Below are 57,671 nucleotides of genomic sequence, written 5' to 3'. Positions count from 1 at the left end.
CGGCGGCATGGCGACATACACGTGACCGGCATCGACCAGTGCACGGAAATGCTGGACGAACAAGGCACAGAGCAAGGTGGCGATGTGCAGACCGTCGGAGTCGGCGTCAGCGAGGATGCAGATTTTGCCGTAGCGCAGCTGGCTCATGTCCGCCGCGCCCGGATCGACGCCGATGGCCACGGCGATGTTGTGCACTTCCTGGCTGGCCAGCACTTCGCTGCCGTCGACTTCCCAAGTGTTGAGGATCTTGCCGCGCAACGGCAGGATCGCCTGGAACTCTTTATCCCTCGCCTGCTTGGCCGAACCACCGGCGGAATCACCTTCCACCAGGAACAGTTCGGAACGCATTGGGTCCTGCCCGGCGCAATCGGCAAGCTTGCCCGGCAACGCCGGCCCCTGGGTGATGCGCTTGCGCTCGACCTTCTTGCTGGCCTTCAGACGACGACCGGCGTTGTTGATCGCCAGTTCGGCCAGCAGCAGGCCGGTTTCCGGGTGGGCGTTGAGCCACAGGCTGAAGGCATCCTTGACCACACCGGAAACGAACGCCGCCGCCTCGCGGGACGATAGACGCTCCTTGGTCTGACCGGAGAATTGCGGTTCCTGCATCTTCATCGACAGCACGAAAGCGACGCGCTCCCAGACGTCTTCCGGCGCCAGCTTCACGCCGCGCGGCAACAGGCTGCGGAATTCGCAGAACTCGCGCATGGCGTCGAGCAGGCCCTGACGCAGGCCATTGACATGGGTGCCACCCTGGGCGGTCGGGATCAGGTTGACGTAGCTTTCCTGCACTGCGTCGCCGCCTTCCGGCAGCCACAGCAAGGCCCAGTCCACCGCTTCCTTGTTACCCGCCAGGCTACCGCAGAACGGCTCGTCCGGCAGGCGTTCGAACTCGCTGACCGCGTCCACCAGGTAGGAACGCAGGCCATCTTCGTAATGCCACTCGACCTTCTCGCCGGTGCCTTTGTCTTCGAAGCTGACCAACAGGCCAGGGCACAATACGGCCTTGGCCTTGAGCACGTGTTTGAGACGGCTGATGGAAAACTTCGGTGAATCGAAGTATTTCGGATCCGGGGCGAAGAAAACGCTGGTGCCGGTGTTGCGCTTGCCGACGGTACCGACGATTTCCAGTTCACTGGCCTTGAAGCCATCGGCGAAGGTCATCTGGTACTCATTGCCGTCACGCTTTACGCGCACCCGGACTTCGGTCGACAAGGCGTTGACCACCGAAATACCCACCCCGTGCAGACCGCCGGAGAACTGGTAATTCTTGTTGGAGAACTTGCCGCCCGCATGAAGCTTGGTGAGGATCAGTTCGACGCCCGACACGCCTTCTTCCGGGTGAATATCCACCGGCATGCCACGGCCGTCATCGCTGACTTCCAGCGAGTGATCGGCGTGCAGGATGACCTGTACCGATTTGGCATGTCCAGCCAGGGCTTCGTCGACGCTGTTGTCGATGACTTCCTGGGCGAGGTGGTTCGGCCGGCTGGTGTCGGTGTACATGCCGGGGCGTTTGCGTACCGGGTCGAGGCCCGAGAGGACTTCGATGGCGTCGGCGTTATAAGAGCTAGCGCTGGGAGTGGCCATGGGGTCTCGTCGTCCTTCAGTGAAAAGCTGTTCAGTAAAAAAGGTTCAGTACAAAAAGGGCACTATCGCCATGAAATCAGAGTGCCGCGAAATCAATCGCCTGATACACATCGGCGCCGATGCCGGCAAAGCTCAGCATCGCCGGCAACTGTTCGGCAAACCCCTGGAAACCATGATCGCCGCCGGCCTGGATACGCAAGGCGCAGGCCCGGTAGTACCGCTGGGCGAGGCGATAGTCCAGCGTTTCGTCCCCGGTCTGCAACCACACCTGATAGCGATGCGGATCCTGCGGTGCCGGCACTTCCAGCTCGGCCAGGGCCGTCACGTGGTCGTGGGTCAGTTCCCAGGCCTCATCGGTATACAGGTTTTTCTGGGTTCCCAGAAATCCGTCGAACATCCGGTGCGGACTGACGGCAGGGTTGATCAGCAAGGCTTTCAGGCCATGGCGCTCGGCCAGGTGAGTCGCATAGTAGCCGCCGAGCGAGCTGCCGACCAGCAATGGCCGACCGAGCTCGGCAATCGCCTGTTCCAGCTGGCCAATGGCCTCGCGGGGATGGTGATGCAGAGCGGGCACGCGCAGATGATCGCTCAAGCCCAGTCGCTCCATCACTTCGCTCAACTGAGTGGCCTTTTTTGAGGCAGGCGCGCTGTTGAAGCCGTGGATATAAAGGATCGAGCCGGACATTTGAACTCCCTGTGCATCGGGTAAAGAAGGAGGGAGTTTACAGGGTGTCGGGGGAATCGGGGATACATGCGCAATTTGTGTCGCCAAGGCGGACGCCTTCGCGACTCGGTCATACAAAATGACAAATGAATCAGTAGCCGTTAGAACCGTAATCCACCGTGAAATCGAACCCGACGACCCGCTCCACCCCGGTTTCAAGCCGCCCGTCCGGCAACAACCGCAGCCAGCGATACCCCGGTGCCTGCTCACCGACCTTGAAATCCTCGCTGCCCGGTTCGAACTGAATGCAGGTCGACGGCGAAGCGATCAGACGCACATTGTTACGCAATTGATCGATTTCCTGATGCACATGCCCCCACAACACGGCGCGTACCTGTGGAAAACGATCCAGCACCGCAAACAACGCTTCGGGATTGCGCAGCCCGATAGGTTCCATCCAGGCACAACCGATCGAAACCGGATGGTGATGGAAACACACCAGATGATGTCGCTGTGGCGCTTCGCTCAACGAACGGGCCAGCAACTGCAATTGTTCGTCCTGCAAATAGCCCGGCACCGAGCCCGGCACCGCCGAATCAAGCAGCGTGACCCGCCAGTTGCCGATATCCACTACCGATTCCAGCAAAGCGCTTTGCACCGCCGCCTCAGCCATGACCTGCGGCTCGTCGTGATTGCCGGGAATCCAGCGCGACGGCGCATCGAGCTGTCGGGTCAATTCGCGAAACTGTTGATAGGACTCCAGCGTGCCGTCCTGGGACAGATCCCCGGTAGCCAGGATCAGATCGATTCGGGGTTGCTGCGCGCGAACAAGCTCGATGACTTTTTGCAGGCTGTCGCGGGTGTTCATGCCCAGCAGCGTGCCGTCCGCCTCGGCAAACAGATGACTGTCAGAAAGTTGCACCAGCAACGCCGGATCGGCGGTGGTCAATGTGGATACGCTCGGCAAGGCGTTCTCCCAGGGCATGATCACGGGAATGGAGGATGGCGCAATTATGCTGGGGGATGATCGAAAAGGGGAATCGGTGAACCTGACGCAGTTCACAACAACGTTAACGGACGACTTCGTACTCATGCCCCAACGCCAGGCAATGGCTCAGCCATTCACCCAGAAACATGTTCAGCTGGGCCTTCTCGTCGGGCTGGTGCATCGAGGCGTTCGGGTAAGGATAGATGCCGCGAAAGCGTCGCGCGTGCTCGGCGCTGACCACTTCGGCCATGCAGGCATCGTGGTAGACCTGAACCTCCAGCTGTGGCACAGGCAGCCATGGCAGGCTGTGTTCCTGGCGCACTTGCAGGGTCGTGGTGTACGGGCAGACTTGCAGCACTTCCAGCGCCAGAACGCCGAGCATCTGGTCGCCATGGGTGACGGCGATGCGCCGTGCCGCCGGCTCGCTGCGCATGTCCGGCAACAATCGCATCAGGCGCGCGTAGTTTGCCTCGCAGGACGCTTGCAGCCCAACCAGATCCACCCGATAGCGATCGCGCAACTTGTTTACGACCATAACCCCCTCACTTCAACGCGATTCAAAGCCAGCCACTGCAAGGCAATGATGCTGGGCGCGTTGGCAATACGTCCGTCGCGTACGGCCTGCAGGGCATCTTCAAAGGCCCACACCGTGACGCGGATATCTTCTGCTTCTTCCTCCAGCCCATGCAGGCCGCCGACCCCTTTACTGTCGCAGCGCCCCAGGTACAAATGCACGAATTCGTTGCTGCCGCCCGGCGATGGAAAATATTTGGTCATCGGCCACAGCGCCCCGATCACAAGCCCAGCTTCCTCCTGCGCTTCACGGTGAGCAACTTCTTCCGGTTGTTCGTCCTTGTCGATCAGACCGGCGACCAGTTCGATCAGCCATGGATTGGCGGTCTTGCCCATGGCGCCGACGCGAAACTGCTCGATCAGCACCACTTCGTCGCGCTGTGGATCATAAGGCAGCATGCACACCGCATCGTGGCGGACAAATAATTCACGATGGATTTCACGACTCATGCCTCCGGCGAACAATTCGTGACGCAAGTGCACGCGATCGAGCTTGTAGAAGCCCTCGAAGCACTTTTCGCGCCGAACGATATCGATGGCGGTCGGAATGGCGTTGGCAAAATCGGTCATGACAGTCCTCTTGTTTCACATCCAATACGAGGCTCCTTTTTTCCTTGAGCCTCGACTTCGCGCCATCCTAACGCGCCCGCGACGTTTGATGCAGCCCCTTTCCCGTCAGCGGGATAGACGGTGAGGGCGAAACCCACTCTAATTAGCTTAGTGGCGAACTGACTGCTCCGTTGAGAGTCGAAGCGGGTAACTTTTTGCCTTTCCCTGTTTTATGAAGGACACCCATGTCGCTTTTTAAAATCGCCTCCATGGCCGCTCTTGCCCTCACCCTGAGTGCCTGCCAGAGCCTGTTCCAGCCCAACTATCGAGTGCCGCTGGAAACCACCCGCGATGCCAGCGAACAGCTGAAACCGGGTTGCAAGGACCAGGATTGTCCACTGGTGAATATCGACACGCTGCGTTTCCCTGATGAACCACAACTGGACGGCATCATCGAGAAACGCCTGCTGCAAATGACCCGCACCTCGCCAGACGCTCCGGTTGCGCCGACGCTGGCGGCGTATCGCGATCAGTTTTTGCGCACCGCCGGACCACGCAACAGCAGTTATCTGCAAGCGAAAGTACGCGAGCAGCATGACGGCTTGGTGATCATTGAATTGTCCAGCTACCTGGACACCGGCGGTGCCCATGGCACGCCGGGTCGAGGTTTCATCAACTATTCACGTCAACAGCATAAAGTGCTGACGCTGTCGGACATGCTGGTGCCGGGGCAGGAAGAAGCCTTCTGGAAGGCGGCGCAGGTGGCGCACAACAGCTGGCTGATCAGCACCAAGCTCGATCAGGAACCGGAGTTCGTGAAGAGCTGGCCATTCCAGAAAACCCAGAACGTGGCGCTGACCTACGGCGGGGTGATCCTCAAGTACGAAACCAGCAGCATCGCGCCTTACGCGCTGGGCCATGTCGAACTGAAGATCCCCTACCCGCGCCTGAACGGCATCATCAAGCCTGAGCTGTTTCCCGGCCGTAACTGAAGGCACGGCCCAGCACAAGCTGCAGCAGCCCTGCCAGGACCAGCGCCGGCAGGGTTGCACCGACATCCGGATACAGATTGGCCAGCAGATGATAGGTACTGATCCCGCCCAGCCAGGCGAGCAGCGCCGGCCAGCGCAACGCGGCTGACGCCACTTGGCCACTGCGTTTGCGCAGGATGAAGTGATCCACCAGCACTACGCCGAACAGCGGCGCGAACACCGAACCGATCAGCAACAGGAAGTTCTGGTACTGGGCCAAAGGCGCCAGCAAGGCGATCAAGGTGCAAATCACGCCGATGGCCAGCGCCAGGTGTTCGACCTTCAAGCGCAACAGAATCCCGCTGGACACCGCCGCCGAGTGAATATCGGCAAAGGCGTTTTCCGATTCATCCAGCAGAATCAACAGCAGCGGAATCCCCAGGCCGGCACCGGCCAACGCCAACAGCAAGGCATTGACTTCACCGCTTGGCGCAAACGCCAGGGTGTAGGCCACGCCCAGGCTCATCAGCCAGAAGTTACCGATAAAGAAACCGATCGCGGTGCCGCCGAAAACGTTTTTCGCCCGTTTGCCGAAACGCGAGTAGTCGGCAATCAGCGGCAGCCACGACAGCGGCATGGCGATGGCGATGTCAAAGCCCACGGCGAACGGCATCGAACCGTCACCGGCCTGCGCCCACAACGCCGCCAGGTCTGCCTTGGCGAACAGGTTCCAGGTCAGCCAGATGCACGCGGCCAACAGCAGCCAGATGCCCCACTTGCGCAGGATCTGCCGCACGAAGGTCAGCGGACCGCTGACGGCCAGCAAGGTCGCCAATGCACCGAAAAATAGCGTCCACAGCACCGGGTTGGACATCAGGCTGCCTTCGCTGAAGGCACGCGCGCCCAGCAGACTGGCGGCATCGCGCATGACGATGATTTCGAATGAGCCCCAGCCGATCAGTTGCAGCAGGTTCAGCACCGCCGGCAGGCTCGCGCCTTTGGCACCGAGGCTGAGCTTGAGCGCAGCCATCGACGACAGGCCGGTGTCGCTGCCGATCACACCGACCGAGGCCAGCAGCAGAACGCCGACCAGCGTGCCGAGGAAAATCGCCAGCAACGAGCCGGACAGCCCCAGGCCGGGCGCGAGCAAGGCGCCCGTCTGCAAAACCATCAGGCCGATGCCGAGGGAGAACCACAGGGAAAACAGATCGCGCCCACCGAAGACTCGTTTGTCGATCGGCACAGCGATATCGGGGGAGTAAGTGCTGGGTTGAATGCTCAAGGGTGTTATCTCAGAGGGAGATTTGTTGTGTAGGTCGCTATCGCCAGCAGGCTGGCTCCCACAGGGGACATGTGAAAGGCACAGATCCAATGTGGGAGCCAGCCTGCTGGCGATGGGGCCTGTGCAGGCCCCTCCTTTTCAGGTCAGATCAAACTTTCTGGTACAGCTGACTGCCTTCCTGCTTGAAGCGCTCGGCCTGCTCGGCCATGCCCTGGGCGACGTCCACGTCCACCGCTTCGATCCGTTGGTTGGCCGCGTATTCACGGACTTCCTGGGTGATTTTCATCGAACAGAACTTCGGCCCGCACATGGAGCAAAAGTGCGCAACCTTGGCTGAATCCTTCGGCAGGGTTTCATCGTGATACGAACGAGCAGTGTCTGGATCAAGGCCCAGGTTGAACTGATCCTCCCAACGGAATTCGAAACGCGCCTTGCTCAGGGCATTGTCGCGGATCTGCGCACCCGGATGCCCCTTCGCCAGATCGGCGGCATGCGCGGCGATCTTGTAGGTGATGATCCCGGTCTTCACGTCATCCTTGTTCGGCAGGCCCAGGTGTTCCTTGGGTGTTACGTAGCAGAGCATGGCGCAACCGAACCAGCCGATCATCGCCGCGCCGATGCCGGATGTGATGTGGTCGTAGCCCGGCGCAATGTCGGTGGTCAGCGGACCGAGGGTGTAGAACGGCGCCTCGTCGCAGCACTCGAGCTGCTTGTCCATGTTCTCTTTGATCAACTGCATCGGCACGTGGCCCGGGCCTTCGATCATGCATTGCACGTCGTGCTTCCAGGCGATCTTGGTCAGCTCGCCCAGGGTTTCCAGTTCGCCGAACTGCGCTTCGTCGTTGGCGTCGGCAATCGAGCCCGGACGCAGGCCATCGCCCAGCGAGAAGCTGACGTCGTAGGCCTTCATGATTTCGCAGATGTCTTCGAAGTGGGTGTAGAGGAAGTTTTCCTTGTGATGCGCCAGGCACCACTTGGCCATGATCGAACCGCCACGGGAAACGATACCGGTCACGCGCTTGGCGGTCATCGGCACGTAGCGCAGCAATACGCCGGCGTGGATGGTGAAGTAGTCGACGCCCTGCTCGGCCTGTTCGATCAGGGTGTCACGGAACAGCTCCCAGGTCAGATCTTCGGCTACGCCGCCGACTTTTTCCAGGGCCTGGTAGATCGGTACGGTACCGATCGGCACCGGCGAGTTGCGGATGATCCACTCGCGGGTTTCGTGAATGTGCTTGCCTGTGGACAGGTCCATGACCGTGTCCGAACCCCAGCGGATACCCCAGGTCAGTTTCGCCACTTCTTCTTCGATGGACGAACCCAGGGCGCTGTTGCCGATGTTGCCGTTGATCTTCACCAGGAAGTTACGGCCGATGATCATCGGTTCCAGCTCGGTGTGGTTAATGTTGGCCGGAATGATCGCGCGACCGCGGGCAATCTCGTCACGGACAAACTCTGGGGTGATGATTTTCGGCACGCTGGCGCCGAAGCTGTGGCCGGCGTGTTGCTGGTCCAGCAAGCCGGCGGCGCGGGCCACTTCCAGCTTCATGTTTTCGCGGATGGCGACGTATTCCATCTCGGCGGTGATGATGCCTTGGCGCGCGTAGTGCATCTGGCTGACGTTGGCACCCGGCTTGGCGCGACGCGGGTTGTTGACGTGGGCGAAACGCAGCTTGGTCAGTTCCGGGTCGGCAAGGCGTTCCTGGCCGAAGTTGGAGCTCAGGCCGCTCAGGCGCTCGGTATCACCACGGGATTCGATCCATGGCGAGCGCACGTCTGCCAGGCCTTTGCGCACATCGATGATGACGTTGGGGTCGGTGTACGGGCCCGAGGTGTCGTACACCACCACCGGCGCATTGACTTCGCCGCCGAAGTCGGTTGGCGTCACGTCGAGACTGATTTCGCGCATCGGCACGAGGATGTCCGGGCGAGTGCCTTGGACATAGATTTTTTGCGAACGGGTAAACGGCTGAACCGATTGCTGATCGACCTTGGCCGAGTCACTCAGGTTGGTGGCGATTTTTGCTTTTGTAGTCATCACGGGCTCTCCAGACAGCATCCAGGCAGTGGAATTTTGTCGGAGCGAACCTGTAAACGAATGGACGCACGGGCGCTGGAAAACCAGCTGTGCTGTGCTCAGTGCTCGAGGGGTATTCGATTGTCGAACAACATCCCGGACGAAGCACAAGAGGACTCGCCGGGTGACGAGAAATCTTGTTCCCTACGCAGGCGCTAACCTGATCAGGTTCAACGGGATCCGAAATTATTCGATCTCAGCCTCATAGCAAGGCACCCCGACAAGAACGTGGCCAGTCTAGACACAACTGATCAAGAACGCCAACACCGCTGCAAACACCATGATGAATGGCGCAATTACAGGATTGTTGCGAGGCGAGCGCACTACTACACTCGCAACGGCCCAGCTGTGCATTGACGCTGCAGGTGCCGCGCCGTAGCCTTGGCGCTCAAATTATCAGTGTAATTTTCAGGGATCGCCTCATGCTGCGCAAACTCTCACTGGCCGTTGCCGTGTCTTGTGCGTCCAATGGAATGGCCTGGGCAGCAGAAGCGCCCTTATCGACCAAAACCGACCTGGTCAGCGTCTATCAGGAAGCGGTTGACAATAACGCCGACCTCGCTGCCGCCATTGCCCAATATGGCGCGCAGAAAGAAGTCGTGCCTCAGGCCCGAGCCGGTCTGCTGCCCAATCTCTCGGGTGGCGCCGATGTTTCCAGCGTTCGCACCTCGATCGATCAGCCTTCGGCCACCGCCAACCGCAATGCTCATTCCTACCAGGCCACCCTGGCGCAGCCGCTATTCCGTGCCGACCGCTGGTTCCAGTTCCAGGCGGCCAAGGATGTGAACGAACAGGCCGCCCTGCAACTCTCGGCGACCGAGCAAAACCTGATCCTGCAAACGGCCGACAGCTACTTCAACGTGCTGCGCAGCCAGGACAACCTGGCTTCGACCAAGGCCGAAGAAGCGGCATTCAAGCGCCAGCTCGATCAGTCCAACGAGCGCTTCGATGTCGGTCTCTCGGACAAGACCGACGTATTGAACTCACAAGCCAGCTATGACACTGCCAGGGCCAACCGCATTGTCGCGCAGCGCCAGGTGGATGATGCCTTCGAAGCCCTGGTCACCCTGACCAATCGACGCTACAACTCGATCCAGGGCATCAGCCACAATCTGCCGATCCTGCCGCCGGCACCGAATGACGCCAAGGCCTGGGTTGAAACGGCGGCCAGACAGAACCTTAATTTGCTGGCCAGCAACTACGCGGTCAGCGCCGCCGAACAAACCCTCAAACAGCGCAAGGCGGGTCATGCGCCGACCGTCGATGCCGTGGCCAGATACGAGAAGGGCGACAACGATGCGCTGGGTTTCAGCAACCCTAGCGCCTTCGGCGTGCCGTACAAAGGCGACGTCGAGCAAACGTCAGTCGGGCTGCAGTTGAATATCCCGATCTACAGTGGCGGGCTGATCAATTCCCAGGTCCGTCAATCCTATGCCCAACTTGACCAGACCGAACAGCAACGCGAATCGCTGCGCCGGTCGATCGTAGAAAACACCCGCGACCTGCACCGCGCCGTGAACACCGACGTCGAACAGGTACAGGCGCGTAAACAATCGATCATCTCCAACCAAAGTGCGGTGGAAGCGACCGAAATCGGTTATCAGGTGGGAACACGAAACATCGTCGACGTGCTGGATGCGCAACGTTCGCTGTACAACTCCGTACGTGATTACAACAACACTCGCTACGACTACATCCTCGACAACCTGCGTTTGAAACAACAGGCCGGCACTCTGAACCCGGGGGATTTGCAGGATTTGGCGCGCTGGCTCAAGCCCGATTACAACCCGGACAAGGACTTCCTGCCACCGGATCTGGCCAAGGCTGCGGCTGAACAGTTGAAGGCAAGACCGGGCCAGTAACAGACCTACTGGAGGGTGATTTTGTGGCGAAGGAGCTTGCTCCCTCGCCACAGGTGTCAAGTCAGTCGATCAACCGCCCCAGCCCATCCAGCAACCGCTGCAATGCCCCCTGATTGGTGCGCATCACCTTCAGCCCGGCCTGCGCCATGCGTTGCGCATCCCTCGGCAATTCGAACAACCGCTGCACCGCCAACGCCAACCCTTCGGCATCTTCCACTTCCTGCAACGCCCCGGCGTTGCGCAACTGCGCAGCGATTTCAAGGAAGTTGAACAGATGCGGACCACTGAGCACCGGTTTGGCCAGTGCCGCCGGTTCCAGCAAGTTATGCCCGCCATTGGGCACCAGGCTGCCGCCGACGAACGCGATGTCGGCCAAGGCATAGAGAAATAGCAGTTCGCCCATGGTGTCGCCCAGCAGCACCGAAGTGTTCGCGGTGACTGGCTCGCCACTGGAGCGACGGACCGTGGAAAACCCCTGCTGGCGACACAACTCGAATACCGGATTGAAACGCTCCGGATGTCTCGGCACCAGAATCAGCAAGGTATCGGGATGGCTCGCCAGCAACTGGCGATGAGCCGCCAGCACCACCTCGTCTTCACCGTCGTGCGTACTGGCGGCGATCCACACCGGACGCTCCTGCGCCTGCCATTGCCCGCGCAACTCGGCGGCACGCTGCAACAGCTGTGGGTCGATGGTCAGGTCGAACTTGATCGAACCGGTGACTTCGACGGTTTCAACCCGCGCGCCCAACTCACGAAACCGTTGGGCCTCTGCTTCTGTCTGCACCGCGAACAAACTCATTTCGGCGAGCATCGGTCCGGTCAACTTACCGAAGCGGCCGTAGCCTTTGGCCGAGCGCTCGGACAATCGGGCATTGGCCAGGGCCACGGGAATTCCACGCTTGGCACATTGATGGATATGGTTGGGCCAGAGCTCGGTTTCCATAATCACCGCCAGTTTCGGCCGAACCTGATCGAGGAAGCGCTTTGCCGCGCATGGCAAGTCATAAGGCAAGTAACAGTGCTGAATGCGCGGTTCATTGGCGAACAACGCCTGGATACGCTCGGACCCGGTTGGCGTCATGCAGGTCACGGTGATCGGCAGCTGTGGATAACGTTGCAGCAAGGCGCGAATCATCGGCGCGGCGGCAATGCTTTCGCCCACGGACACTGCGTGCACCCATAGACCGCCCGGTTTCATCGTCGGTATCCCGTAGGAAAAACGCTCGCCAATGCGTTTGGCATAGGCCGGCGCCTTGCGCGCCCGCAGCCACAGCCGAATCGCCACCAATGGCAGCCCCAGGTAAAACAACGCGGTGTAGAGAGTTCTATTCATGGCGGCGGAGTTTATCGGTTTTTTCGCCGATCGCCTGCAAGTGCACGGCAAATCGTTCCGCCAGCCAGCGCGCCGCCGGACCGAGCGGCTCATCGCGACGCCAGACCAGCTCCACCACCAAGGCTGGCGGGGTCCATTCGCTGCTCAGTTCGACCATCTGCCCGTGATAGGTCGGGTATTGCACCACATGGCGCGGCAGCCAGGCCCAACCGAGACCGCGCACCAGCCACTCAGCCATCACGTAAAAACTGTCTGCACGCCAGACTTGCGGGCTGGCCGGTTCGCTACCGGGGTAAACGCTGGACTGGGTCGACATCAGCAATTGACGATGTTGCGCCAGTTGCTGGCAATCGACCTGTGCCTGACGGGCCAACGGATGGTCGACACCACAGACAGTGACCATTTCCACACTTCCGAGCACGCGCCGCTCCAGCGCTTCGGGAATCTGATCATGAAAGAACAGCAAGCCCAGATCGGCGCGGCGCTCCACCAGCTTGCGTGCGACCTCGCCCTGGGCGGCGCTGGTCAATTGCACTTCAAGACTGGGAAAGCGCTCGGCCAATGCTTCGAAACTTTCGATGATCGGTTGATAAGGCATCGCCTCATCCTGGGCCAGACGCAGTCGGGCTTCCTGCCCGCGCATCATCGCCAGTGCCCGGCCATTGAGGCGCTCGCACTGGCGCAGCACTTCCCGCGCCTCCTCCAGCAACGCATTGCCGGCCTCGGTGAGTTTCGGCTGACGGCCGCTACTGCGATCGAACAGACTCACGCCCAGGTCTTCCTCCAGCAACGCGATCGCACTGCTGACCGCCGACTGCGCCTTGCGCTGCTCCCGTGCCACGGCAGAAAACGACCGTTGCTCGGCAACGCTGACAAACAGGCGCAACTGCTCCAGATTCCATTGCATATTCATGGATCAACCCATCTTGATAACAGATAGGTAATGACTTTACCGCATCTGAAGAGCCTCTAAAATGCCGACCTTAGAAAGCAGCACTTCACACGAGGATTGACCCATGACCGCTTACTACTACCTGGCCATAGCCATCTGCGCCGAAGTGATTGCCACTGTTTCGATGAAAGCGGTCAAGGGCTTCAGCACCCCGCTGCCACTGCTGCTGGTCATCATCGGTTACGGCATTGCCTTCTGGATGCTGACCCTGGTGGTGCGCAGTGTGCCGGTGGGCGTGGCTTACGCGGTGTGGGCCGGCATGGGCATCGTGATGGTCAGTGTCGCGGCGCTGTTTATCTACGGGCAGAAGCTGGATGTACCGGCGATGATGGGGATGGCGCTCATCGTATTGGGCGTCGTGGTCATCCAGCTTTTCTCCAAAACTGCCGGACATTAAAACCCGCCCCCCCTCCCTTGTGGGAGCGAGCCTGCTCGCGAAAGCGGTGAGTCAGCAGTATAAATATCAACTGACACGCCCCTTCGCGAGCAGGCTCGCTCCCACAGGTGCAGCAGCCCTCCAATCTTCGAGTCTGTATACTGCGCCCTCGTCTTGAACACTGAGGTCGCTGCATGCCATCCGTTATTTCCACCGACGTTCTGATTGTCGGCGCTGGTGTCGCCGGCCTCTGGCTGAATGCGCGCCTGCGCCGCCAGGGTTTTTCGACCGTACTGGTGGAAAGCGCCAGCCTCGGTGGCGGGCAGAGCATGAAGTCCCAGGGCATCATCCATGGCGGCGCCAAATACGCCCTGCATGGCGCCCTGACCGGTGCCTCTGAAGCCATCGCCGATATGCCGCGTCGCTGGCGTGAGGCACTGGCCGGGGACGGCGAGCTGGACCTGTCCGGCGTGCGCCTGTTGTCCGAAGCCCATTACCTTTGGTCCCCCGGCACGATCGCCGGCAACCTCACCAGTTTCTTCGCCAGCAAAGCCGTGCGCGGTCGCGTCGATCAGGTCAAGGGCGACCAACTGCCACCGGCCCTGCAGGACAAGCGTTTCAAGGGCAAGGTCTATCGCCTGGCCGAACTGGTGATAGACGTGCCAAGTTTGGTCCAGCGCCTGGCTGACCTGGCGGGTGAGGGTTTGCTCGCCGGTCAGAAAATCGAACCGTTGCTGGAGGGCGGCGTGCTCGTCGGCCTTAAAGTGGACGAGCGTGAGATCCGCGCGCAACGCATCGTCTTGAGCGCCGGCGCCGGGACGGCGGCACTGCTTGAGGCCTTGGGCCTGAGTCAGCCGGCCATGCAACGCAGGCCGCTGCACATGATCATCGCCAAGGGCCCGAGCCTCAAACCGCTGTACGCCCACTGCCTGGGCGGCGGCACCAAACCACGTATTACCGTGACCACCCACCCGGCCGCCGACGGCCAGTGGGTCTGGTATCTGGGTGGCGATATCGCCGAAACCGACGGCGTAGCCCGTGAGCCTGCCGAACAAATCGCCACCGCCCAGAAAGAACTCGGCCAGTTGCTGCCCTGGATCGACTTGAGCACCGTGCAATGGGCCACCTTGCGCGTGGATCGTGCCGAGCCCCTGCAAACGGGGCTGACCCGTCCTGACAATGCGTTCCTGGCCGAGGAAGGGCGACTGCTGGTGGGCTGGCCAACCAAACTGGCTCTGGCACCGGACTTTGCCGATCGGGTGATCGCAAGCCTTGAACGTGATGGCATTCGACCCGGCCCGACATTCGAATTGCCGCCCCTGCCAAAACCGCCGATGGGTGTGCCTGCCTGGGAGCAACTGCTGCCATGAGCCAACCGACCTTGCACGAGCTGCATCGCCCCTTGGGCAGCACCGGCCTGCTGGTATCGCCCCTGGGCCTGGGCACGGTCAAACTTGGCCGCGATCAAGGGGTGAAGTACCCCAACGGATTCCAGATTCCTGACGATAACGAAGCGCGGATGCTGCTCAAACTCACGCGCGACCTGGGCATCAACTTGATCGACACCGCACCGGCCTATGGTCGCAGCGAAGAACGCCTCGGCCCGCTGCTGCGGGGACAGCGCAAGGATTGGGTGATTGTCAGCAAGGTCGGCGAAGAATTTGCCGACGGTCAGTCGCGCCACGATTTTACCGCCGCGCATACCCGATTTTCTGTGGAGCGTAGCCTGCAACGCCTGGAGACAGATTTCCTCGATCTGGTGCTGGTGCACTCCGATGGCAACGATCTGGCGATCCTCGACGACTGCGAAGTCTATGCCACCCTCGCCGCGCTCAAGGCCGAAGGCAAGATCCGCGGCTTCGGTTTTTCCGGCAAAACCGTCGAAGGCGGTTTGAAGGCTCTGGAGCAAGGTGATTGCGCGATGGTCACCTACAATCTGAACGAACAGACCGAGAAGCCCGTCATTGACTATGCTGCTGCTCACGGCAAAGCCATTCTGGTGAAAAAAGCCCTCGCCAGCGGGCACGTGTGCCTGAGCCCGGGAGTGGATCCGGTGCGCGCGAGTTTCGAGCTGTTGTTCGAACATCCGGGTGTTGCCAGTGCTATTGTCGGGACCATCAATCCGCTGCACCTCGCCCACAACGTCGCGACCGTAGCCCAGGTCCTACGTAGCAACTGATGCCGCCCACGCGGCCTTAAGCAGGAGCCGACATGCCGCGTACGCTCATAAGAAAGAACCCGAGCAACTTCAAGACCCTGCCGTTATTCGTTGAAGCGACTCCCGAAGGCTTGAGTTATCAGAGCGTCGGGAGGCCGCTCAATTTCGCCCAGATCCTCCAGCGTCGCCGCCCCGTAGCGGTCGGTGACACCGAGCGGTTTGCCCTCGAACTGGCCAACCTCGGGGTTTCGGTGCGCCTGACGCTGCATTGGCAGAATCGCGACTACTGGGTGTTAGTGAGGCAACGTCGGCAGGACCGTGGCGACGTGGTGCTCAAGCTGATTTCCGGCTATGTGCCGGCACATGAACTGAATCTGCCGCTGCACACCGCGATCCAGGAGATTGCCGAGGAATGCCTGCTGGAAACCCCGGAAGGCTGGCTCGGCGGGCGCTTCCACGATACCTGGCTACCGGCACCCTACTCTTCAGCCCTGCACTACCGCGAAGCCATGCCGTTTCGCCTGACGTCACTGTCCGGCTCGGCACGGCCGGTGCGTTGCGCCAAACTGCCGCTGATCGAACGGCCACGGGCCTATGTGCACCTGCCGACGGCGTCACTGCAACTTATCTATGATCTGCGCCTGGACGTACCCAAGGAAGCCAAATCCCTGAGCCTGTTCCATGTCGACGAACGTTTGGAGGGCGATCAATTGGTGGCCCGCCTGGACCGCAAGCGCCCCGACCTGTACCTGATGCCCTTGCAGGACGGCCACCCACTGGCTGAGCTCTACACCTTGAAAAAGGATCAACTGTACCCGGCCAGCACGCGCGGCTTGTACCTGGCGGAAAGCTTTGCCCGCCAAGAGGGATGGCTGGTCAAGGATGAGCGGATTCGCTGGAAGGATTGGGTCAGGCAGCAGGGGTTGACCCCGCCGGGGAAGGATTCAGGTCTGGCGCTGTTACGCGGGAAGGCGAAACAGCTGCTGAAGAAAATGGTACCGCGTAAAAAAGTCAGCTCTTAACGCAAGAGATCGCAGTCCCTGCAGGAGCAAGGCTGCGATCTTTTATGGCGTCATTCAGATTTGCGGATCTTCTCGACGATCGCGGTCGTTGAGCTATTTTCCACCAAACCCAGCACCTTCACCGTCCCACCATAAGCGGTCACGATGTCCGCACCGACAACCTGATCGATCCCGTAGTCCCCGCCTTTGACCAGCACGTCCGGCTTGACCTCGCGCAGCAGGTTTTCCGGGGTGCCTTCCGGGAAGCTGATCACCCAGTCCACCGCGCCCAGACCGGCCAGCACGGCCATGCGCCTGTCGACACTGTTGATCGGCCGACCCGGCCCTTTCAGGCGGCTGACCGACGCATCGTCGTTGACCGCGACAATCAGCCGGTCGCCCTGCGCCCGCGCCTGCTCCAGATACGTCACGTGGCCGGCGTGCAGAATGTCGAAACAGCCGTTGGTGAAGACTATCTTCTCGTTGTGCGCACGGGCATCGTCGACTGCCAGCAGCAGTTGTTCGAGACCCAGCACGCCGCGCTCTGAACCTTCTTCACGCTGAATGGCACGACGTAGCTCCGGCGCGCTGATGGCCGCCGTACCGAGTTTGCCAACCACGATGCCCGCCGCCAGGTTGGCCAGGCCGACCGCGTGAGGCAGCTCCTCGCCTGCGGCAATCGCCGCCGCCAGGGTAGAAATCACCGTGTCGCCGGCACCGGTCACGTCGAACACTTCACGGGCGCGGGCCGGCAGGTGCAGCGCCGGATGATCCGGGCGCAACAGGGTCATGCCGTGTTCGCCACGGGTCACCAGCAAGGCGCCGAGTTCCAGGTCATGCATCAACTGCGCGCCCTTGCTCACTAATTCGTGCTCATCGGCACAACCACCGACGATGGTTTCGAATTCGCTGAGGTTCGGCGTGATCAGGCTCGCACCGCGGTAGATCGAGAAATCCTTGCCCTTGGGATCGGCCAGTACCGGAATGCCACGGGCACGGGCGGCCTGGATCAAGACCTGGTGGTTTTTCAGCGCGCCTTTGCCGTAGTCGGACAGCACCAGCACCTTGATGCCCTCGAGCAATTCGTCGACTTGCGCCGCCAGTTCGAGCGCGTCGGTGGCGAACGGCTCTTCAAAGTCGATACGCAGCAATTGCTGGTGACGACTCATGACCCGCAGCTTGACGATGGTCGGCTGGTGCGCAACACGCTGGAACAACGCCCGTACGCCGGCACCCTTGAGGCTGTTGGCCAGGCTATCGGCGGCCTCATCGTCGCCGGTCACGCCAACCAGCGAGGCTGGGGCGCCGAGGGCGGCAATGTTCAACGCAACGTTGGCGGCACCGCCCGGGCGGTCCTCAATGTGATCGACCTTGACTACCGGTACCGGCGCCTCAGGGGAAATCCGTGAGGTACCACCATGCCAGTAACGGTCGAGCATGACATCGCCGACCACCAAGACAGGGGCTTGATCGAATCGCGGCATGGACAACTTCATGGAGCAACCCACATACAAAATGAACAGGGGCGCGATATTAACACAGGGCAGGCACCCGCTTGTGCGATGGCTGCAACGGGATGAAACGGCAGGGTTTTCTGGTCATTTTTTGAGCAGAATCTCCGTCAGTCACTGGCACGCCCGCAGCGAACAACCGCCGCGCCGCCTCACGCTCGACCCGGAACGGCGAGATCGCTCCCACATTGGAATGCATTTCAACCGTGGGAGCGAGCCCGCTCGCGAAGGCGTCAGATCAATCACTACAACACTCAGGGATATTCAAGCACCGCGAACAAAGGCAAATTTGAAGCTGCTGGCAAACTGTTCGGGAAATTGTTGCTCGTACCAGTACAACGGCAGGTGTCCGAGGCTCCAGCCATCGAACAACGCAGCACAGATACTGCTGCCGGCACATTTGGGCACGTGGATAAACAGGCAGGAACGCTGCCGGGATTTATTCAGGTTTGATCAAGAAACGTAAGGATCTGGATACAAGTCTGCGGACGCATTGCACGTCGACAGTGCAACAGGGTGAGCCGGGCCCACCCTGCTGTCGGGGTCAGGCGATATCTTCGGCCGGTGTGTCCAGGCCCATCGCATGCAGACGCGAGTAATAGCCATTCTGCGCCAGCAACTGTGTGTGAGTGCCGCGCTCGACGATCTGGCCCTGGTCCATCACCAGAATCAGGTCGGCCTTTTCGATGGTCGACAAGCGGTGGGCGATGACCAGTGTGGTGCGACCTTTCATGACTTGGTCCAGTGCTGCCTGAATGTGGCGCTCGGACTCGGTATCAAGTGCCGACGTTGCCTCATCGAGGATCAACAGCGGTGCATTCTTCAACAACGCACGGGCAATCGCCAGGCGTTGACGCTGCCCGCCGGACAACAACACGCCATTTTCACCGACCTGGGTATCCAGGCCTTCAGGCATTTGCGAGATGAAGTCCATCGCGTAGGCATCGGCGGCGGCTTTTTCGATGTCGGCGCGGGGAGCGCCAGCCAGGTCACCGTAGGCGATGTTGTTGGCAATGGTGTCGTTGAACAGGGTCACATGCTGCGTGACCTGCGCCACGTGTCGACGCAGATTGCGCAGGCGATAGTCTTCGATTTCGACGTCATCGAGCAGGATTTCGCCAATGTCGTGATGATAAAAACGCGGTATCAGGCTGGCCAGGGTCGATTTGCCGCTGCCGGAGCGACCGACCAGCGCGATCATTTGCCCTGGCGCCGCCGTGAAGCTGATGTTCTTCAGCACTTCGCGCTCGGTCCCTGGATAAGTGAAGCTAAGGTTGCGCACCTCCAGATGGCCTTCGACGCGATCACGCTCGACCGTGCCGTTATCGACTTCAGGTTCGACGTCAAGCTGTTCGAAAATGCTTTCGGCACCGGCAACGCCTTTCTGGATGGTCGAGCTGACTTCCGACAACTGCCGGATCGGCTTGGGCAGCAAGCCTGCGGCAGTAATGTAGGCCACCAGATCACCGGCAGTGGCATCACCGCGCAGGAACAGCACCAGGAACATCAACACCGCCATGGCGGTATAGATCACCAGCTGCAGCATGGGCGTATAGACCGCGCCGGTCTTGGTCATGCGCAATTGCTTGTCGGTATTGCCCTGGCTGGCGGCGGCGAAACGGCGCTCTTCATAGCTCTCGCCGCCGAAGCTGCGCACCACGCGATAGCCCTGGATGGTCTCGGAAGCCACATGGGTCACATCCCCCATGGCTACCTGGATCTTCTTGCTCTGCTTGCGGAATTTCTTGCTGGTGCTGCTCACCATGACCGCGATCAGCGGCAGGATCGCAAGCATTACCAGGGTGAGCTTCCAGTTCATCCACAGCAGGTAGGCAAACAGGAACACCACGGTCAGGCCTTCACGAATGACCACTTTAATGGCATCCGTGGCAGCACCGGTGACCATGGTCACGTTGAAGGTGATGCGCGAAATCAGGTGCCCGGAGTTATGGGTATCGAAATAACGGTTGGGCAGCACCAGCAACTTGTTGAACAGCTCGACGCGCAAGTCATGGACCAGCCCCAATGAGACCTTCGCCAGATAGTAGTTGCCAAGAAACGAACCGAGCCCTTGCCACGCAGCGATCAGAATGATCAGCAATGGCACGGCCATCAGCAGCTGCAGGTCTTTCAGATAGGGGACATTGGGGAAGAGCACCGCTTCAGGGTTGCTCAGGCCATCGACGAAGTATTTGAGAATGCCGGCCAACATCGGCTGCGTCGAGGCAAAAATCACAAAGCCAACGATACTGAGCGCAAACATGCCCCAGTACGGACGCACATACGACAGCAGGCGCAGGTAAATCTTCAAGCTCGACGGCGCAGGCGAATCAGGGCTAGTCATGAGAACCCGTTGTATGAGAAAAGAGCCCGCGAGTGTAACACAGGCCATTTTAGTCGCTGAGCTGCGGTAACATGGCCGGCTATCCATGCCTCATGGCGTCGACCCCGGAGTATTGATGCAAGCGCTTGATCACACCCGATACCTTGCCCTGCGCGAGGGAGCACAAGTCCTTGAAGCGGATGGTTCGGGGGACAAGGTCTTGCGGCTGACGGATGGCTCGATCCTCAAACTGTTTCGTCGCAAGCGTCTGCTGACTTCGGCCGCCTGGTATCCGTACGCCAAACGGTTCGCCGACAATTGCGATGCGCTACGTGAGCGGCAGATTCCCTGTCCCTCAATCCGCCAGGTCTATCGCATCCCGAGTATCGCCCGCGATGCGGTGCATTACGATCCGTTGCCGGGGCAGACCTTGCGTCAGCTGCTGGATATCCAGGGCGATGCCGATCCACTGCGGGGTCAGCTTGGGGTTTTCATGGCCACCTTGCACGAGCGCGGGATTTACTTCCGCTCGGCGCATCTGGGCAACATCGTGCTCACGCCCGAACATCAGCTGGGCCTGATCGACATTGCCGATTTGCGGGTTTATCGCCGTCCACTACGCAAGACACTGCGGCTGCGCAATTTCAAACATATGGTGCGCTACCCGCAGGATCGGCAATGGTTGCTCGACAGGCGTGGAGAAGTCTTCATGCAGCACTATGGTCAGACCCAGAGCATCTGCTCCCCGGAAGAACTGAACAGCGCCCTGCAAAAATGATCCGACCACCTTCGCCTCCGAGGAGGCGAAGGTCAGGTTCATGCCAGCGCGATACGCTGCGCCTTGAGCACTCGCCCGAGGATCATCGCCCCAGGCAGCAGCACCAGCGGCCACAACTCGTCAGGGTTGCCGATCAGCAAGCTGCCATCGAAGTTCAGCATGACCAGCGCACACGCCAGGTACATGCCCCAGGCATCACGCAGACGCCAGGCCTGCCACAGCGTGGCCGCCATCAGCCCGATAAACAACACCAGAGCCACCGCGCCGCTGTACAACCCCAGTGCCACATAGATGTTGTGCGGGTGCTGGATCGGCATCCAGCCATCGAGCAACTGATCGGTGTGGAAATTAACGCCGCAACCCAGCACCCAGCCGCAGTTCTGCCACTCGCCCACCATGATGTGAAAGAGTTCGATGCGATACGAATCGCCACGGGTCCAGAGCGACTGATACCAGGCTTCGTCATGCACGATCAGGAACAGCACACCGACAACCACCAGACTGATCGCCACCATACTGCCAACCAGTCGCGGCTTGTGGTAGAGCCCATAAAGCAACCATATGCCCAGCAGGAACGCGACCCCGACAAACGCTGTGCGCGTTTGCAGCACAAAGGTCACCGCAAAGAGTGAAAAGACGATGGCCAGTGCGCTTTCCATCCAGCGACGCTCCCTGAACCAGTACGGCAATGCCAGCGCCAATGCGCACAGCAGCCAGATACTGGCGTAGATGACGTTCTGCAAGCGTGCCGGCAATAGCGCCACCCGGCTGCCGATTGCATATTCATTGGTGAACCAGCTGTAGAGGGCGCAACCGAAGATATACAACGCCAGGATCCAGAACTGCGCACGCACAAACCCCGGGCTGCGGAAAAACCATGGATCGCTGAAGGCACCCACGACCATGACGAACATCATCACGTAGAACACATGCTTGAAAAACTGCATCTGCCCGGCAATGGCTGCCGGCACCAGAAACCAAAGGATGAACGCCAGCCAGCCCAGCGCCAGCGGCTGCCTGAACAAGCCTGCGCCTCGCTCCTTGATCAGGAACACCAGACCCGGCACTACCATCAGGCCGTAGAACAGATTGTTGGTCCACTTCGAGGACCAGCCCACCACAAAGCTCAGCAAGAACAGGCAGAGTACTGCTCCGAAATACGACGTGACGGTGATCTTTCCTGGCTTCACGCCGCTAGATCCCATGAAGCACCCAACCTGCTACAAGACCGATAACAAGGGCCGCGATCAGCTTGAATCGATCGAGACGTTTACGTCGCAATTTATTCACACGCTCCTGCGGAACCACTACGTGTTCACCGAAGCCCGTGTGCAGTACCGCATCGTTTTCCAGAATCAACGCATAGCGGTTCTGCGCGGCATACAGGCGCGACAGGTCTTTTTCTCCAGAGAACGCGGAATACGGCGCATGGGCCAGGTAATCCGCACGGCGCCGCAGGCCCGGATTGAAGGAAAAGCCCTGCCAGTCTGCCTTTTGCGAGCCCAGTACATAAAAAGGAATGCCGTGGCTGACCTTGCGCTCGTTGAGGAACACATAAGGACTGTGGACCATCAGGTCGTGATTGAAGCTGCGTAGCCACACCTGAAGCGCCTGTGGATCCTCCTCCAGCAGGCACTGGGACTCTTCGATAAACCCTTCGCGATAGAAGTCCCAGTCATCCTCGCAGTGGAAAATCCACGATGTCTGCACCTGAGCATAGGCAGCATCGATGGACTTCAACTGACCCAGGCGCGGATTGTTGATGAAAAACTGGGTATGCGCCCTCCAGTGTTCCGGAATACAAGCCTCTACGGCACGGTCGCCAGAGTCTTCGGTAATGAACACTTTACGGATGGGAGCCGTGTTGAACCGGTCAAAAGTCTCCAGGGTTCGCTTCAACAGATCGAAGCGACCGCAACTGGTGATGACAACCGAAATGTCGCTAGTCTCGCTGAACAGCATGTGTTTACACCGCACCCTTGATTGTTGAATCGCCCGGCCTCACAGCCCTAGCGACACGCGTAATTTTTCTTTCCAGCTCAGTGGAGCCCGCTCGCGCAATGGTGCACGCATCGCCTCGACAATCGCATGCCCCACCGCACGGAAGGTATAACGCTGCTCTACCAGCGTTTGTCCGGCCAATGAAATGGCCTCGGTCAGTTGCGCAGACTCGCGCAGCACGGCCAGTTTTTCCCGAAGTTCGTCGCGGGTTCGATAGAGCACAACGTTGTGCATGTCGACGAAACCCAAGGCGCGATTCTCTTCTTCCCCTTGATCGTAGGCGAACAGCACACAACCACAGGCCATGGCCTCGAAATTCTTGATCATGTACTCGCCCATACCCACATCGGCACTAACGAAGTAACGGATCCGGCTCAGCGTTTCACAGTATTCCTCGCCCGACTTGGTGCGCGTGATCAACAGGTTTTCGACTTCGGCAACGGACTCGAGCATCTCCTTGCGTCCAGCATAAGCAACGCTGTTGAGACTGCCGACGAAACCCAATTCGATATCCCGTTCGCGCTGACGGTTTTGCAGCAGCGCCTGGTCGTAGCCTTTGGGCACGAAATGCGCGTCAAAGCCCTCGTCACGCAAACGCTGGCTGACCATAAACCCCGAGCTGATCACCCGTGCCCACGGCAATTTACGGTAATGCGCACTGAATTTGCCGGTGTATTTGCACGGGATGTAATTCTGATAGGCATCGTGCTCCAGAATAACCAGATTGGGCAGCGTCTGTATGAACCGCACCTGTCTGATTTCTTTTTTGAAGCGCAGGAAAAACACGATCCGGTCATAGAGGGTCACATCGACATGTTTGCGGAAATAACCCCGCAAGTCGTCCTGCTCGGCACTGGTCAGCTCACGCTTGTCGCAGTCGCACTGCTCGGCAATACCGTCATACAGTCGATCGAGGATCGCTCGTTGCTCTTTCTGCACCAGAAACAGAACTTTCAATTGGGCTCTCTCTTGCCAGTCAACTCTTGGACCCAGAACAACTCGTGGCGTCGCACTGTTTTACGGAAAAATTCGTTTTCACCAAAAGCTGGCCAGCGTCGGCCTGCGAGACACCGTTGAATGGCCCGGCGAAGAAGGCGTTTGAGGGGCAGCCGGGGCTGAAGGTCGTGCATCATGCCCAAAGACATGGCTTTGTGCCACTGCACTTCGGTCGACAGAAAAGGCGTCCATGGCCGCAAGGGCTCGACAGCATCGAACTGCGGTGGCAGCGCGACACCCGTGCCTGCGTCGCCCATTGGCCAGCGATCGTTGTCGTGCAAATGATTGGCGTAATGCAACAGGATTTCTGGCTGCCAGGCTGTGCCGAGCAGCGCTTGCATCACCGCCTGCTGTGAGCATAGATGGTCCGGATGCGGATCGAAGTGCGGATGTGGCAAAACAATGACCTGGGGCTGGATGCGCTCGATCAGCTCACGCAAATCGGCCAGCAGATTGTTCCAGGATGGCACTCCGTCGACATCACTGCCCAACGTAAATGGATTGAACTTGCGGAAATACCGGGTATCACCCAGATGGGCCTCACGGGACGCCACGGCTTCGGCCGGCGCGCTCTGCATCGCAGGCAATTGCAGGCAGAAATAACCCAGCTGGATGCAACGTTCCTGAGGAACACCGCCCCACAACGGCACACTGACACTATCCCAGGCGCGAAGTGCCCCCTTCAACCGTGACGCCTCGACGCCTTCAAGCCCCATCCGCTGATAGTGCTCGGCTTCGATTTCACCGGCCGTGACGGTCACGATCCAGCTTTGACTGGCACGACTGTACAACCCGAAGGCAGCCAGTTCCGCGTCATCGGCATGGGGTGCAATGACCATCACCCGCTGACGACTGTAATCCGGATGCTCGAATGCCCACAGCACCGGTTCGCCCCACAGCCGGCAGAAACGCCCACGCAGGCGCAATTCCCCGCGCGACAACACCTGTGCCTGACCGCTGAGGTTGAGGTAACGCAAGCCGTTCACGCCACGTTCGAAGGTTTGTCGATCCGGGTTATCACCGCCGGACAGCTCGACGACCGGATCAATGAATCGCCCCAACCACGTACTTTTGACGCGCAGCGCCAACACCAGCGTCGCGTCATCGACCAGCATGACGCCATCGTCCAGCCGCAGGCGATCGCCACTCAGATGAACCTTGGGTTGCGGCGTGTAGGGCGGGAAACTGTATTGATAATCGTCTTGGGGCGAATAGAACAGGTGATCGGCAAACCAGGCCTCATGGGCAATCCACCCCAGAGCCGCGAGCACCAGCGGCAGCCACCAGGCCACCACTGCACCACATACAACCAACAGCCCCAGTGCGATCAGCAGACCGATGCGCTTGTTGCGGCGATGACGCTTGAGCAATTGCTGCTTGCGGCTCATGGGCTGACTCACACGGTGTAGACCGGCACAGGGTTGCACCAGCGATCCTTGTATTCCCGGTCGGCGCGACCGAAGGAAAAACGCAAGGGCTTGTCCAGCGCCCGGGCATGCTCCCAGGCGCTTTGGGTGTTGAGAAAACTCAGCACGCTGCCGGGGCTGAATTCGCGGGTTTCAGGGTCGACGCCGCCATTGATGTATTCGACGCTGATCCACTGCGGCGTCTCGACGCGGTACACCAGCTGGATCGCAATCGGCGCATCATTGAGGAAAATCACCGAGCCAATCAGCAACTCGCGCAACAGCTCGATGACGTCGGCCATGCGTTCAGCTCCTGTGGCCGGGAAACCCCAGCGCCGCTGGAACAGATCGCAATAAATGGCGGCCAGTTCACCACTGGTAAATTCGCCGACCGGCCGTACTACGCCACCCGCCTCCTCCAGCAGCCTGAGCTCGCGGCGCTGGTTGTAACGAAACTTCTTCGACAACTCTTCAGGTGTGCGGGCCATGGCCAGTTGTTCGGCCTGCAACTTGATGCCGGTAAAACGGCTTTCGTTCAGCGCCGACAAATAACGACCGCGATGACGCAGGGGAGCCTGTGCATCTTCAGCGGCGGGCAAGATGATCTCGGCATTGCCAAGGTCGAACAGGCCTTTCTTTCCGCTGCGTTTGAGTACGTCCTTGGACAATGCAAGGTCACGACCCCATGTCGGAATCGCCGCCTTGATTTCGCCATTTTGCTCCCAGGCCAGGTAACGAACCGGAATATCGGCCAGCTGCGCCAGCCGCTCGACCACCATCGGATGAGTCGCGACGCTGCCACCATAACGCTGCCAGGTTTCGGCATATGTAGAGGCGTCGGCTACCGACCAGCCACGTTCGCGCCAGCCTTGAAATCGGTTGAGCATCAGCCCCTCGGTGCCAGTTCGATAACGTGTGGCAAATGCCAGAAAGCATCGCGTACCGCGCGGTCGGAGAAACGTTCGCGCAAGCGGTCGAGCATCAGTTCGGCGCATTGGTGACGTTGACCTTCGTCCATCGCGGCCAGATGTTGCAGCCCTTGCGCCAGGTGTTCGGCATCGCCCAGCGGGAACAGGATGCCCACGCCTTCGACCACTTCCTTCGCCCCGCCACACGCGGTGGCGAGCAACGGTACGCCGGCAGCCATGGCTTCGAGCAGCACCATGCCGAACGGTTCGTGATCGGAACTCAGGGCAAACACGTCGAAGGCACGGAAATAACGTCGCGCCTCGGGCACCTGGCCGAGGAACAGTACGCGGTCGCCAATCCCCAGCTCGCGGGCCTGGGCTTTGAGATCTTCCTCCAGACGACCGCTGCCGAGGATCACCAACTGACTGTTGGCCGGCAAGCCCGGCAGCGCCGCAGCAAAACCGTCCAACAGCGTGGCCTGGTCCTTGTCCGGATGCAGTCGCCCGACGTTGCCGACAATCCAGGCATCCGCCGCCAGACCGAGCACTTCTCGCGCCTCGCTCGCCGGCACTTGACTGTCCTGCAAGGCCTGCACATCGATGCGGTTATAGAGGGTTCGTATCCGTGCCGCTGGCCATTTCGGCAGGCAACTGCGCATGTCATCGCGCACCGCATCGGACACCCCGAGCAGGCTCAGACGCTTGCGGAAAATATGCGCGAACAGTTTGCGCGAGCCACGTTTGTAATCGTCAAACGCGTGATGCACGCCAATCACCGGCAACGAGGTGCCGAGCAAGGCGATATAGATCGGCTTGAAGCGATGAGCGATGCAGAAACTGAAATTGCGCGAAGCGGCGATCTTGCGCAGATCGCCGATGGCACCCAGCTTCAAGCCACGAATGGCCCTGGAGCTGTACTCCATGAACAACACTTCATCGGAGGCGCACCCCGCGGCAACTTCGGCATCGGCGACCCCGGTCAGAAAAACCGTGGTCACGCGATAGCCGGTCCCCGCGAACAGGCTGGCGTACTGCCGGGCGCAGTCCAGAAACGGGCCATCATAGCCGTGGCAGAACTGCAGCACATGGCGTTCAGCCGAGCGTGTCATATGCGTTCGCGCCCTCTTTGACCACCAGGATGTCTTCCATGATCAGATACTGTAGATCCGAACCGAAGAACATGTTCAAGGCGTCCGTCGGTGAGCAGATCATCGGCTCGCCACGACGGTTGAGCGAGGTGTTGAGCGACACACCGTTGCCGGTCAGTACTTCCAGCGCCTTCATCATGTCGTAGTAGCGCGGGTTGTATTCGCGCTTGAGCACCTGGGCGCGGGAAGTACCGTCTTCGTGCACGACTTCCGGCACGCGGGTTTTCCACTCCTCAGCCACTTCGAAGGTGAAGGTCATGAAGGGAGCCGGGTGATCGATCTTGATCATTTGAGGCGCGACGGTGTCGAGCATCGACGGGCAGAAAGGCCTCCAGCGCTCGCGGAACTTGATCTGGTGGTTGATGCGATCGGCCACGCCGGCCACGCTCGGGCAACCAATGATCGAACGACCGCCCAATGCGCGCGGACCGAACTCCATGCGGCCCTGGAACCAGGCCACCGGATTGCCGTCGACCATGATCCTGGCGATCTGCTCCGGCATGTTGTCGAGCTTGCGCCACGCTGGCTTGTTCGCATGACGGGCACAGGCAGCGATCACGTCTTCGTTGCTGTACGAGGGGCCGAGGTAGACGTGCTCCATTTTCTCGACCGGTACGCCACGGGCGTGGGATACATAGGCAGCGGCGCCGACTGCGGTACCGGCATCGCCGGATGCAGGCTGTACGAACAGTTCCTTGATATCGTCGCGGGCGATGATTTTCTGGTTCAGCTTGACGTTCAACGCACAGCCGCCAGCGAAGGCCAGCTTGCCGGTTTCCTTGAGCACATCGCCCAGGTAATGGTCGATCATCTGCAACGCCAGTTTCTCGAACAGCGCTTGCATGCTCGCGGCGTAGTGGATGTAAGGCTCGTCGGCGATGTCGCCTTCGCGCTTCGGGCCCAGCCATTCGATCAACTTCGGCGAAAAGTAGAAACCCTTGCCCTTCTCTTTATAGCGGCGCAGGCCGATGACGTTGGCGTAATCGGTGTTGATCACCAACTCACCATTTTCGAACGAGGCCAGACGCGAGAAATCGTATTTGCTGGCGTCGCCGTACGGCGCCATGCCCATGACCTTGAACTCACCGTCGAGCATCTCGAAACCGAGGAACTCGGTGATCGCGCCGTAGAGGCCGCCCAGGGAGTCAGGATCAAAGAACTCCTTGATCTTGTGGATCTTGCCGTTTTCACCGTAACCGAAGAAGGTCGTGGCGTACTCACCCTTGCCGTCGATCCCGAGGATCGCGGTTTTCTCTTTGAAACCGGAGCAGTGGTAGGCGCTGGAGGCGTGGGCCAGGTGATGCTCGACCGGCTCGATCTTGATTTTCTTCGGATCGAAGCCCAGTTGCTCGAGGCACCAGACAATCTTGTTGCGATAGCGCTTGTAGCGGCGATTGCCCATCAGGATCGCGTCGAGGGCGCGGTCCGGGGCGTACCAGTAACGCTTGGCGTAGTGCCAACGCGCCTTGCCGAACAGGCTGATCGGAGCGAACGGGATCGCTACCACGTCAACGTCGGAAGGTTTGATACCAGCCTGTTCCAGGCAGAACTTTGCCGATTCGTAAGGCATGCGGTTCTTTGCATGTTTATCGCGTACGAAGCGCTCTTCCTCAGCCGCCGCGACCAGCTTGCCGTCGATGTATAAGGCTGCGGAAGGATCATGGCTAAGGGCGCCGGACAGGCCAAGAATCGTCAATGCCACAGGGGTCTAGCCTCTTTAGTCTGCATGCAGGCGCAGTGGCGCCTCAAAAAATGATGTGCCTTCGCAAGGAGCGCGAGGCAGCTAAAGGGCGGGATTATAGCTTAAAAGCAGCGGCAAGCCTCTAGCTGCAAACGGCAAGAAAGCGCGCGCCCCTCAAGAGGCTCCCCAGCCGCGCGCGGGCCGCCAGTAAATGAGGATGTTGCCATCCACGGTCTGCCGGTAAATCGTGTACGGCAAGACAACGGTATCCAGACCGCCAGACAAAGCCAGGTCCAGCAAAACGAGCGGTACGAGGATTCCCGTGGGATCGGGCGGCGCGTTCAGTACACAAAAATCGTAAGCCAGGCCGCTGTAGACCCGCGGGATTGACTGACAGTAGGTTTTTTGCCGGCGGAGCCCCTGGGCGGCTTCGGCATCATCCTGCAACACCGTTGCAACGGTCCCGCAACCGGTCAAGGCCAGTGAGATTGCGCTTGATGCGACTGCCATTCTGATTGTCAAAGCCTGCCCTCCGAGAACGTCAGGCAAACTAGCATCGTGCTCAATCAAGTCACAGTTCATGACTTCCGAAGATTGCGTAGGACGGATCACAAGAACTTGCCCCCTGATCTCGAGCGCCTGATTTGGCCCCTTCGCGAGCAAGCCCGCGAAAGGACCGAAGGTTCGACTCAGGAAGCGCTGGAGATGTCTTTGGGCAATCGCTGATCTATGACCTGATACAGCGCACTGCCCTCCGGCCAGTTGCGCATGAACCGCGCCCGGTCCCGCGCGTACGCCGGGGCGAAGCTGGCAAGCGAACCGTGCTGGCACATCGAATCCAGATCGATCAGCGCCCAGCGATCATCCTGCCAGAACAGGTTGTGCCCCTTGAAGTCACCATGACTGATGCGCTCGCGTATCAGTTCGGCAAACAGATGATCCAGCGCGGCCAACTCAGCCTCGGGCGCATCACCACTTTCAACAAAGGGGGCGAAGCGCTCGATGATGTCCGGCCCCGACAGATGCTCGGTGATCAGGTAGGCGCGGCTGCGCAGCCAGAGAAAACGCTTCTCCAGCAACGCCAGGGGTTTGGGTGTTGCGATGCCGAGGAACGCCAGGCGATTGCCCTCACGCCAGGAGTGCCAGGCGCGACTGGGGCGCCAGAAGCGTTTGAGCCAGTGGGCAAAACCCTTGATGTTGTAGCGTTTGATCACCAGCGTGCGACCATCCACCTCGACCTTGCCGACGCTCGCCGCACCGCCGGTCTTGTACAAGTGCCCCTGATCAAGCAAAGCATCGGCCTGCGCCAGTACCGGCAGCATCGCCGCTTCTTCCTCGCGACGGATGGCCCGTAATCCGAATGCGCCGCGCCGGACACTGAACAACGTGCACTCACGGCCAACCTTGGCCAGGAAATCCTTGAGACGCCAGCTACGCACTTTGTCGACTTGCTTCTGCAGCGCCTCCATGGGCAAGGCATGCTCGCCATTGCTCAGCAGGTAGTACACCAGCAACTCTTCGGTGAACGGTTCCAGCGTCTTGGGCAACTGGGCGAAAAATACCCCGAGGTTTTCCAGGACTTTCTGCCGCGACAGTGGCTGGCCAGGTGTTTCGGCGCAGATCCCGGCGCCATCGATCAAATACAATCGACTGCCCTGACGCAGCAAGTTGTCCAGGTGCAGATCTTCCTGCCACAAGCCTCTGCGGTGCATTTGACCGATCGCGCCCAAGGCTTCGGCCAGAACCGCCGATTGCTCATCGGCCAACGCCGGCATGTGTTCGACCTGCTTCCAGTCATCGCCCAGGCTTGCAGCGCCTTCCAGAAACTCGAACAGCAACCAGCCGCCCTCGCCGTCCTTAAGACCGTCTGCCAACAGCAGCGGAGTGGTCAAGCCTTGCGCCGCCAACAGGCGCACGCCGTCCAGCTCGCGCTTGAAATGTCGCGCCGCTTTGCTGCCGACCAGCAATTTGGCCAGCACCGGACGCCCCCGCCACACACCGGCACCGACATAACGCTGCCCGGGCAGCACCCGCAACAGGCTCAGCAATTGCAAATCGGCAGGCCCCGCGGCGTCAGCCAGGGCAAGACTCAGCGGCAATGACGGACTGCGGCCAGCGTTCTTCAACTCCGACAAACGCATCAGCGCTTCTCCTTATAGCTGCGCCGCGAGGTCAAACGGGCCAACCAGCTATCGATCAACGAACTGTCTGGCGTCTGATCCAGATAGGCGGCCAGCAAAATGCGCAACTGCGCTTCGCTCCACTCCGGCGCCCGACGCAGCAGCGGCTCCAGATCCTTGACCCGGTCGCGCCGACCCAGCAGCAACGGTCGGGTCTTTTCCAGGTCGATCAACCGGGCCTGATAGCCATCGCCGGTGGCGCACAGAAAAATGTGCTTGGGATAAAAACAGCCGTGCACCTGACGCTTGCCGTGCAGACGCTGCGCCAGTTTCCCGCAGGCTTGCAGGATGGCGGTGTGTTGCGCCTCGCTCAGGTCCGACCAGCGCTGCAGCAACGAATCCAGATCATCCCAACCGTCCAGGGCACGGGTCAGCAAAATTGCCCGGACTTCACCGTCGACCTTGCGTTCACCGAAGAACGCCGCCTTCAGCGCCGGAATACCGAGCGCCTCATAGCGGCTGATGTTGCGAAACTCCCGGGCGAAACTTGGCTCGCCAAAGGGCGCGTGCAAGGTGTGCATCTGGTAGTTGCTCTGACGCTTGAGGTAGAAGCCGTGACCTTCCAGATCCAGCCGAAACACGCTGCTCCAGCCACCGCGCAGGGTGTTGGGTTCGTCCACGGCATCGAGCTGCCGGGTCCAGAGTGCGTCGAACGTGCCGAGGCCGTGACGCTCGAGCAGCGCACGGTCTTCAGCAGCCAGGAAATCAGTCATTCGCGTCCCTCGAAAAATCTCACCACGTGCCGGATCCGTTTTTTATCGGCGACTGTCAGCCGGGCAGTTTGGCGGTATTGCAGGTAAAAGCGCAGGCGCTGGGTAGCCGACAATTGATACTTGGCGACCTTGTCCAGGCACGCCAGGTCCTTGGTGATGCGATACTTGAGCCAGAAGCCGCGCCAGAAATCGCCATTGGGGCAATCGATCAGGAACAACCTGGCCTGATCGTCGATCAGCAAGTTGCGCCACTTCAAATCGTTATGGGTAAAGCGATGTTCGTGCATGGTCCGGGTATAGTCGGCCAACTGGCGACTGACGGTATCGACCCAGGCACGGTCCGCAAGCTTCGGGTCGCGCCGCTCGGCCAGGGCCGACAAGTCTTCGGTGTGCGGCAACTCACGGGTGATCATCGCCCCGCGATCATAGGTTGCCCCTCGCCGCTCCAGCCCCCAGGCCACCACCTCGGCAGTGGGAATGCCCCACTTGGCAAAGCGCTTGAGGTTTTGCCATTCCATTTTCACCCGCGGCTTGCCGATGTAGCGACGCAAGCCTTTGCCGGCGCCCACGTAGCGTTTGACGTAGTAGTTCACGCCGTTGCGCTGAACGCGAATAACCTCGGACAGCGGGTCGTGGGTCAGTCGCTCGCCCTTTAATGCAAACACAGCATCAAGACTGCCGAAATCTGCGGCCAGATCGCTGTAAGCAGGCTCCAGTGTCCAACCCGCCATCAGAGCGCGTCCCCGTATCGCTGCTTGCGATCGTAGAGCTTGTTGGCCTTGCCTTCGAGCCAATTGAGCAGCCCGGCTTCTTCACCGAGAATCTGCCGCAGAGGCTTCTGGAAGTATCCTTTGAGGAAGCGCAGTTTGTCGCGACGGGTCAAACCGATATCCAACGCCGAAAAATACAGCGCCGCCAGATCCTTGTTGCGCCAACGCCGGGTGATCGTCGGACGGGTCTGGGCGCGGTGCAGGTCGATCACCGAGAGTTTGAAGTCGTTCGCAGTCACCGGTTTATCGGTATGCAGCAGGAAGTGACAGATATAGCAGTCGCGATGATTGACCCCGGCGCGATGCATCATGCCGGTCATGCGTGCAACTTCGGCGATGAGCGCGCGCTTGAGTTTTGGCTCCGGCGGCTGCTTGACCCAGTTGATGCTGAAGTCTTCAAGACTGATAGTCGGCGCCAGCTCTTGAGTGACGATGAACGAATGCTGATCCGCCGGATTACTGCCCTTCTCGCCGTAAGCGACGGCCGTCATGGTCGGCACGCCGACTTCCTGCAGGCGCTGGATGGCTTTCCACTCCTGGCCGGCACCGAGTACCGGTAACTTGGCGGTGAGCAGGTTCTTGAAGATCTCGCCCCAGCCGATGCCACGGTGGATCTTGACGAAGAATCCGTTGCCGTTCACTTCGGTGCGCAGGGTGCGGCGAGCTTCAAGTTCGCGGTACACCTCGCCCTTGAGCCCCTCGACTTCGGCGAACGGGTCGCGCCCGGCCCAGAGGCTCTTGAACGGTTCAGCCAGCATCAACTTCATTTAAGCGTGCTCCGCCAGAATCACATCGGCCGCGTGCTGCGGCATGCTATAGAGGTCGGCCGTTTCAGCGAAGGCCAGACCGTTGCGGCTCCAGGCCGCCCGTGCTTGAACGTCGTTCAACATGCCGGTCAGGTACTGCGTCAATTGTGCCTGCTCGAACGGCTCGTCCAACACCAGGCCTGCATCGGCCTCGGCAATGTAATGGGCATAACCACAGACCGCACTCACCAGTACTGGCAACCCGGCCACCAGCGCTTCAAGCAGCACAGTGCCGGTGTTTTCGTTGTACGCCGGGTGAATCAACAGATCGGCGCCCAACAGGAAACGCGGGATATCACTGCGCCCCTTGAGGAACGTCACGTTGTCACCAAGCCCCAATGTGGCGCTCTGCATCTGGAATAATTTGGGGTCGTCCTGGCCGATTACAAACAGCCGAGTGCGTTTTTTCAGCTCGGCGGGCAGTGCCGCCAACGCCTTGAGGCTGCGATCGACCCCCTTGGTCTTGAACCCCGAGCCGATTTGCACCAACAGCAACTCATCGTCCTTGAGGTTGAATTCGGCGCGGAACCCGGCACGAATCTCGTCCGCATCCGCGGGCCGGCGGCGGTCCTGGGCGATGCCCGGCGGCAGCAGATGGAAGCGTTTGAGCGGCGTGCCGTAATGCTTGATGAACAGCGGTTGCTGCACTTCGGAAATCATCAACACTTCGGTCTTGGCGTCCTTGGCGAACACCGCGCGCTCGTATTCGGCGAAGTGACGGTAACGGCCCCAGCGGCGGTACAGCGAGTTGCGCAGGTTCTGCGCCTTGTCTTCGAAGCAACCGTCGGCGGCGTAGTAGACATCCAGGCCGGGCATCTTGTTGAAGCCGATCAGACGATCCACCGGGCGCTTGGCCAAGTCAGCCTCCATCCATTCGCTGAGCTTTTCATTGCGCCGGTGATTGAAGAACGCCTTGACCGGTGCCACCAGCACTTCAAATCCTGGCGGTACGTCGCCTTCCCAGATCAGCGTGTAGACGCGAATCTGGTGGCCGCGCCTCTGGCACTCCAGGGCAATGCGCATGAAGTCGCGCTGCAAGCCACCAAAGGGAAAGTATTTGTACAGGACAAATGCCAATTGCATCAGCGCAGCTCCTCAGCCAGTAACAACGTGCTCAGTCTGCTGGCGACACGCTCGGGGTTCAGACGCGTGAAGCACAGTGGCCACTCGCGTTTCAGATCAAACTGACGGGCATCTTCGGCCGTCGGTTGATAGGTGCATTTCTTTTGCAGGCACGGCGCACAGGGAAAATCGCTGGCCAGGTGAATCTGCGACTTGCCGTAGGCACCCGTCAGTCCGGGGTTGGTCGGGCCGAACAGCGACAGGGTCGGCACATCCAGTGCCGCGGCCAGGTGACCGAGGCCGGTGTCCACGGCCACGCAGGCTTGAGCCCCGGCCAGCACCTTGCCGACACCCGCCAGATTCAGCTTGGGCAGCACTTCGACGTGCTTCAAGTCCTTGGCGATGCGTTCGGCGCGGGCCTTTTCGATCGCGTTGCCCCAAGGCAGTTTCACCCCGACCCCCAGGTAACCGACACGCTCGGCCAGCTCGCGCCAGTAGGCTTCCGGCCAGTGCTTGGTGTCCCAGGTGGTGCCGTGCAGGAACAGCACGTACGGATTCTTGCGCGGCAGCTCCACCAGCCGCTCGACGTTCAGGCCATAGTCGCCCAGGCCTTTGGGCAGGTCATAACCCAGGGCCACGGCGAACAACTGACGCACCCGCTCCACCGCATGCTGCCCACGGGCCACGGCCAGACGTCGGGAATAGAAGCGCGCGGCAATCGGCTCACGGGCGGAGTCTTTGTCGAGACCAGCAACCGGGGCCTTGACGTAGCGGGTCAGCAACGCGCTTTTGAGCAGACCCTGGGCATCGATGACCAGATCGTATTTTGTGGCACGAAGGCTTTGCTTGAAACGCTTCCACTCGCCGCTCTTGATGGTCTGCCAGATGTTCTTGCGCCAGCGACGGATAGCCACCGGAATCACCTTGCCCACCGCCGGGTGCCAGGTGGGAATTTCGGCGAAGCCTTCTTCCACCACCCAGTCGAAGGTAATGCCGGGGATGGCCCGCGCAGCATCGGTCAGCGCCGGCAACGCATGAATCACGTCGCCCAGCGATGAAGTCTTGATCAGCAGTACCCGCAAACTATTTGACCTCGACCACAGTACCCTGCAAACGCTGCAAGGCTTCGTTCACCGCTTGCGGCATCAGCTGACGCAGGCAGTTGTAATGACCAAAACGGCACGTGCGATCGAAGCACGGGCTGCATTCGATGCCCAGGCGCACGATCTCGACATGCTCGGCCAGTGGTGGCGTGAAGCCCGGCGACGTCGAGCCGTAGATCGCCACCAATGGACGGTTCAGCGCAGCGGCGACATGCATCAGGCCGGAGTCGTTGGAAACAACCGAGTCGGCGCACGACATCAAATCGATCGCCTCGGCCAGCGAGGTGCCGCCACTGAGGTTCACCGATTCTTCACGCAAACCGGGAATCAGCCGCGAACGGATGTCTTCGCCCACCGAGTGATCGTTTTTCGAACCGAACAGCCAGACCTGCCAACCCTCGCGAATCTTCGCTTCGGCAACCTTGGCGTAATGCTCGGACGGCCAGCGCTTGGACTCACCGAACTCCGCCCCCGGGCATAACGCCAGCACCGGACGATCCAGCACCAGACCGAACTTGGCCAGTGCCGCTTCGCGAGTCACCGGGTCGATCCGCAGACTGGGTCGCGGATAAGGCCTGGGCAGTTCAAGACCGGGCTCGTAAGCCAACGCCATGAAGCGCTCGATCATCAGCGGATAACGCTCTTTGTCCAGCGTGCGCACGTCGTTGAGCAGGCCGTAACGGAATTCGCCACGCCAACCGGTGCGTTTGGGGATGCCGGCAAAAAACGGTACCAGCGCCGACTTCAGGGAATTGGGCAACAGGATCGCCTGGCTGTACTGGCCGGCCAGGGATTTGCCGATGCGCCGACGCGTCGCCAACTCCAGTGCACCGTGGCCGAGCGGGAAGCTCAAGGCCTGGCGTACTTCGGGCATGCGCTCAAGTATCGGCCGGCTCCACTCGGGGGCCAACACGTCGATTTCGCATTGCGGGTGGCGCTGCTTAAGACACTGAAACAGTGTCTGCGCCATCACCATGTCACCGACCCAGCTGGGCCCAACGATCAGAATTTTCATGTGGCTTCCAAAAACGAACCGGGGAGGCATACGCCTCCCCGCCTCGATGATTCTACAAAAACTGCAGATCTTCTGTGGGAGCGAGCAGGCTCACTCCCACATTGGGTACTCGGTGTTTCAAACATCCTGTTCAGCTTAGCCCCAGCTCACGCCAGATCCGCATGACCTCTCGTCGCTCATCCGCAAACTGGTCGCCGGTTATCACCCCGGGATTCTTCTGCAAGGCCTGCCGGTGGGCGGCGGAGCGATAAGCCTTATAGGCTTCACGCAACAGACTGGCATCTTCGGCGGGCATCAGCCCTTCGTGTTCCAGCTCTTCCAGAATGCGGATATTGTCGGTCCAGCGCAGCAATGGCGGGTGAGTTTCCGACCACGCCAGGGCCGCGTATTGCACCATAAATTCGATATCGACGATACCTCCGGCATCCTGCTTGAGATCGAACGGCGCCGTGGCCTCGAAGGCATTTGCCCCGGTACCGGCCGCGGTGGTCTTGCTGCCCAGGTTGTCGCGCATCTTGGCGCGCATGTCGCTCACTTCCTGGCGCAAGGTCGGCAAGTCCCGCGTCTTGCCCAGAATCGCCGCGCGAACTTGCTCGAATGCCCGGCCGACATCTTCGCTACCCACCAACACCCGCGCCCGCACCAACGCCTGGTGCTCCCAGGTCCAGGCTTCGCCCTCCTGATAACGGGCAAACGCCCCCAGCGAACTCACCAGCAGCCCCGATGCGCCGGATGGCCGCAAGCGCATGTCCACTTCATACAACTGGCCTGAGTTGGTCTGAGCCGTGAGCAAGTGGATGATTCGCTGCCCGAGCCGGGTAAAAAATTGCGCGCCATCGATAGGCTTCGGCCCGTCGGTTTCCGCCTGCGGGTCGCCATCGTGGATAAATACCAGGTCCAGATCCGAACCATGCCCCAGCTCCAGACCACCGACTTTCCCATAACCGACAATGATGAAGCCGGGATCGCACAGGGTGCCATCGGTGCGCAACGGCGTACCGTACTTGGCCACGGTCTGGCGCCAGGCCAGGGCCAGCACCTGCTCAAGAATCGCTTCGGCAAGCCAGGTCAGGTAATCACTGACTTTCATCAACGGCAGGCTGCCGGCGATTTCCGAGGCAGCCACCCGCAAGCGGTGCGCCAGTTTGAAATGACGCAAGGCTTCCATTTGCTGCTCAAGGTCATCCTCGGGAATCCGCGTCAGACGCTCGCGCAACTCGGCGGCCAGTTCCGGCGCCAGGGGCGGCTTGAACAACCGGCCCTCATTGAGCAGTTCGTCGAGCAGCAACGGGAATCGGGTGATCTGCTCGGCGATCCATGGGCTCGCAGCACACAAGGTCAGCAAGCGTCGAAGCGCGCCGGGGTTTTCGGTCAGAAGCACCAGATAAGCTGAGCGACGCGCCACCGCCTCCACCAGGGGCAATACCCGCTCCAGCACCAGATCCGGGTTGTCGTGCTCCACTGACTGGGCAAGCAAGCGCGGAATAAAAGCATCGAGGCGTTCGCGCCCCAGACGTTGCATGGCCCGCAGTTGCGGACTACTGCGCAGACTGGCCAAGGCTTTCAAGGCTTTGGGGGCATCAGCGAAACCGCCCTCCTGCAACTGCCGGCAGGCCGCCTCTTCATCCTGGGCCTCCTCCCACAATGGCAGCCACTCACCACCCACCACGACTTCGCTTTCGGTGCCCTGCTCCTCATCCGGATCAGCGATCACCTGGCCGAAGTGCCAGGCCACTCGACCGCGCCAGTACATAAGCTGCTCATGGAAAGCCGTCCAATCGGCGAAGCCCAGCATAAAGGCAATGCGTGCCTGATCCTGAGCGCCATCGGGCAGCATCTGGGTCTGACGGTCGGCAATCGCCTGGATCGCGTGCTCGGTGTAACGCAGGAATTCGTAACCTTCGCGTAATTCGCTGATCACCGCTGGCGGCAGGTAGCCCTGGCCTTCCAGTGTGCTCAGTACTTTTAATAGAGGACGTTGCTGCAGGCTCAGGTCACGGCCACCGTGGATCAGCTGGAATGCCTGGGCTATAAACTCGACTTCGCGAATGCCGCCAGAGCCCAGCTTGATGTTGTCGGCCATGCCTTTGCGTCGGACTTCCTGCTGGATCAGTTGCTTCATGGTGCGCAGGGCTTCGATGGCCGAGAAGTCCAGATAACGCCGATAAACGAACGGACGCAGCATCTCTTGCAATTGCGCACCGGCCACCTGATCGCCAGCCACCACTCGCGACTTGATCATCGCGTAGCGTTCCCAGTCGCGACCCTGGTCTTGATAGTACTGCTCCAGCGCATTGAAACTCAGGACCAGCGCACCCGACGAACCGTAGGGTCGCAGGCGCATATCGACACGGAACACAAAGCCGTCGACGGTCATCGGGTCCAGCGCCTTGATCAGGCGCTGGCCGAGACGGATGAAAAATTCCTGGTTGTCCAGCGAGCGCTTCACGCCAACGGTTTCGCCGCCCTCGGGATAGGCAAAAATCAGATCGATATCCGACGACAGATTGAGTTCCACCGCACCAAGTTTGCCCATGCCGAGGACAACCATCTGCTGCGGTTCGCCACTGCGTCGACCGGTCGGAACACCAAACTGCTGACAATGTCGCGCATACAGCCACTGATAAGCCTGATCAATGCTGGCATCGGCCATGTCAGAGAGATCGCGGCAGGTCTGGACCAGATTGGCCTGGCGTGTCAGGTCGCGCCAGATGATCCGCACCTGGTGACGCGCTCGCTGGCGGCGCAGCGCCCGGCCAAGCTGATCGTCGGTTTCAGCGACGCTGACTGCCTTGGCGATCTGCGCGCACAACTCGCCGGGAGCGTAGTGACGGTCCAGCTCGCCGGACCGAACCAGCTCCAGAAGCATCAGTGGATCCCGCACGCTTTGCTCGGTCACAAAGTCGCTGGCAGCTGTCACGCGGGCAAATTGTTCCCAGCGCTCAGGCGTCCATTCGGATAAGCCATGGTCATCATCCAAAGCAGCAACGGCGGCGCGCAACGACTGCTGCGCGCGAGTGACAAACGGCAGCAGAATGGCTGGCAGTTCGACAAGCGAAGGAAGGCTCATGGTCTATCCTTGATCGGCGTGTAGAGGGCTGTATGTAGTGATTTAACGAAGCACACTACCTGATCGACTGTCGAACAAAGGTTAGAAATAGCTGAAATTTCTTTATTTTTGGCAGCCAACATCAAGCTTTCACCTTTTTTGGTTAGCAAAATTCCAACCTTAACGATTATTCTCACAACGTAGTCGGAGGCCACAAGCCGCTCATCTGTAGTTTTACTACTCGTATATACATTCGGATAGCTGAAATGCGGGATGATTTGTAGTAAAACTACACGCCGCCGGAACAACCTATCGGCAATCCAAGAATTCATAACGTCTGCCCACAAGGCCAGTCGCTAACTCAGGCAACCGATTCTGGTAGCCTTTCCGCCCTGGAGCAAGCCATGCAAGACCTCGATCCCGTCGAAACCCAGGAATGGCTGGACGCCCTGGAATCGGTTCTCGACAAAGAAGGCGAAGACCGTGCTCACTATCTGATGACCCGTATGGGCGAACTCGCGACCCGCAGCGGCTCGCAGTTGCCTTACGCCATCACCACGCCTTACCGCAACACCATCCCGGTGACCCACGAAGCACGCATGCCTGGCGACCTGTTCATGGAACGCCGCATTCGCTCGCTGGTACGCTGGAACGCGATGGCCATGGTAATGCGTACGAACCTGAAAGATTCTGACCTGGGTGGTCACATCTCCAGCTTCGCTTCCAGTGCGACCCTGTATGACATCGGCTTCAACTACTTCTTCCAGGCCCCGACCGACGAACACGGCGGCGACCTGATCTACTTCCAGGGCCACACCTCGCCAGGCGTCTACGCCCGTGCGTTCATGGAAGGGCGCATCACCGAAGACCAGATGAACAACTTCCGCCAGGAAGTCGACGGAACAGGTCTGTCGTCCTACCCGCACCCTTGGCTGATGCCTGACTTCTGGCAGTTCCCGACCGTATCCATGGGTCTGGGTCCGATCCAGGCGATCTACCAGGCGCGCTTCATGAAGTACCTGGAAGCCCGCGGCTTCATCCAGCCTGGCAAACAGAAAGTCTGGTGCTTCCTGGGCGACGGCGAGTGTGACGAGCCGGAATCCCTGGGTGCCATCTCGCTGGCTGGCCGCGAGAAGCTCGACAACCTGATCTTCGTCATCAACTGCAACCTGCAGCGCCTCGACGGCCCGGTTCGCGGCAACGGCAAGATCATCCAGGAACTCGAAGGCGTGTTCCGCGGTGCCCAGTGGAACGTGACCAAAGTCATCTGGGGCCGTTTCTGGGACCCACTGCTGGCCAAGGACGTCGACGGCATCCTGCAGCGCCGCATGGATGAAGTCATCGACGGCGAGTACCAGAACTACAAAGCCAAAGACGGCGCGTTCGTGCGTGAACACTTCTTCAACACGCCGGAACTCAAGGCGATGGTTGCAGACCTGTCCGACGACGAGATCTGGAAACTCAATCGTGGCGGCCACGACCCGTACAAGGTCTACGCGGCATACCACGAAGCGGTCAACCACAAAGAACAGCCTACCGTCATCCTGGCCAAGACCATCAAGGGTTATGGCACCGGTGCCGGCGAAGCGAAAAACACCGCGCACAACACCAAGAAGGTCGATGTCGAGAGCCTGAAGTTGTTCCGCGACCGCTTCGACATTCCGGTAAAAGACGAAGAACTGGAAAACCTGCCATTCTTCAAACCGGAACCGAACAGCGCTGAAGCCCGCTACTTGAGCGAACGCCGCACTGCACTGGGCGGCTTCGTGCCTCAGCGTCGCGCGCAGAGCTTCAACGTACCGACGCCACCACTGGAAACCCTCAAGGCTATCCTTGACGGCACCGGCGATCGTGAAATTTCCACCACCATGGCCTTCGTGCGGATCCTCGCGCAACTGGTCAAGGACAAGGAAATCGGTCCGCGCATCGTCCCGATCATCCCGGACGAAGCCCGTACCTTCGGTATGGAAGGCATGTTCCGTCAGTTGGGCATCTACTCGTCCGTCGGCCAACTCTACGAGCCAGTCGATAAAGACCAGGTGATGTTCTACAAAGAGGACAAGAAGGGCCAGATCCTCGAAGAAGGCATCAACGAAGCGGGCGCCATGAGCTCCTTCATCGCTGCCGGTACTTCGTACTCCAGCCACAACCAGCCAATGCTGCCGTTCTACATCTTCTACTCGATGTTCGGCTTCCAGCGTATCGGCGACCTGGCCTGGGCCGCTGGCGACAGCCGCACCCGTGGCTTCCTGATCGGCGGCACCGCCGGCCGTACCACCCTGAACGGTGAAGGCCTGCAGCACGAAGACGGTCACAGCCACATCCTGGCTGCCACCATCCCGAACTGCCGCACCTTTGATCCTACCTACGGCTACGAGCTGGCGGTGATCATTCAGGACGGCATGAAGAAAATGACCGAAGAGCAGCAGGACGTTTTCTACTACATCACCGTAATGAACGAGTCCTACCAGCAACCAGCCATGCCGGCCGGTGTCGAGGAAGGCATCATCAAGGGTATGTACCTGCTCGAAGAGGACAACCGCGAAGCGGCGCACCACGTGCAACTGATGGGCTCCGGCACCATCCTGCGTGAAGTCCGTGAAGCGGCGAAGATCCTGCGCGAACAGTTCAACGTCGGCGCCGACGTGTGGAGCGTTACCAGCTTCAACGAATTGCGTCGCGACGGCCTGGCCGTAGAACGCACCAACCGCCTGCACCCGGGCCAGAAGCCTAAGCTGAGCTACGTGGAAGAGTGCCTGAACGGCCGTCAAGGTCCAGTCATTGCTTCGACCGACTACATGAAACTGTACGCCGAGCAGATTCGTCAGTGGGTACCGTCCAAGGAATTCAAAGTCCTGGGTACCGACGGGTATGGCCGCAGCGACAGCCGCAAGAAACTGCGTCATTTCTTCGAAGTCGACCGTCATTTCGTGGTGTTGGCAGCCCTGGAAGCACTGGCTGACCGTGGCGATATCGAACCTAAAGTGGTGGCTGAAGCCATCGCCAAGTTCGGTATCAACCCGGAAAAACGCAACCCACTGGACTGCTGAGGAGAGATTCTGTGAGCGAACTCATTCGCGTACCTGACATCGGCAGCGGTGAAGGTGAAGTAATTGAACTGTTTGTGAAGGTCGGCGACCGTATCGAAGCCGACCAGAGCATCCTGACGCTGGAATCGGACAAGGCCAGCATGGAAGTGCCTGCGCCGAAGGCCGGTATCATCAAGAGCCTGAAAGTGAAGCTGGGCGATCGCCTGAAAGAAGGCGACGAGCTGCTTGAACTGGAAGTCGAAGGTGCCACCGCAGCCCCTGCGGCCGCCGCCGCGCCTGCTGCGAAAGCCGAAGAGAAACCGGCCGCAGCTGCTCCTGTGCCAGCAGCTCCGACCGCTCCTGCGGCTGCGCCGGCAGCTGCTTCGGTTCAGCAAGTGCACGTGCCGGATATCGGTTCGTCGGGCAAGGCTCAGATCATCGAGATCCAGGTCAAAGTCGGCGATTCCGTCGAGGCTGATCAATCGCTGATCACCCTGGAATCCGACAAAGCCAGCATGGAAATCCCATCGCCTGCCGCTGGCGTGGTCAAGGCCATCAGCGTCAAGCTCAACGACGAGGTCGGCACCGGCGACCTGATTCTGGATCTGGAAGTGGCAGGTGCTGCTGCACCTGCCGCCGCGCCAGCCCAGGCCGCTGCACCCGCTCCGGCTGCCGCCCCTGCTCCTGCAGCAGCTCCGGCTGCACCCTTGGCAGACAGTGTTCAGGACATTCACGTTCCGGATATCGGTTCGGCCGGCAAGGCCAAGATCATCGAAGTCCTGGTCAAGGCCGGCGACACCGTTGAGGCCGATCAGTCGTTGATCACCCTGGAATCCGACAAGGCCAGCATGGAAATCCCATCGCCTGCCGCTGGCGTGGTGGAAAGCGTTTCCGTCAAACTGGATGACGAAGTCGGTACCGGCGACCTGATTCTGAAGCTGAAAGTCAAAGGTGCGGTTCCGGCTGCTGCCCCGGCACCTGCGGCTGCCGCACCGAGTGCTCCCGCGCCAGCCGCCGCGCCGGCTGCTGCATCGGCTCCAGCTGCTGCTCCTGTTGCCGCCCCGGCCAAGCCTGGCGCCAAGGTTCACGCCGGTCCTGCGGTGCGCCAACTGGCTCGTGAGTTCGGCGTCGAGCTGAGCGCTGTCGGCGCCAGCGGTCCGCACGGTCGCATCCTGAAAGAAGACGTGCAGGTTTACGTCAAGGCCATGATGCAGAAGGCTAAGGAAGCGCCGGCCGCTGCCGCCGGCGCAACCGGTGGCGCGGGCATCCCGCCGATCCCGGTCGTGGACTTCAGCCGCTTCGGTGAAATCGAAGAAGTGCCGATGACCCGCCTGATGCAGGTCGGTGCCGCCAACCTGCACCGCAGCTGGCTGAACGTGCCGCACGTGACGCAATTCGACTCGGCGGATATCACCGAGCTGGAAGCATTCCGTAACGCCCAGAAAGCCGTTGCAGAGAAGGCTGGCGTCAAGCTGACCATCCTGCCGCTGCTGCTCAAGTCCTGCGCTCACTTGCTCAAGGAACTGCCGGACTTCAACAGTTCGCTGGCACCAAGCGGCAAGGCGATCATCCGCAAGAAATACGTGAACATCGGCTTCGCCGTCGACACCCCGGATGGCCTGCTGGTACCGGTCATCAAGAACGTCGACCAGAAGAGCCTGTTGCAACTGGCCGCCGAAGCCGCTTCCCTGGCAGAAAAAGCCCGGACCAAGAAGCTCTCGTCGGACGAAATGCAAGGCGCCTGCTTCACCATTTCCAGCCTCGGTCACATTGGCGGCACCGGCTTCACGCCGATCGTCAACGCGCCGGAAGTGGCGATCCTCGGTGTTTCCAAGGCAACCATCCAGCCTGTCTGGGACGGCAAAGCCTTCCAGCCGAAACTGATGCTGCCTCTGTCGTTGTCCTATGATCACCGTGTGATCAACGGTGCCGCTGCCGCTCGCTTCACCAAGCGTCTGAGCGACCTGCTGGCGGACATCCGCACCATCCTGCTGTAACCCCGACAGGCCCTCTTTCACCGGAGGGCCTGCCGCGTTTCAAGTTTTCCGAGCGCCACGCTCGTACCTCAACCCCGCCAATTTGGCGGGGCTTTTTTTGCTTGATGTTTTTATCTGGCAGAAACCCTTCCTACATTTGTGGCTGATATCGCCCACAACTCAAGTCCATTTCGGCTCGATATTTTTTCGCATTCAATAACTAGCCTTGTTTTACAACTGTGTAAAACAGTCGAAACCCGGCAGCTTGAATCATAAATAATCGAATGGACTCGACCATGTTAAAACCAACTGTAGGCCCTATTATTGGCCACACAACAACTAATCAAACCCGTATCTTCTTAAGCGCCAAAAAACAAAAAGAGGCTTTGGTATTTGGAGGAATCCGTTATCGACGGATCAGCGAAGAACGCTGGAATAAAGGTGTATTCAAGCAACTTATGGACGTGCGCGATGTGTCGGATGTGTTTGTTCTTCAAGATCTTTACGCCGATACCGAATACGAATACCAAGCCGGATGGTTCAGCCCCATGAACCCGGTGCACACCGTGGAAACCATTCAGGAACTGCCACTGCAATGGCCTCGGGAGGTCTATCGCTTTCGCACGCAGTCGAACCAGATCACAACGCCACGGGCTTATATCATCGGATCATGTCGCTACTTGAGCATGACCGCCGGCGTGCCATGGGCACCGCATCTGGGTGACCGGATCTTCGCATCCATTTCACATCTGGCAAAACATGGCTCACCGCCCGTCAGCGCCATGTTGATGACAGGCGACCAGGTCTATATCGATGACTTGAACTTTATCGCACCGGATCGTGAATACAACGAAATACTTGCCAAATACCGCGTCGCCTTTTCTCAACCGCACATTACAAAGTTGATGTCCAGCACACCGACTTACATGATTCTCGACGACCATGAAATCGAAGACAACTGGCCAGCCAATAAATCCAGAGGCGATGAGCAACTATACAAAAATGCCATGGGTGCCTATGAGTTATTTCAGGCCAGTCACAGTCCCGCCCATGAGTTGAATACTGAAGGGCAATTAAACTGGCAGCTAAAACAATATTGGTATCAGTTTACCCATGGCGATATCGAGTGGTTTGTCACCGATAGCCGCACCCGGCGCAATCTCGCGGCTAACGACCGGCGCATTTTTGATATCGAACAGGAACAGGCTCTGTGCGACTGGCTGATCCACAGCCCGGCACGAGTCAAATTCGTGGTCACCAGCGTCATGTTCTACCCAGACCGCAAGCGCCTTGCCGGAGACGCCTGGGAGGCGTTCCCCGAACAACGATTGCGATTGCTGGAGACCATTCGCCTCCACAAGATCAAGAACGTCATCTTCGTTTCCGGCGATGTCCACGGCTCTTTGACCAGCCGCCTGAGCCACAGCGAGGACCCGGACTTCGAAATTCATGCGATCGTTTCGTCTCCGCTGTGCAACAGCAAACTGCTGCCCTATGCCAAAGACTCAACCTTTATCCTCGATCAGCCGCTGGCCCGCACCGCCGCAGGCGATTATCGACATGAACTCACCGGTAAGGTCATCAGCCAGGACAACTTTGCACATTTGATTGTCGACACCGAAATGATTCATGTGCGTTATCACGATCGCAATGGCAACCTGTTGCAATCGACCGGTATCCCGTTGCGCTAAATAAAACAAAATATCGCAGCTTTCCGCCGCTCCTGCAGCATGTACGGTCGTTCTCTTGCATGAGCTGCGGAAGGCGGCGATTTTTACGGAAATAGCATTACTTTTGACCTTAATTGAAGAAATCTTCGCTCCTGCCGACATATTCTTATAGCACTTGGCCTTCATGTCTCTTGTCAGTCGGTGTCGCAATGATGCAACCTTGCCGCAGGCAACAGTAAAGAGGGCGAGAGCCCGGCGCGTTCAGCAAATACGAAGCGAGTTTCCCTCCCTATGAAGAGCCAACCCGATGCCGCCAGCCGTATGGTGGCCGAGGTAGTGACGCAGTTGCCTGTGCCCTCGCGGCTCGGCATGCTGCGTTTCGAACGGCTGAATGAACCAAGCTGGGCGCTGCTGTTTCTCGATCCCAATTGCGAACGACAATTCGGCTTGCCGGCCGTGGAGCTGTGCGCCCTGGTCGGCTCGCCCTACGCCAGCCTGATGGAGCCGGAAGCGCGCTATCAGCTGCATGACGCGATCCAGCAACAGCTGACAGAAGCCACGCATTACCTGATCCGCTACACCCTGCACACCGCCACAGGTTCGCTGAACTTGCTGGAGCTGGGCGAAGCCTATAAACAACACAATCGACACCTGTTGCGCGGTTACCTGCTGGTCATCGACGGTCTCTTCGAAGATGACCCGTTGCTGCCGGCGCTGGACCTGGAAACCCAGAACTCTCGGCTGCAAATCGCCCTGGAGCTCAACCAGCGCGCACAACAGGAACAACTGCAGCATCTGGACCGGGTACGCGCCCAGCAGGACCTGATCCTGTTGTTGACCCGCCAGCGCTACAGCAGCAACAACTCCCTGCAAGAGGCCGCCGAACTGATCACCCGCAGCGCCTGCGAGATCTACGAAATCGACTGTGCCAGCCTGTGGAACCTGGAAGGCTCGATGCTGGTGCCGATTTCGGCCTACTACCGCGCCGACCAGCAATACCTGTTGCCGCAGCCAATCGACGTCAGCGACTTTCCCGACTACCTCGACGCCCTGCACACTGGCCGCGCCATCGACGCCCATAACGCCATGCGCGACCCGCGCACCCGGGACATGGCCGAAAGCCTGCGCCCGCGTGATGTCAACGCAATGCTCGACGCCAGTGTCCGCGTCGACGGCCAGGTGGTTGGCGTGCTGTGCCTGGAGCAAACCGGCGCTACCCGCGCCTGGCAGTCGGATGAAATCGCCTTCGCCGGCGAGCTGGCGGACCAGTTCGCCCAGGTCATCAGCAATCACAACCGGCGCACCGCCACCAGCGCGCTGCACCTGTTCCAGCGAGCGGTCGAGCAAAGCGCCAACGCCTTTCTGCTGGTCAATTGCGATGGCGTGGTGGAATACGTCAATCCGAGCTTCACCGCGATCACCCAATACAGCACCGAAGAAGTCCACGGCCAGCGCCTGGCGGAATTGCCAGCACTGGAAAACCTCAGCGAACTGCTGTTCGACGCGCCGTCAGCGCTGGCCAAAAGCAACAGCTGGCAGGGCGAATTCAAGAGCCGCCGCAAAAACCTCGAGCCCTACTGGGGTCAGTTGTCGATCTCCAAGGTCTATGGCGATAACCGCGAACTGACCCACTACATCGGCATCTACGAAGACATCACCCAGACCAAGCTCGCCCAGCAACGCATCGAACGCCTGGCCTACACCGACAACCTGACCAACCTCGGCAACCGTCCGGCATTCATCCGCAATCTCGATGAACGCTTCGCCCGAGACAGCGATACCCCGATCAGCCTGTTGCTGGTGGACATTGACAACTTCAAGCGCATCAACGACAGCCTCGGCCACCAGACCGGCGACAAGCTGCTGATCAGCCTGGCCCGGCGCCTGCGCAACAGCCTCAGCCCAAGCGGCAGCCTGGCACGCTTCGCCAGTAACGAATTTGCGGTGCTGCTGGACAATGCCGACCTAAACACCGGACAACTGGTCGCCAACCAGTTGTTGACGACTCTCGACAAGCCGATGTTCGTCGACAACCAGTTGATCAGCGTCACCGGCTCCGTGGGCCTGGCTTGCGCGCCGCTGCACGGGCGCGATCCGCAAACCCTGATGCGTAACGCCGGGCTGGCGTTGCACAAGGCCAAGGCCAACGGCAAGCATCAGGTGCAGGTCTTCACCGAAGCACTGAACGCCGAAGCCAGCTACAAGTTGTTCGTCGAAAACAATCTGCGTCGCGCCCTGACCCAGAACGAGCTGGACGTGTTCTATCAGCCCAAGCTCTGTCTGCGCAGCGGGCGCTTGTTGGGCATGGAAGCGCTACTGCGCTGGGATCACCCGGAAAAAGGCATGATCCGGCCGGATCAATTCATCAGCGTCGCGGAAGAAACCGGCCTGATCATTCCGATCGGCAAATGGATCGCCCGCCAGGCCTGCCGCAAGAGCAAGGAGCTGACCGCCGCCGGGCTGGGCAATCTTCAGGTGGCGATCAACCTGTCCCCCAAGCAGTTTTCCGACCCGGACCTGGTGGCGTCCATCGCCAACATCCTCAAGGAAGAAGCATTGCCGGCGAACCTGCTGGAGCTTGAGCTGACAGAAGGTCTTCTGCTGGAAGCCACCGAAGACACTCACTTGCAGCTCGACCAGCTCAAGCGCCTGGGCCTGACTCTGGCCATGGACGACTTCGGCACCGGTTACTCGTCGCTGAGCTACTTGAAAAAATTCCCCATCGACATCATTAAGATCGATCGAAGCTTCATTCACGAAATCCCGGACAACCAGGACGACATGGAGATCACCTCCGCGGTGATCGCCATGGCCCACAACCTGAAACTCAAGGTCGTGGCTGAGGGCATCGAAACCGCCGAGCAGTTGGCCTTCCTGCGTCGCCATCGCTGCGATGTCGGCCAAGGCTACCTGTTCGATCGACCGATCCCGGGCGCCGAGTTGATCGAGAAGCTCAAACGCTACCCGCGCGGTCCGATCGCCTGACAGCGGCCCGACACTCAGGCAAACTGCCTATCTGACTAATTACCCTGACTGAGGACTGATAATGGTTCTGCGCTCGGAAATTCTGGTGAACAAAAACGTGCTTCCTACTAAAGAACAAGCTCTGCCTGGTCGCGAGACCCCGATCAAGGTTCCGGACGAACACTTCGTCAACGGCAACCCGCTGCTGGGTCCGTTCCCGGGCAATGTGGAATTTGCCATTTTCGGCCTGGGTTGCTTCTGGGGCGCAGAACGTCGCTTCTGGCAGCGTGAAGGCGTGTTCAGTACGTCCGTCGGCTACGCCGGCGGCTACACGCCAAACCCGACCTATGAAGAAGTCTGCTCGGGCCTGACCGGCCACAGCGAAGTGGTGTTGGTGGTATACGAACCGGAGAAAGTCAGCTACGAAGAACTGCTGAAGATGTTCTGGGAACTGCACAATCCGACCCAGGGCATGCGCCAGGGCAACGACATCGGCACCCAGTACCGCTCGGTGATCTACGCCACCAAACCGGAACAACTGGAAGCGGCGAAGAAGAGCGCGCAAGTGTTCCAGGCCGAACTGACCAAGGCCGGCCAAGGGATCATCACCACCGAAATCGACGAAGCCCCGACCTTCTACTATGCCGAGGCGTATCACCAGCAGTACCTGGCCAAGAATCCGGAAGGTTACTGCGGGATTGGCGGCACTGGCGTGACCTGCCCTATCTAAACGCAGCTGCAAGCCTCAAGCTGCAAGCTAAGTGTTCGCCACTTCTACTTGCAGCTTGTAGCTGCTACTCAGCGATCAACCAATCCATCTGCCACCCACCCTGGGTCTGCCCAAGCTTCTTGGACAACCACGGCAACAACTCACGCAGTTCTTCCTCCAGCCCCCACGGCGGATTGGCAATCGCCAGACCTGAACCGTTCAGGCTGTTGGGCGTGTCCAGCGGATGTACCAGCAACTCCACGCGCAACAGCTTCGGCGCACCGGTGCCGGCCAGGTCCTGATAGAAGCGCCGTAACGCGCGCTGATCCTTCACCGGGTACCAGATCGCTGCAACGGTTTGCCGCATCCGGCCAATCGCCTCTTTCAACGACGCCGCGCAGCGCTGCATTTCATCGAGCTTTTCAAACGGCGGGTCGATCAACATCACCGCACGCTTCTCCGGCACCGGCAGCAAGGCCCGTGGAACATGCCAGCCTTCACCCAGGTGCACCTTCACCCGGCGATCACCGGCCATGTTGTCCTTGAGCAACACGCCGTCTTCCGGATGTTTCTCGTTGAGCAACACGCGGTCCTGCGGGCGGGTCAGGCGTCGCGCCAACTCCGGCGAACCCGGGTAATAGCGCAACTGACCATCCGGGTTCATCTCGTGCAGCACCTGCATGTAATCAGCGGTCAGGATCGGCAGATCCGGCTGATCCCACAAACGAGCAATGCCTTCCAGGTACTCGCCGGTACGGCTGGCCTCATCGCCCTGAAGGTCATACAGGCCAATGCCGGCATGCGTATCGAGATAGGCAAACGGCTGCTCCTTGCGCGACATCAGGGCGATGAGGCGGGTCAAGGTCAGGTGTTTGAACACGTCGGCATGATTGCCGGCATGGAAGGCGTGACGATAATTCATGGCTGCTCCTGCGAAGGCCGGGAAGTTTACCTTTTACCGGCCTGCAAGTCAGGCGGTCGCGGCTGAGCGGCTCGACACAATTGAACGGCCTGATAAAGAAACCTGTAGGAGCAAGCTCCCTCGCCCAGGTCCGCGTTCACCGCTGCTAAGGCCGCGCCCGCAATCGTCGCCCCACCACATCCAACACATCACAGCCATCGCGCATCGGGATGGCGCAGAGCAATGCAAAGTCGCTGAGGATGAACGACTCACACTCGATCGAGCCGCGCATGGACAGGTTTTCGAGCACTTGGGTGACGGCACGGATTCGGTAGTTGGCGGCATCCATCAGGACGTCGAGCGGCGCGTGGGTGTCGACGAACAGGGTGGGCATTTCGCTGCAGTTGCTGGTCAGCGCCATGAAGCGATTGTCGGGATGGGGGATTGGTTTTTCGTAGGGCGGATCAGGCTTTAATGTCGTCATTTTTCGAGAATCCATAGAGTACCAATTTGAAGCTGCCAACGGCCTTTCCTACGGGCTTGGGTGGCAGCCGTGCGCGGGAGTAGGAAACTGAGGTACTCCAACTCAGCCACGTCGAAACGTGTCCCGCACACAGCCGCCGCGAACGATCTTACGGGCACGAATAAAGTGCCGCAATCAAACGACAGCGCTGATGCGCGTTGGAGTACAAGGGTTCCTACACCCTGCCACTGCATGTGCGGTGACAGCCAAAGACTATCCCCCCAATCCATCGCCCACCAGTTCACGCAAACCGCCACAACTCGAAGGAAATCTCCTAGGACCTTGCCCAGAAACGTCCTAGGACCTACCGCATTTCCTCCATCAAGTACGCCAACAACTCATCTTTCGGCACCGTCGGCAATTCAGGTTCCTTGAGAAATTTCGCGACCTTGCTGCGCAACACACTTTCAGAGAACGCCTCGAACACACTCGGCTGTTCTTCTCCCAACCACTGAATCAAATTGCTGATCCGGGTTGAGTCATCTCCAGCGCCAAGGTGCTGCAGCACCGATTCCGGCACCTCCCACCAGGGAAATACCTTCTGCGCTTTCACCATATTACCGCCGATCTCCAGCGACTCCCCGTTGATCCAGCATCGCGAAATCACCGGCAACAACTCAGCCACATCAACTTCGGCGGCCCTCAGAATCGGCAGCAAAAAACGCCCATCCCAAAAGCGAAAAAACACAACCTTGCCATCCGGCAGCGTCACCTGAGTCAGACTGCGCAAATGCTCGACCACCGCCTCCACACTCGCCGATGACACCGCCAACCAACCCCAGTCACGGGACTCAGTCGTCGCCGCCCACTGCAAAAACTCGCTGTCAGCGTCGACAATTGCTATGTAGGGCATCACCTCTTTCCACTCGGAGTAAATAGTCCCGTCCCAAACCGAAACCGGCGCCGAACCGCACTTTGAGTGACGCCAGGCCTTGAATGGTACAGCGGCGCTGGCGCTGCTGAAGATAGCGAATAGTTTTTCACTTTCAGATTGCGGAGCACGCTGTAGCCAAGTATCGAAGCTAATCATATAAACAACTCAAAACTAAAAACTACTAATGGCATGGACAGGCAATTGGTCGGTACAACTAGAGCCACCCAATGCTTTTTCCAACCACGAAAAGCAAAACCATCACACCTCCCAAAAACACCGCAGAAAAATGCATAAACTTAATAAAAAGCAATAACGAAGAAGGAAAGTTTCTGTAATCCGCGACATCCAACTCACCATTTATTATTGATCGCTTATAGTACACAAGCATAATTCCAAAATTAGTAGAAAGGAACAATCTGCTCATGGGATCTCTACCCAGCATCGGCTTACGGATTTGTGCGCCATAAGAATTACGCAACACTTCAAAAACACGATCAAGCTTAAAGTAAGAAAAATACAACTGCACAAAAAACAACCCAACCCCTAAAACAATCACAATAAGGGCAATTACAAAAAAAATATTTCTTGCACCGAACATTACTCGCTCCACTCGTATATTAGTTCGCCAACACCTTCCCCAATAGTTTCACCTAGCAATCCGCCACCAAACGCACCTGCTCCTGCTGCAACTATTCCGCAGGCGAGCACTCCATAAGGTGTCAAGCCTATTACGGCACAAACAGGACCAACTATTTGCGGCCCAAAAGTACTCCCCGCTAAAGCCCCCATGAACTTTCCACTCTCAGTAAACTTAACTTTCTTACACTCACCCTCCGCCTCAGCCCGACAAACCTCACTCACCTTAAGCCCCGAAGCCCCCGCCCCCAATCCAACCCCGACCCACCCCCCAGCCTTAATCACCTTACTGGCCTTGCTCACCCCTTCAATATGCGTCGCATACCCCGGAATCCCACCCGCTGTGCCGGCCTTTTTCCAGTGATGCACCAGGGCGCGACTGGAAACACCTAAAGCGGTTTTAAGTTTCGGATGCTCCGGAATCCCCAAACCTTTGCGCACCAGTGGACGAAGGCTGTTGTCGAGCTGTTTCATCAGTTGACTGCGCTTGGCGTAGAAGTCGTCGCCGGAGAGCTTGCCGTGTTGATTAAAAGTTCTTGTATGCAGCGCTTCAAGGTCTCTCAAAGTTTGATTCAAGTTCTCCAGATGCTTGCTATACATCGCGGCACCAATACCCACTCCGGTCGACCCTCGAGTGAGGTACGACTCAATCTCATCGTGATGCCGAGCCATAAACTCCGCCTCCACATCACTCATCGGCCCCAATGCCGCATCAACTGTCTGCGCCGCTTCCATCAACAGTGCCTCTTCACGCGTGCACTGCGTATTTTGCGGATCGCCAAGAACGATCAACTGACCAGGCTTGGCAAAGTTGCCCAACTGCGGATTGAGGCTGCGGAATTTCTTTAGTACCACCGGATTCGATTGAGGAAACAAATGCGTTTCAAGCGCCGCGCGGGATAGGGATTGCTCAACGATGTGAAAACCCGGTTCGGCGCCTTTACTTGCGGTGACTTTGGATGCACCGAGCAATGAGTTCGGTGCAGGGCAGAAACCGTCCTTGCAACACTCTTCACAAAACGCCGCAGGGCTCTTGAGGCTGCGGATCTGCGCAGCGCTGGGTGGGGCGGCCCGGATTTTTTCTGGCGCACCCGGCAAATCCGGTGCGGCGCTCATGGCCACCATCGGCGCACCACCGACCTGAATCGGCGTACTGCTGAAGATTCCCCCCGGACCAATGTTGATCCAGTGCCCGCCTGCCTGAATGGTCGCGTTGACTCCGCCGTCGATCACCACCTGCTGGCCGGCACTGACATGGAATTGTTGACTAGCGTTGAGCGCCTGGCTGGTCACCTGAATGCGACGGTCGCCAGTGACCAGCAGGTGATCGTCCTGCTTCACTTCGGACCGACGCTGGCCGTGGGTGATGCGTTGCTCGTCGGCCTTCAGTTCATGGCTGGCAGTACCGGTAACAACAATGCTGCGTTGGTTATCGACCTGCACCCGCTGATCATTGAGTACGTGCTGATTCCAGTTTCGCTGGGCGCGCAGGTAGATTTCCTCGAAACCTTTGCGGTCCTCGATGCGCAATTCGTTGTAACCACCGCCACCGGGACTGCTCTGACTGCGGAAAATACTGCGAGTCTTGTCCGCTGGCAGGTCCAACGGCACCGGTGTCGAGGCGTTAGGCAGGCAGCCCATCACCAAGGGCTTGTCGGCATCGGCGTCGACGAAACCCACCAACACTTCCATGCCGACTCGGGGGATCAACACGCTGCCGTAACGGTCATGGGCCCACCCGGTGGCAACCCGCAACCAACAACTGGTGAACTCATCCATCTGGCCGTCTCGGTCCCACAACATCTGAACCTTGACCCGACCGTATTCGTCGCAATGGATTTCACTCTTCTTGGGGCCAGTGACCACGGCGGATTGATAACCGGCTGCACGAGGCTTCTTGATCAATGGCGGACGGAAGAACACATCCCACGGCATCGCCAGAAAGCTATTGCGGTAACCCTGAAACTCATCCGGACCGCCACTACCCGCAGACTCTTCAAGCACCTGCGGTTGACGGCCATGGTGTTCGACTTCCGTGAGCAACCACAGCTCGTTCCATTCCCGCCGAGGATGTTCGTCGAGCTGCAACAAATGCCCACTTATCAAGGCGGGTTGATCGCTGTGTCCCAGTACCTGATGGTAATCCGCACGATGACTTTCCAGGGCTCGTTGCGCCAGGCGCCTGCCAACTTCGGGATCGTTGAATTGACCGGGAAAACCATAATCCTCCAGCGCCGGCAGTTGCTTGCTGTCGAAACGGCTTTCCAGTTCAAGGCGAGGTTTACAGAAGTCGTAGTCGCGGCGGGTTACCGCTGTGGCCCGAGCTTCCAGGGCGACATTGAAACGATTGATCACCGGTTCATCCCCCGCCATCCCGCTGCCCGGTCGGTAGGACGTCGGTTCAGGCAGGCGCGGAAAAACCGTCTGATCATCGCCAAACACCAACAGATGCCCATCGACGCTGTGCTGGAAGTGGTAGTGGATGCCGATCTCGGCACACAGGCGCTGAATGAACGCCAGATCGCTTTCCGCGTATTGCACGCAATACTCGCGCTCAGGGTAATCAGTACCGAGCTGAAACTTGAAGGCATCGCCGAGGATGCCGTGGTCTTTAAGAATTTGCGTGATGATCGTCGGCACACTCTGGTGCTGGAAGATTCGCTGATTGATGCGCTGGCTCAGGTAAGCCAGGCGCGGAACCAGGCTGATCTGATAGCGCGTCAGACGCGTGTCGGAATCGCCCTGGCCAACGCGAAAAATCTGACCATGAATACCACAGCCTAGCGGATCGAAACTCAGAAACGCCTGACGATGCAGCAAGCTTTCGAGCTCGATATCCGGTCGTTCGCTGACCAACTCCAGATCAAAACGGTACGGCTGGCTGATAGCCTCCTTGCCTGTGAACTCAAGCACCTTGAGCTCACTGGGGACGCCGTCGACGGTCAGCGTGAAGCGCGGTTGATTGGCAGAAGCGAACATCCGGTGTGTCTCTGCAGATTCGAAGCGGGGGATTCTGCATGAGAGGCATGGGGGAGGAACGAGGGGCTGGAAAAACAGAAATACCCTACTTCAGTTGAAGCATTGGACTTCAGATAACGGCTCTTCCGGCTACAGACATTCCCTTCAGAAGCACCCTTTACCCCTGTGGGAGCGAGCTTGCTCGCGATGGCGCCGGGTCAGCCAACATCAATGTGAATGATCAACCGCTATCGCGAGCAAGCTCCCCCCCCACAGGGGTTGTGAGACATTCGAGGAATGTGCAGACACAAAAAAACGGCCCACCTCCAAAGGAAGCGGGCCGTTTTCATTCAAGCATTGGCTCAGCGCACGCGCTCAACCCATTACTTGTTCAGGCGGAAATCACTCTCGGCCGCGGCAAAGCGTTGCAGCATGCCGGCGGTCGGTGCGCCCATTTTGCTGACGATGTAGATCGCCAGGCTGGCGAAGATGAAACCAGGGATGATTTCATACAGACCCAGCAGTTCGAAGTGTTTCCAGACAATCACGGTGATCGCGCCGACCAGGATACCGGCCAGTGCGCCGTTGCGGGTCATGTCTTTCCAGATCACCGAGATCAGTACGACCGGACCGAATGCGGCACCGAAACCGGCCCAGGCGTAGCTGACCAGACCCAGCACGCGGTTTTCCGGATTGGCGGCCATCGCGATGGCGATCAAGGCAACCAGCAGCACCATGGCGCGGCCGACCCAGACCAGTTCCAGTTGGGAAGCCGATTTGCGCAGGAAGGTTTTGTAGAAGTCTTCGGTCAGGGCGCTCGAACACACCAGCAATTGGCAGCTCAGGGTGCTCATGACGGCAGCCAGAATAGCCGACAGCAGCACACCGGCGACCCATGGGTTGAAGAGGATTTTCGCCAGTTCGATGAACACACGCTCGTGGTTTTCGGTCACGGGACCGGCCACGTCAGGGTGTGCATTGAAGTAGGCGATACCAAAGAAACCTACCGCCACGGTGCCACCCAGGCACAGGATCATCCAGGTCATGGAGATACGACGGGCATTGGCGATCGATTTCACCGAATCCGCCGCCATGAAGCGCGCCAGGATGTGCGGCTGGCCGAAGTAGCCCAGGCCCCAGCCCATCAGCGAAATCACGCCGATGAAAGTGGTGTTTTTCAGCATGTCGAAGTTGCTTGGATCTTGCGCTTCGATAGCCAGGAACGTGGTGTCGACACCGCCGGTGGCCAACAGCACGATGATCGGCGTCAGCAACAGGGCGAAGATCATCAGGGTGGCTTGCACGGTATCAGTCCAGCTCACCGCCAGGAAACCGCCGACGAAGGTGTAGGCAATCGTCGCCGCAGCACCGGCCCACAGCGCGGTCTCGTAGGACATGCCGAAAGTGCTTTCGAACAGACGGGCACCGGCCACGATGCCGGAGGCGCAGTAGATGGTGAAGAACACCAGAATTACTACGGCGGAGATGATCCGCAGCAGGCCGCTCTTGTCTTCGAAACGGCTGGAGAAGTAGTCCGGCAGCGTCAGGGCATCGCCGTTGTGCTCGGTCTGCACGCGCAGACGGCCGGCAACGAACAGCCAGTTC

Annotated in this window: 45 protein-coding genes, 2 pseudogenes and 1 riboswitch (2 of these 48 cut by a window edge); of the genes and pseudogenes, 12 read left to right on the top strand and 35 right to left on the bottom strand. The window is 59.4% G+C overall.

Going from position 1 to position 57,671, the window contains the following annotated elements:
• From parE to AC07ZE_RS03115, 5 genes are all read right to left on the bottom strand, one after another.
• Positions 1 to 1,587 carry the 5' portion of a DNA topoisomerase IV subunit B gene (parE, locus tag AC07ZE_RS03135; RefSeq protein WP_095192155.1) on the bottom strand. Its footprint begins 318 nt before the window's first position, so 1,587 of the gene's 1,905 nt are visible here — the first part of the coding sequence; its start codon is at positions 1,585 to 1,587; the stop codon falls past the left edge of the window.
• A 76-nt stretch (positions 1,588 to 1,663) separates the two neighbouring features.
• Positions 1,664 to 2,272, bottom strand: a complete 609-nt coding sequence (locus tag AC07ZE_RS03130) for a YqiA/YcfP family alpha/beta fold hydrolase (protein WP_207261165.1) — start codon at positions 2,270 to 2,272, stop codon at positions 1,664 to 1,666.
• 130 nt (positions 2,273 to 2,402) lie between these two features.
• Complete coding sequence (gene cpdA / locus AC07ZE_RS03125; protein WP_207261156.1) at positions 2,403 to 3,218, bottom strand: 3',5'-cyclic-AMP phosphodiesterase; 816 nt, start codon at positions 3,216 to 3,218, stop codon at positions 2,403 to 2,405.
• A gap of 103 nt (positions 3,219 to 3,321) precedes the next feature.
• Complete coding sequence (locus tag AC07ZE_RS03120; protein ID WP_008063540.1) at positions 3,322 to 3,774, bottom strand: DUF1249 domain-containing protein; 453 nt, start codon at positions 3,772 to 3,774, stop codon at positions 3,322 to 3,324.
• Complete coding sequence (locus tag AC07ZE_RS03115; RefSeq protein ID WP_207261154.1) at positions 3,765 to 4,382, bottom strand: NUDIX domain-containing protein; 618 nt, start codon at positions 4,380 to 4,382, stop codon at positions 3,765 to 3,767. The genes AC07ZE_RS03120 and AC07ZE_RS03115 overlap by 10 nt, the downstream gene beginning before the upstream one ends.
• Positions 4,383 to 4,606: 224 nt before the next feature.
• On the opposite strand from AC07ZE_RS03115, the gene AC07ZE_RS03110 reads away from it, so the two are divergent.
• Complete coding sequence (locus AC07ZE_RS03110) at positions 4,607 to 5,353, top strand: RsiV family protein (protein ID WP_207261152.1); 747 nt, start codon at positions 4,607 to 4,609, stop codon at positions 5,351 to 5,353.
• Here the strand turns inward: AC07ZE_RS03110 and cytX are convergent.
• The gene (gene cytX / locus AC07ZE_RS03105) at positions 5,322 to 6,614 is read right to left on the bottom strand and encodes a putative hydroxymethylpyrimidine transporter CytX (RefSeq protein WP_207261149.1); all 1,293 of its coding nucleotides are present in this window, start codon (positions 6,612 to 6,614) and stop codon (positions 5,322 to 5,324) included. The two genes, AC07ZE_RS03110 and cytX, sit on opposite strands and share 32 nt — an antisense overlap.
• A gap of 148 nt (positions 6,615 to 6,762) precedes the next feature.
• The gene (thiC, locus tag AC07ZE_RS03100; RefSeq protein WP_034148712.1) at positions 6,763 to 8,652 is read right to left on the bottom strand and encodes a phosphomethylpyrimidine synthase ThiC; all 1,890 of its coding nucleotides are present in this window, start codon (positions 8,650 to 8,652) and stop codon (positions 6,763 to 6,765) included.
• Positions 8,653 to 8,815: 163 nt separating this feature from the next.
• Positions 8,816 to 8,921: riboswitch (TPP riboswitch) on the bottom strand.
• A 192-nt stretch (positions 8,922 to 9,113) separates the two neighbouring features.
• On the opposite strand from thiC, the gene AC07ZE_RS03095 reads away from it, so the two are divergent.
• Complete coding sequence (locus AC07ZE_RS03095) at positions 9,114 to 10,553, top strand: TolC family outer membrane protein (RefSeq protein WP_207261147.1); 1,440 nt, start codon at positions 9,114 to 9,116, stop codon at positions 10,551 to 10,553.
• A 61-nt stretch (positions 10,554 to 10,614) separates the two neighbouring features.
• On the opposite strand, the gene waaA is transcribed toward AC07ZE_RS03095, so the two are convergent.
• Positions 10,615 to 11,889 carry a lipid IV(A) 3-deoxy-D-manno-octulosonic acid transferase gene (gene waaA, locus AC07ZE_RS03090; RefSeq protein ID WP_207261145.1) on the bottom strand — a complete coding sequence of 425 codons (1,275 nt, stop codon included), beginning with the start codon at positions 11,887 to 11,889 and terminating at the stop codon, positions 10,615 to 10,617.
• Positions 11,882 to 12,802, bottom strand: a complete 921-nt coding sequence (locus AC07ZE_RS03085) for a LysR family transcriptional regulator (RefSeq protein ID WP_207261143.1) — start codon at positions 12,800 to 12,802, stop codon at positions 11,882 to 11,884. The genes waaA and AC07ZE_RS03085 overlap by 8 nt, the downstream gene beginning before the upstream one ends.
• Before the next feature lie 103 nt (positions 12,803 to 12,905).
• Between AC07ZE_RS03085 and AC07ZE_RS03080 the strand changes: the two genes are divergently transcribed.
• From AC07ZE_RS03080 to AC07ZE_RS03065, 4 genes are all read left to right on the top strand, one after another.
• Entirely contained in the window at positions 12,906 to 13,238 is a 333-nt protein-coding gene (locus AC07ZE_RS03080) for a DMT family transporter (protein ID WP_207261141.1), read from the top strand.
• A gap of 173 nt (positions 13,239 to 13,411) precedes the next feature.
• The gene (locus AC07ZE_RS03075; protein ID WP_207261139.1) at positions 13,412 to 14,587 is read left to right on the top strand and encodes an NAD(P)/FAD-dependent oxidoreductase; all 1,176 of its coding nucleotides are present in this window, start codon (positions 13,412 to 13,414) and stop codon (positions 14,585 to 14,587) included.
• Positions 14,584 to 15,396 (top strand): aldo/keto reductase, encoded by an 813-nt coding sequence (locus AC07ZE_RS03070; RefSeq protein ID WP_207261137.1) that lies wholly within the window; start codon positions 14,584 to 14,586, stop codon positions 15,394 to 15,396. Before AC07ZE_RS03075 ends, AC07ZE_RS03070 begins: the two co-directional genes overlap by 4 nt.
• A 32-nt stretch (positions 15,397 to 15,428) precedes the next feature.
• Complete coding sequence (locus AC07ZE_RS03065; RefSeq protein WP_207261135.1) at positions 15,429 to 16,397, top strand: metal ABC transporter ATPase; 969 nt, start codon at positions 15,429 to 15,431, stop codon at positions 16,395 to 16,397.
• 50 nt (positions 16,398 to 16,447) lie between these two features.
• Here the strand turns inward: AC07ZE_RS03065 and hldE are convergent, their stop codons facing one another.
• From hldE to msbA, 3 genes and pseudogenes are all read right to left on the bottom strand, one after another.
• The gene (hldE, locus tag AC07ZE_RS03060; RefSeq protein WP_095192169.1) at positions 16,448 to 17,872 is read right to left on the bottom strand and encodes a bifunctional D-glycero-beta-D-manno-heptose-7-phosphate kinase/D-glycero-beta-D-manno-heptose 1-phosphate adenylyltransferase HldE; all 1,425 of its coding nucleotides are present in this window, start codon (positions 17,870 to 17,872) and stop codon (positions 16,448 to 16,450) included.
• Between the two features lie 288 nt (positions 17,873 to 18,160).
• A pseudogene (locus AC07ZE_RS03055) lies at positions 18,161 to 18,319 on the bottom strand (sulfotransferase family 2 domain-containing protein); the annotation flags it as partial.
• 112 nt (positions 18,320 to 18,431) lie between these two features.
• Positions 18,432 to 20,231, bottom strand: coding sequence for a lipid A export permease/ATP-binding protein MsbA (gene msbA / locus AC07ZE_RS03050; protein WP_207261133.1), 1,800 nt, complete (start codon positions 20,229 to 20,231; stop codon positions 18,432 to 18,434).
• Positions 20,232 to 20,346: 115 nt separating this feature from the next.
• Between msbA and AC07ZE_RS03045 the strand changes: the two genes are divergently transcribed.
• Complete coding sequence (locus AC07ZE_RS03045; RefSeq protein WP_095192173.1) at positions 20,347 to 20,988, top strand: BUD32 family EKC/KEOPS complex subunit; 642 nt, start codon at positions 20,347 to 20,349, stop codon at positions 20,986 to 20,988.
• A gap of 38 nt (positions 20,989 to 21,026) precedes the next feature.
• Here the strand turns inward: AC07ZE_RS03045 and AC07ZE_RS03040 are convergent, their stop codons facing one another.
• The 17 genes from AC07ZE_RS03040 to AC07ZE_RS02960 all read right to left on the bottom strand — a co-directional run bounded on the left by AC07ZE_RS03040 (position 21,027) and on the right by AC07ZE_RS02960 (position 40,158).
• Positions 21,027 to 22,193 (bottom strand): O-antigen ligase family protein, encoded by a 1,167-nt coding sequence (locus tag AC07ZE_RS03040; protein ID WP_207261131.1) that lies wholly within the window; start codon positions 22,191 to 22,193, stop codon positions 21,027 to 21,029.
• Entirely contained in the window at positions 22,183 to 22,950 is a 768-nt protein-coding gene (locus AC07ZE_RS03035) for a glycosyltransferase family A protein (protein WP_207261129.1), read from the bottom strand. The genes AC07ZE_RS03040 and AC07ZE_RS03035 overlap by 11 nt, the downstream gene beginning before the upstream one ends.
• Positions 22,951 to 22,989: 39 nt before the next feature.
• The gene (locus AC07ZE_RS03030; protein WP_207261127.1) at positions 22,990 to 23,946 is read right to left on the bottom strand and encodes a glycosyltransferase family protein; all 957 of its coding nucleotides are present in this window, start codon (positions 23,944 to 23,946) and stop codon (positions 22,990 to 22,992) included.
• The gene (locus AC07ZE_RS03025; protein ID WP_207261125.1) at positions 23,943 to 25,373 is read right to left on the bottom strand and encodes a PIG-L deacetylase family protein; all 1,431 of its coding nucleotides are present in this window, start codon (positions 25,371 to 25,373) and stop codon (positions 23,943 to 23,945) included. The genes AC07ZE_RS03030 and AC07ZE_RS03025 overlap by 4 nt, the downstream gene beginning before the upstream one ends.
• An 8-nt stretch (positions 25,374 to 25,381) precedes the next feature.
• Complete coding sequence (locus AC07ZE_RS03020) at positions 25,382 to 26,278, bottom strand: antimicrobial resistance protein Mig-14 (RefSeq protein ID WP_207261123.1); 897 nt, start codon at positions 26,276 to 26,278, stop codon at positions 25,382 to 25,384.
• The gene (locus AC07ZE_RS03015; RefSeq protein ID WP_207261121.1) at positions 26,278 to 27,408 is read right to left on the bottom strand and encodes a glycosyltransferase; all 1,131 of its coding nucleotides are present in this window, start codon (positions 27,406 to 27,408) and stop codon (positions 26,278 to 26,280) included. Before AC07ZE_RS03015 ends, AC07ZE_RS03020 begins: the two co-directional genes overlap by 1 nt.
• On the bottom strand, positions 27,392 to 29,149 hold the full coding sequence (locus AC07ZE_RS03010; RefSeq protein WP_207261119.1) for a carbamoyltransferase family protein: 1,758 nt from the start codon (positions 29,147 to 29,149) through the stop codon (positions 27,392 to 27,394). The genes AC07ZE_RS03015 and AC07ZE_RS03010 overlap by 17 nt, the downstream gene beginning before the upstream one ends.
• Positions 29,150 to 29,302: 153 nt before the next feature.
• Positions 29,303 to 29,650, bottom strand: a complete 348-nt coding sequence (locus AC07ZE_RS03005; protein WP_207267753.1) for a YceK/YidQ family lipoprotein — start codon at positions 29,648 to 29,650, stop codon at positions 29,303 to 29,305.
• Between the two features lie 167 nt (positions 29,651 to 29,817).
• The gene (locus AC07ZE_RS03000) at positions 29,818 to 31,269 is read right to left on the bottom strand and encodes a lipopolysaccharide kinase InaA family protein (RefSeq protein WP_207261117.1); all 1,452 of its coding nucleotides are present in this window, start codon (positions 31,267 to 31,269) and stop codon (positions 29,818 to 29,820) included.
• Positions 31,269 to 32,021, bottom strand: a complete 753-nt coding sequence (locus AC07ZE_RS02995) for a lipopolysaccharide kinase InaA family protein (RefSeq protein WP_207261107.1) — start codon at positions 32,019 to 32,021, stop codon at positions 31,269 to 31,271. The genes AC07ZE_RS03000 and AC07ZE_RS02995 overlap by 1 nt, the downstream gene beginning before the upstream one ends.
• Positions 32,018 to 32,752: a lipopolysaccharide kinase InaA family protein gene (locus tag AC07ZE_RS02990; protein ID WP_207261105.1), complete on the bottom strand. Its 735-nt coding sequence runs from the start codon at positions 32,750 to 32,752 to the stop codon at positions 32,018 to 32,020. Before AC07ZE_RS02990 ends, AC07ZE_RS02995 begins: the two co-directional genes overlap by 4 nt.
• Positions 32,752 to 33,558, bottom strand: a complete 807-nt coding sequence (gene rfaP, locus AC07ZE_RS02985) for a lipopolysaccharide core heptose(I) kinase RfaP (RefSeq protein WP_207261103.1) — start codon at positions 33,556 to 33,558, stop codon at positions 32,752 to 32,754. Before rfaP ends, AC07ZE_RS02990 begins: the two co-directional genes overlap by 1 nt.
• Positions 33,559 to 34,680 carry a glycosyltransferase family 4 protein gene (locus AC07ZE_RS02980; protein ID WP_207261101.1) on the bottom strand — a complete coding sequence of 374 codons (1,122 nt, stop codon included), beginning with the start codon at positions 34,678 to 34,680 and terminating at the stop codon, positions 33,559 to 33,561.
• Positions 34,680 to 35,741, bottom strand: coding sequence for a lipopolysaccharide heptosyltransferase I (waaC, locus tag AC07ZE_RS02975; protein WP_137804179.1), 1,062 nt, complete (start codon positions 35,739 to 35,741; stop codon positions 34,680 to 34,682). Before waaC ends, AC07ZE_RS02980 begins: the two co-directional genes overlap by 1 nt.
• A 1-nt stretch (position 35,742) precedes the next feature.
• Positions 35,743 to 36,777, bottom strand: a complete 1,035-nt coding sequence (gene waaF / locus AC07ZE_RS02970) for a lipopolysaccharide heptosyltransferase II (RefSeq protein WP_207261098.1) — start codon at positions 36,775 to 36,777, stop codon at positions 35,743 to 35,745.
• A 130-nt stretch (positions 36,778 to 36,907) separates the two neighbouring features.
• The gene (gene glnE / locus AC07ZE_RS02965) at positions 36,908 to 39,847 is read right to left on the bottom strand and encodes a bifunctional [glutamate--ammonia ligase]-adenylyl-L-tyrosine phosphorylase/[glutamate--ammonia-ligase] adenylyltransferase (protein ID WP_207261091.1); all 2,940 of its coding nucleotides are present in this window, start codon (positions 39,845 to 39,847) and stop codon (positions 36,908 to 36,910) included.
• Positions 39,844 to 40,158, bottom strand: coding sequence for a hypothetical protein (locus AC07ZE_RS02960; RefSeq protein ID WP_207261089.1), 315 nt, complete (start codon positions 40,156 to 40,158; stop codon positions 39,844 to 39,846). The genes glnE and AC07ZE_RS02960 overlap by 4 nt, the downstream gene beginning before the upstream one ends.
• A 72-nt stretch (positions 40,159 to 40,230) precedes the next feature.
• On the opposite strand from AC07ZE_RS02960, the gene aceE reads away from it, so the two are divergent.
• The 5 genes from aceE to msrA all read left to right on the top strand — a co-directional run bounded on the left by aceE (position 40,231) and on the right by msrA (position 50,195).
• Positions 40,231 to 42,876 (top strand): pyruvate dehydrogenase (acetyl-transferring), homodimeric type, encoded by a 2,646-nt coding sequence (gene aceE, locus AC07ZE_RS02955; RefSeq protein ID WP_207261087.1) that lies wholly within the window; start codon positions 40,231 to 40,233, stop codon positions 42,874 to 42,876.
• An 11-nt stretch (positions 42,877 to 42,887) separates the two neighbouring features.
• On the top strand, positions 42,888 to 44,852 hold the full coding sequence (gene aceF, locus AC07ZE_RS02950) for a dihydrolipoyllysine-residue acetyltransferase (RefSeq protein ID WP_207261085.1): 1,965 nt from the start codon (positions 42,888 to 42,890) through the stop codon (positions 44,850 to 44,852).
• Between the two features lie 275 nt (positions 44,853 to 45,127).
• Positions 45,128 to 46,522, top strand: coding sequence for an alkaline phosphatase D family protein (locus tag AC07ZE_RS02945; protein ID WP_207261083.1), 1,395 nt, complete (start codon positions 45,128 to 45,130; stop codon positions 46,520 to 46,522).
• Positions 46,523 to 46,792: 270 nt separating this feature from the next.
• Entirely contained in the window at positions 46,793 to 49,486 is a 2,694-nt protein-coding gene (locus tag AC07ZE_RS02940; RefSeq protein WP_207261081.1) for a sensor domain-containing phosphodiesterase, read from the top strand.
• Positions 49,487 to 49,547: 61 nt separating this feature from the next.
• The gene (msrA, locus tag AC07ZE_RS02935; protein ID WP_095192193.1) at positions 49,548 to 50,195 is read left to right on the top strand and encodes a peptide-methionine (S)-S-oxide reductase MsrA; all 648 of its coding nucleotides are present in this window, start codon (positions 49,548 to 49,550) and stop codon (positions 50,193 to 50,195) included.
• Positions 50,196 to 50,259: 64 nt separating this feature from the next.
• Here the strand turns inward: msrA and AC07ZE_RS02930 are convergent, their stop codons facing one another.
• From AC07ZE_RS02930 to putP, 6 genes and pseudogenes are all read right to left on the bottom strand, one after another.
• The gene (locus AC07ZE_RS02930; RefSeq protein WP_207261079.1) at positions 50,260 to 51,096 is read right to left on the bottom strand and encodes a 23S rRNA (adenine(2030)-N(6))-methyltransferase RlmJ; all 837 of its coding nucleotides are present in this window, start codon (positions 51,094 to 51,096) and stop codon (positions 50,260 to 50,262) included.
• A gap of 145 nt (positions 51,097 to 51,241) precedes the next feature.
• The gene (locus tag AC07ZE_RS02925) at positions 51,242 to 51,559 is read right to left on the bottom strand and encodes a hypothetical protein (protein ID WP_207261077.1); all 318 of its coding nucleotides are present in this window, start codon (positions 51,557 to 51,559) and stop codon (positions 51,242 to 51,244) included.
• Positions 51,560 to 51,902: 343 nt separating this feature from the next.
• Positions 51,903 to 52,628 (bottom strand): DUF4123 domain-containing protein, encoded by a 726-nt coding sequence (locus tag AC07ZE_RS02920; RefSeq protein WP_207261075.1) that lies wholly within the window; start codon positions 52,626 to 52,628, stop codon positions 51,903 to 51,905.
• 58 nt (positions 52,629 to 52,686) lie between these two features.
• Positions 52,687 to 53,070, bottom strand: coding sequence for a hypothetical protein (locus AC07ZE_RS02915; RefSeq protein ID WP_207261073.1), 384 nt, complete (start codon positions 53,068 to 53,070; stop codon positions 52,687 to 52,689).
• 1,019 nt (positions 53,071 to 54,089) lie between these two features.
• Positions 54,090 to 56,087, bottom strand: a pseudogene (locus tag AC07ZE_RS02910) (type VI secretion system Vgr family protein); the annotation flags it as partial.
• Positions 56,088 to 56,449: 362 nt separating this feature from the next.
• Positions 56,450 to 57,671, bottom strand: partial view of a sodium/proline symporter PutP gene (gene putP / locus AC07ZE_RS02905; RefSeq protein WP_207261071.1) — the 3' portion only. The gene runs 263 nt beyond the window's last position; 1,222 of the gene's 1,485 nt are visible here — the last part of the coding sequence; the start codon falls outside the window, past its right edge — the gene reads right to left on this strand; it ends in the stop codon at positions 56,450 to 56,452.

The organism is Pseudomonas sp. GW101-3H06 (assembly GCF_059424605.1).
The sequence above is the reverse complement of the archived record's forward strand: the minus strand, read 5'-3'. Positions and strand labels throughout refer to the sequence as shown.

Bases quoted from the DNA above. Each gene is read 5' to 3' on its own strand.
- hldE (WP_095192169.1), bottom strand. From the start codon at position 17,872: ATGAAGTTGTCCATGCCGCGATTCGATCAAGCCCCTGTCTTGGTGGTC.
- glnE (WP_207261091.1), bottom strand. From the start codon at position 39,847: ATGAGCCTTCCTTCGCTTGTCGAACTGCCAGCCATTCTGCTGCCGTTT.
- msbA (WP_207261133.1), bottom strand. From the start codon at position 20,231: ATGACTAGCCCTGATTCGCCTGCGCCGTCGAGCTTGAAGATTTACCTG.
- AC07ZE_RS02940 (WP_207261081.1), top strand. From the start codon at position 46,793: ATGAAGAGCCAACCCGATGCCGCCAGCCGTATGGTGGCCGAGGTAGTG.
- waaA (WP_207261145.1), bottom strand. From the start codon at position 11,889: ATGAATAGAACTCTCTACACCGCGTTGTTTTACCTGGGGCTGCCATTG.
- AC07ZE_RS02960 (WP_207261089.1), bottom strand. From the start codon at position 40,158: ATGAATTCTTGGATTGCCGATAGGTTGTTCCGGCGGCGTGTAGTTTTA.
- AC07ZE_RS03070 (WP_207261137.1), top strand. From the start codon at position 14,584: ATGAGCCAACCGACCTTGCACGAGCTGCATCGCCCCTTGGGCAGCACC.
- AC07ZE_RS03015 (WP_207261121.1), bottom strand. From the start codon at position 27,408: ATGACACGCTCGGCTGAACGCCATGTGCTGCAGTTCTGCCACGGCTAT.
- AC07ZE_RS03025 (WP_207261125.1), bottom strand. From the start codon at position 25,373: ATGAGCCGCAAGCAGCAATTGCTCAAGCGTCATCGCCGCAACAAGCGC.
- AC07ZE_RS03120 (WP_008063540.1), bottom strand. From the start codon at position 3,774: ATGGTCGTAAACAAGTTGCGCGATCGCTATCGGGTGGATCTGGTTGGG.
- AC07ZE_RS03075 (WP_207261139.1), top strand. From the start codon at position 13,412: ATGCCATCCGTTATTTCCACCGACGTTCTGATTGTCGGCGCTGGTGTC.
- AC07ZE_RS03000 (WP_207261117.1), bottom strand. From the start codon at position 31,269: ATGCGTTTGTCGGAGTTGAAGAACGCTGGCCGCAGTCCGTCATTGCCG.
- AC07ZE_RS03110 (WP_207261152.1), top strand. From the start codon at position 4,607: ATGTCGCTTTTTAAAATCGCCTCCATGGCCGCTCTTGCCCTCACCCTG.
- AC07ZE_RS03035 (WP_207261129.1), bottom strand. From the start codon at position 22,950: ATGCTGTTCAGCGAGACTAGCGACATTTCGGTTGTCATCACCAGTTGC.
- AC07ZE_RS03020 (WP_207261123.1), bottom strand. From the start codon at position 26,278: ATGCTCAACCGATTTCAAGGCTGGCGCGAACGTGGCTGGTCGGTAGCC.
- AC07ZE_RS03080 (WP_207261141.1), top strand. From the start codon at position 12,906: ATGACCGCTTACTACTACCTGGCCATAGCCATCTGCGCCGAAGTGATT.
- AC07ZE_RS03115 (WP_207261154.1), bottom strand. From the start codon at position 4,382: ATGACCGATTTTGCCAACGCCATTCCGACCGCCATCGATATCGTTCGG.
- AC07ZE_RS02930 (WP_207261079.1), bottom strand. From the start codon at position 51,096: ATGAATTATCGTCACGCCTTCCATGCCGGCAATCATGCCGACGTGTTC.
- aceE (WP_207261087.1), top strand. From the start codon at position 40,231: ATGCAAGACCTCGATCCCGTCGAAACCCAGGAATGGCTGGACGCCCTG.
- AC07ZE_RS02990 (WP_207261105.1), bottom strand. From the start codon at position 32,752: ATGGCGGGTTGGACACTGGAGCCTGCTTACAGCGATCTGGCCGCAGAT.
- msrA (WP_095192193.1), top strand. From the start codon at position 49,548: ATGGTTCTGCGCTCGGAAATTCTGGTGAACAAAAACGTGCTTCCTACT.
- AC07ZE_RS03095 (WP_207261147.1), top strand. From the start codon at position 9,114: ATGCTGCGCAAACTCTCACTGGCCGTTGCCGTGTCTTGTGCGTCCAAT.
- AC07ZE_RS03045 (WP_095192173.1), top strand. From the start codon at position 20,347: ATGCAAGCGCTTGATCACACCCGATACCTTGCCCTGCGCGAGGGAGCA.
- AC07ZE_RS02925 (WP_207261077.1), bottom strand. From the start codon at position 51,559: ATGACGACATTAAAGCCTGATCCGCCCTACGAAAAACCAATCCCCCAT.
- AC07ZE_RS02920 (WP_207261075.1), bottom strand. From the start codon at position 52,628: ATGATTAGCTTCGATACTTGGCTACAGCGTGCTCCGCAATCTGAAAGT.
- AC07ZE_RS03065 (WP_207261135.1), top strand. From the start codon at position 15,429: ATGCCGCGTACGCTCATAAGAAAGAACCCGAGCAACTTCAAGACCCTG.
- AC07ZE_RS03130 (WP_207261165.1), bottom strand. From the start codon at position 2,272: ATGTCCGGCTCGATCCTTTATATCCACGGCTTCAACAGCGCGCCTGCC.
- AC07ZE_RS03085 (WP_207261143.1), bottom strand. From the start codon at position 12,802: ATGAATATGCAATGGAATCTGGAGCAGTTGCGCCTGTTTGTCAGCGTT.
- AC07ZE_RS03040 (WP_207261131.1), bottom strand. From the start codon at position 22,193: ATGGGATCTAGCGGCGTGAAGCCAGGAAAGATCACCGTCACGTCGTAT.
- waaF (WP_207261098.1), bottom strand. From the start codon at position 36,777: ATGAAAATTCTGATCGTTGGGCCCAGCTGGGTCGGTGACATGGTGATG.
- AC07ZE_RS02945 (WP_207261083.1), top strand. From the start codon at position 45,128: ATGTTAAAACCAACTGTAGGCCCTATTATTGGCCACACAACAACTAAT.
- thiC (WP_034148712.1), bottom strand. From the start codon at position 8,652: ATGACTACAAAAGCAAAAATCGCCACCAACCTGAGTGACTCGGCCAAG.
- rfaP (WP_207261103.1), bottom strand. From the start codon at position 33,558: ATGAAGTTGATGCTGGCTGAACCGTTCAAGAGCCTCTGGGCCGGGCGC.
- AC07ZE_RS02995 (WP_207261107.1), bottom strand. From the start codon at position 32,021: ATGACTGATTTCCTGGCTGCTGAAGACCGTGCGCTGCTCGAGCGTCAC.
- AC07ZE_RS02915 (WP_207261073.1), bottom strand. From the start codon at position 53,070: ATGTTCGGTGCAAGAAATATTTTTTTTGTAATTGCCCTTATTGTGATT.
- AC07ZE_RS02980 (WP_207261101.1), bottom strand. From the start codon at position 34,680: ATGCAATTGGCATTTGTCCTGTACAAATACTTTCCCTTTGGTGGCTTG.